The 54,430-nt window shown below is 69.2% G+C and carries 56 protein-coding genes and 1 pseudogene; 32 read left to right on the top strand and 25 right to left on the bottom strand.

Annotated elements, in window-relative coordinates:
• Positions 1 to 419: LysR family transcriptional regulator (locus tag ACODR1_RS15595; protein ID WP_488881258.1), on the bottom strand; the 419-nt coding region annotated here is incomplete at its 3' end.
• Between the two features lie 225 nt (positions 420 to 644).
• Here ACODR1_RS15595 and cobA point away from each other — a divergent pair.
• From cobA to ACODR1_RS15620, 5 genes are read left to right on the top strand one after another with little or no spacing between them, the layout of a single operon-like run.
• A complete protein-coding gene (gene cobA / locus ACODR1_RS15600) occupies positions 645 to 1,508 on the top strand; it encodes a uroporphyrinogen-III C-methyltransferase (RefSeq protein ID WP_488881259.1) in 864 nt (287 codons plus the stop codon).
• Positions 1,505 to 1,873 (top strand): DUF2849 domain-containing protein, encoded by a 369-nt coding sequence (locus ACODR1_RS15605; RefSeq protein ID WP_488881260.1) that lies wholly within the window; start codon positions 1,505 to 1,507, stop codon positions 1,871 to 1,873. Before cobA ends, ACODR1_RS15605 begins: the two co-directional genes overlap by 4 nt.
• 9 nt (positions 1,874 to 1,882) lie before the next feature.
• The gene (locus ACODR1_RS15610) at positions 1,883 to 3,541 is read left to right on the top strand and encodes a nitrite/sulfite reductase (RefSeq protein WP_488881261.1); all 1,659 of its coding nucleotides are present in this window, start codon (positions 1,883 to 1,885) and stop codon (positions 3,539 to 3,541) included.
• Positions 3,525 to 4,055 carry a DUF934 domain-containing protein gene (locus tag ACODR1_RS15615; protein WP_488881262.1) on the top strand — a complete coding sequence of 177 codons (531 nt, stop codon included), beginning with the start codon at positions 3,525 to 3,527 and terminating at the stop codon, positions 4,053 to 4,055. The genes ACODR1_RS15610 and ACODR1_RS15615 overlap by 17 nt, the downstream gene beginning before the upstream one ends.
• Positions 4,055 to 4,798, top strand: coding sequence for a phosphoadenylyl-sulfate reductase (locus ACODR1_RS15620; RefSeq protein WP_488881263.1), 744 nt, complete (start codon positions 4,055 to 4,057; stop codon positions 4,796 to 4,798). Before ACODR1_RS15615 ends, ACODR1_RS15620 begins: the two co-directional genes overlap by 1 nt.
• 12 nt (positions 4,799 to 4,810) lie before the next feature.
• Here the strand turns inward: ACODR1_RS15620 and ACODR1_RS15625 are convergent, their stop codons facing one another.
• The 5 genes from ACODR1_RS15625 to ACODR1_RS15645 form a co-directional block, all read right to left on the bottom strand.
• A complete protein-coding gene (locus ACODR1_RS15625; RefSeq protein WP_488881264.1) occupies positions 4,811 to 6,241 on the bottom strand; it encodes a glycosyltransferase family 2 protein in 1,431 nt (476 codons plus the stop codon).
• 3 nt (positions 6,242 to 6,244) lie between these two features.
• Complete coding sequence (locus ACODR1_RS15630) at positions 6,245 to 7,288, bottom strand: HEAT repeat domain-containing protein (RefSeq protein WP_488881265.1); 1,044 nt, start codon at positions 7,286 to 7,288, stop codon at positions 6,245 to 6,247.
• Entirely contained in the window at positions 7,289 to 8,371 is a 1,083-nt protein-coding gene (locus ACODR1_RS15635) for a YaiO family outer membrane beta-barrel protein (RefSeq protein ID WP_488881266.1), read from the bottom strand. It abuts the gene before it with no gap.
• Entirely contained in the window at positions 8,368 to 8,730 is a 363-nt protein-coding gene (locus ACODR1_RS15640) for a response regulator transcription factor (protein ID WP_488881267.1), read from the bottom strand. Before ACODR1_RS15640 ends, ACODR1_RS15635 begins: the two co-directional genes overlap by 4 nt.
• Before the next feature lie 232 nt (positions 8,731 to 8,962).
• Positions 8,963 to 9,457, bottom strand: a complete 495-nt coding sequence (locus ACODR1_RS15645; RefSeq protein ID WP_101717798.1) for a 3D domain-containing protein — start codon at positions 9,455 to 9,457, stop codon at positions 8,963 to 8,965.
• A gap of 189 nt (positions 9,458 to 9,646) precedes the next feature.
• Between ACODR1_RS15645 and ACODR1_RS15650 the strand changes: the two genes are divergently transcribed.
• Genes ACODR1_RS15650 through ACODR1_RS15660 form a run of 3 tightly spaced genes read left to right on the top strand, consistent with a single transcriptional unit; the run spans position 9,647 to position 11,732 of the window.
• A complete protein-coding gene (locus ACODR1_RS15650) occupies positions 9,647 to 10,234 on the top strand; it encodes a glutathione S-transferase family protein (RefSeq protein WP_488881268.1) in 588 nt (195 codons plus the stop codon).
• 15 nt (positions 10,235 to 10,249) lie between these two features.
• On the top strand, positions 10,250 to 11,281 hold the full coding sequence (locus ACODR1_RS15655; protein ID WP_488881269.1) for a phospholipase C/P1 nuclease family protein: 1,032 nt from the start codon (positions 10,250 to 10,252) through the stop codon (positions 11,279 to 11,281).
• A 4-nt stretch (positions 11,282 to 11,285) separates the two neighbouring features.
• Positions 11,286 to 11,732 (top strand): NUDIX domain-containing protein, encoded by a 447-nt coding sequence (locus ACODR1_RS15660; protein ID WP_488881270.1) that lies wholly within the window; start codon positions 11,286 to 11,288, stop codon positions 11,730 to 11,732.
• Positions 11,733 to 11,738: 6 nt separating this feature from the next.
• On the opposite strand, the pseudogene ACODR1_RS15665 reads toward ACODR1_RS15660, so the two are convergent.
• Together ACODR1_RS15665 and ACODR1_RS15670 are read right to left on the bottom strand one after the other, a co-directional pair.
• A pseudogene (locus ACODR1_RS15665) lies at positions 11,739 to 11,838 on the bottom strand (hypothetical protein); the annotation flags it as partial.
• Entirely contained in the window at positions 11,835 to 12,164 is a 330-nt protein-coding gene (locus tag ACODR1_RS15670; protein WP_488881271.1) for a hypothetical protein, read from the bottom strand. The pseudogene ACODR1_RS15665 and the gene ACODR1_RS15670, both read right to left, overlap by 4 nt.
• Positions 12,165 to 12,265: 101 nt before the next feature.
• On the opposite strand from ACODR1_RS15670, the gene ACODR1_RS15675 reads away from it, so the two are divergent.
• Entirely contained in the window at positions 12,266 to 12,607 is a 342-nt protein-coding gene (locus ACODR1_RS15675; protein ID WP_488881272.1) for a (2Fe-2S) ferredoxin domain-containing protein, read from the top strand.
• Positions 12,608 to 12,645: 38 nt separating this feature from the next.
• Entirely contained in the window at positions 12,646 to 13,377 is a 732-nt protein-coding gene (locus ACODR1_RS15680; protein ID WP_488881273.1) for a TlyA family RNA methyltransferase, read from the top strand.
• A gap of 136 nt (positions 13,378 to 13,513) precedes the next feature.
• Here ACODR1_RS15680 and ACODR1_RS15685 read toward each other — a convergent pair whose 3' ends face one another.
• Entirely contained in the window at positions 13,514 to 14,329 is an 816-nt protein-coding gene (locus ACODR1_RS15685) for a LytTR family DNA-binding domain-containing protein (RefSeq protein WP_488881274.1), read from the bottom strand.
• Between the two features lie 134 nt (positions 14,330 to 14,463).
• Between ACODR1_RS15685 and ACODR1_RS15690 the strand changes: the two genes are divergently transcribed.
• Positions 14,464 to 15,681, top strand: coding sequence for an acyltransferase family protein (locus tag ACODR1_RS15690; protein ID WP_488881275.1), 1,218 nt, complete (start codon positions 14,464 to 14,466; stop codon positions 15,679 to 15,681).
• Here ACODR1_RS15690 and phhA read toward each other — a convergent pair.
• Both phhA and hspQ read right to left on the bottom strand, forming a co-directional pair.
• A complete protein-coding gene (gene phhA, locus ACODR1_RS15695; RefSeq protein WP_488881276.1) occupies positions 15,639 to 16,520 on the bottom strand; it encodes a phenylalanine 4-monooxygenase in 882 nt (293 codons plus the stop codon). The two genes, ACODR1_RS15690 and phhA, sit on opposite strands and share 43 nt — an antisense overlap.
• Positions 16,521 to 16,601: 81 nt before the next feature.
• Positions 16,602 to 16,931 (bottom strand): heat shock protein HspQ, encoded by a 330-nt coding sequence (gene hspQ / locus ACODR1_RS15700; protein WP_488881277.1) that lies wholly within the window; start codon positions 16,929 to 16,931, stop codon positions 16,602 to 16,604.
• A gap of 158 nt (positions 16,932 to 17,089) precedes the next feature.
• Between hspQ and ACODR1_RS15705 the strand changes: the two genes are divergently transcribed.
• From ACODR1_RS15705 to ACODR1_RS15755, 11 genes are all read left to right on the top strand, one after another.
• Positions 17,090 to 18,211: a Ppx/GppA phosphatase family protein gene (locus tag ACODR1_RS15705; RefSeq protein WP_488881278.1), complete on the top strand. Its 1,122-nt coding sequence runs from the start codon at positions 17,090 to 17,092 to the stop codon at positions 18,209 to 18,211.
• Positions 18,208 to 18,915, top strand: a complete 708-nt coding sequence (locus tag ACODR1_RS15710; RefSeq protein ID WP_488881279.1) for an RlmE family RNA methyltransferase — start codon at positions 18,208 to 18,210, stop codon at positions 18,913 to 18,915. Before ACODR1_RS15705 ends, ACODR1_RS15710 begins: the two co-directional genes overlap by 4 nt.
• 7 nt (positions 18,916 to 18,922) lie before the next feature.
• Positions 18,923 to 19,441 carry a hypothetical protein gene (locus ACODR1_RS15715; RefSeq protein ID WP_488881280.1) on the top strand — a complete coding sequence of 173 codons (519 nt, stop codon included), beginning with the start codon at positions 18,923 to 18,925 and terminating at the stop codon, positions 19,439 to 19,441.
• 79 nt (positions 19,442 to 19,520) lie between these two features.
• A complete protein-coding gene (locus ACODR1_RS15720; RefSeq protein ID WP_116491435.1) occupies positions 19,521 to 19,709 on the top strand; it encodes a type II toxin-antitoxin system VapB family antitoxin in 189 nt (62 codons plus the stop codon).
• A gap of 5 nt (positions 19,710 to 19,714) precedes the next feature.
• Entirely contained in the window at positions 19,715 to 20,086 is a 372-nt protein-coding gene (locus ACODR1_RS15725) for a type II toxin-antitoxin system VapC family toxin (RefSeq protein WP_488881281.1), read from the top strand.
• Between the two features lie 89 nt (positions 20,087 to 20,175).
• Entirely contained in the window at positions 20,176 to 21,639 is a 1,464-nt protein-coding gene (guaB, locus tag ACODR1_RS15730; RefSeq protein ID WP_488881282.1) for an IMP dehydrogenase, read from the top strand.
• Between the two features lie 3 nt (positions 21,640 to 21,642).
• Positions 21,643 to 22,038, top strand: a complete 396-nt coding sequence (locus ACODR1_RS15735) for an MAPEG family protein (protein WP_488881283.1) — start codon at positions 21,643 to 21,645, stop codon at positions 22,036 to 22,038.
• A gap of 4 nt (positions 22,039 to 22,042) precedes the next feature.
• Positions 22,043 to 23,320 (top strand): RsmB/NOP family class I SAM-dependent RNA methyltransferase, encoded by a 1,278-nt coding sequence (locus ACODR1_RS15740; RefSeq protein ID WP_488881284.1) that lies wholly within the window; start codon positions 22,043 to 22,045, stop codon positions 23,318 to 23,320.
• 32 nt (positions 23,321 to 23,352) lie between these two features.
• Positions 23,353 to 24,912: a glutamine-hydrolyzing GMP synthase gene (gene guaA, locus ACODR1_RS15745; protein ID WP_488881285.1), complete on the top strand. Its 1,560-nt coding sequence runs from the start codon at positions 23,353 to 23,355 to the stop codon at positions 24,910 to 24,912.
• A gap of 346 nt (positions 24,913 to 25,258) precedes the next feature.
• Complete coding sequence (locus tag ACODR1_RS15750) at positions 25,259 to 25,867, top strand: TMEM175 family protein (RefSeq protein WP_488881286.1); 609 nt, start codon at positions 25,259 to 25,261, stop codon at positions 25,865 to 25,867.
• A gap of 30 nt (positions 25,868 to 25,897) precedes the next feature.
• The gene (locus ACODR1_RS15755; RefSeq protein WP_488881287.1) at positions 25,898 to 26,638 is read left to right on the top strand and encodes a 3-oxoacyl-ACP reductase family protein; all 741 of its coding nucleotides are present in this window, start codon (positions 25,898 to 25,900) and stop codon (positions 26,636 to 26,638) included.
• 70 nt (positions 26,639 to 26,708) lie between these two features.
• On the opposite strand, the gene ACODR1_RS15760 is transcribed toward ACODR1_RS15755, so the two are convergent.
• Together ACODR1_RS15760 and ACODR1_RS15765 are read right to left on the bottom strand one after the other, a co-directional pair.
• On the bottom strand, positions 26,709 to 27,128 hold the full coding sequence (locus ACODR1_RS15760; RefSeq protein ID WP_488881288.1) for a hypothetical protein: 420 nt from the start codon (positions 27,126 to 27,128) through the stop codon (positions 26,709 to 26,711).
• 146 nt (positions 27,129 to 27,274) lie between these two features.
• Positions 27,275 to 27,742 carry a carboxymuconolactone decarboxylase family protein gene (locus tag ACODR1_RS15765; RefSeq protein ID WP_488881289.1) on the bottom strand — a complete coding sequence of 156 codons (468 nt, stop codon included), beginning with the start codon at positions 27,740 to 27,742 and terminating at the stop codon, positions 27,275 to 27,277.
• Between the two features lie 386 nt (positions 27,743 to 28,128).
• On the opposite strand from ACODR1_RS15765, the gene ACODR1_RS15770 reads away from it, so the two are divergent.
• The gene (locus ACODR1_RS15770; protein ID WP_488881290.1) at positions 28,129 to 28,896 is read left to right on the top strand and encodes an SDR family oxidoreductase; all 768 of its coding nucleotides are present in this window, start codon (positions 28,129 to 28,131) and stop codon (positions 28,894 to 28,896) included.
• A gap of 84 nt (positions 28,897 to 28,980) precedes the next feature.
• A complete protein-coding gene (locus ACODR1_RS15775; protein ID WP_488881291.1) occupies positions 28,981 to 30,492 on the top strand; it encodes an FAD-dependent oxidoreductase in 1,512 nt (503 codons plus the stop codon).
• Positions 30,493 to 30,556: 64 nt separating this feature from the next.
• On the opposite strand, the gene ACODR1_RS15780 is transcribed toward ACODR1_RS15775, so the two are convergent.
• The 7 genes from ACODR1_RS15780 to ACODR1_RS15810 form a co-directional block, all read right to left on the bottom strand.
• A complete protein-coding gene (locus ACODR1_RS15780; RefSeq protein ID WP_488881292.1) occupies positions 30,557 to 31,315 on the bottom strand; it encodes an SDR family oxidoreductase in 759 nt (252 codons plus the stop codon).
• A 5-nt stretch (positions 31,316 to 31,320) separates the two neighbouring features.
• Positions 31,321 to 32,106, bottom strand: a complete 786-nt coding sequence (locus tag ACODR1_RS15785) for an SDR family oxidoreductase (protein ID WP_488881293.1) — start codon at positions 32,104 to 32,106, stop codon at positions 31,321 to 31,323.
• 121 nt (positions 32,107 to 32,227) lie between these two features.
• Positions 32,228 to 32,818 carry a glutathione S-transferase N-terminal domain-containing protein gene (locus ACODR1_RS15790; RefSeq protein ID WP_488881294.1) on the bottom strand — a complete coding sequence of 197 codons (591 nt, stop codon included), beginning with the start codon at positions 32,816 to 32,818 and terminating at the stop codon, positions 32,228 to 32,230.
• A 158-nt stretch (positions 32,819 to 32,976) separates the two neighbouring features.
• Positions 32,977 to 33,348 (bottom strand): response regulator transcription factor, encoded by a 372-nt coding sequence (locus ACODR1_RS15795; RefSeq protein ID WP_488881295.1) that lies wholly within the window; start codon positions 33,346 to 33,348, stop codon positions 32,977 to 32,979.
• An 83-nt stretch (positions 33,349 to 33,431) separates the two neighbouring features.
• Positions 33,432 to 34,187, bottom strand: coding sequence for a response regulator transcription factor (locus tag ACODR1_RS15800; RefSeq protein WP_488881296.1), 756 nt, complete (start codon positions 34,185 to 34,187; stop codon positions 33,432 to 33,434).
• On the bottom strand, positions 34,180 to 34,797 hold the full coding sequence (locus tag ACODR1_RS15805; protein WP_488881297.1) for an RrF2 family transcriptional regulator: 618 nt from the start codon (positions 34,795 to 34,797) through the stop codon (positions 34,180 to 34,182). The genes ACODR1_RS15800 and ACODR1_RS15805 overlap by 8 nt, the downstream gene beginning before the upstream one ends.
• A 122-nt stretch (positions 34,798 to 34,919) precedes the next feature.
• Entirely contained in the window at positions 34,920 to 35,327 is a 408-nt protein-coding gene (locus ACODR1_RS15810) for a DUF427 domain-containing protein (RefSeq protein ID WP_488881298.1), read from the bottom strand.
• A gap of 438 nt (positions 35,328 to 35,765) precedes the next feature.
• On the opposite strand from ACODR1_RS15810, the gene ACODR1_RS15815 reads away from it, so the two are divergent.
• Both ACODR1_RS15815 and ACODR1_RS15820 read left to right on the top strand, forming a co-directional pair.
• Positions 35,766 to 36,779: an alpha/beta hydrolase gene (locus ACODR1_RS15815; RefSeq protein WP_488881299.1), complete on the top strand. Its 1,014-nt coding sequence runs from the start codon at positions 35,766 to 35,768 to the stop codon at positions 36,777 to 36,779.
• A 264-nt stretch (positions 36,780 to 37,043) separates the two neighbouring features.
• A complete protein-coding gene (locus tag ACODR1_RS15820) occupies positions 37,044 to 39,026 on the top strand; it encodes an ATP-binding protein (RefSeq protein ID WP_488881300.1) in 1,983 nt (660 codons plus the stop codon).
• Here ACODR1_RS15820 and ACODR1_RS15825 read toward each other — a convergent pair.
• The gene (locus tag ACODR1_RS15825) at positions 39,023 to 39,550 is read right to left on the bottom strand and encodes a helix-turn-helix domain-containing protein (RefSeq protein ID WP_488881301.1); all 528 of its coding nucleotides are present in this window, start codon (positions 39,548 to 39,550) and stop codon (positions 39,023 to 39,025) included. The genes ACODR1_RS15820 and ACODR1_RS15825 overlap by 4 nt on opposite strands.
• Before the next feature lie 180 nt (positions 39,551 to 39,730).
• Entirely contained in the window at positions 39,731 to 40,633 is a 903-nt protein-coding gene (locus tag ACODR1_RS15830; RefSeq protein WP_488881302.1) for a LysR family transcriptional regulator, read from the bottom strand.
• Between the two features lie 109 nt (positions 40,634 to 40,742).
• Between ACODR1_RS15830 and ACODR1_RS15835 the strand changes: the two genes are divergently transcribed.
• The 4 genes from ACODR1_RS15835 to ACODR1_RS15850 all read left to right on the top strand — a co-directional run bounded on the left by ACODR1_RS15835 (position 40,743) and on the right by ACODR1_RS15850 (position 43,907).
• Positions 40,743 to 41,492 carry an SDR family NAD(P)-dependent oxidoreductase gene (locus ACODR1_RS15835; protein WP_488881303.1) on the top strand — a complete coding sequence of 250 codons (750 nt, stop codon included), beginning with the start codon at positions 40,743 to 40,745 and terminating at the stop codon, positions 41,490 to 41,492.
• Positions 41,493 to 41,521: 29 nt separating this feature from the next.
• Positions 41,522 to 41,986 (top strand): hypothetical protein, encoded by a 465-nt coding sequence (locus ACODR1_RS15840; protein ID WP_488881304.1) that lies wholly within the window; start codon positions 41,522 to 41,524, stop codon positions 41,984 to 41,986.
• Positions 41,987 to 42,082: 96 nt separating this feature from the next.
• Positions 42,083 to 42,871, top strand: coding sequence for an alpha/beta fold hydrolase (locus tag ACODR1_RS15845; RefSeq protein ID WP_488881305.1), 789 nt, complete (start codon positions 42,083 to 42,085; stop codon positions 42,869 to 42,871).
• A gap of 145 nt (positions 42,872 to 43,016) precedes the next feature.
• Entirely contained in the window at positions 43,017 to 43,907 is an 891-nt protein-coding gene (locus ACODR1_RS15850) for a hypothetical protein (protein WP_488881306.1), read from the top strand.
• Here the strand turns inward: ACODR1_RS15850 and ACODR1_RS15855 are convergent.
• Together ACODR1_RS15855 and ACODR1_RS15860 are read right to left on the bottom strand one after the other, a co-directional pair.
• Positions 43,904 to 44,539, bottom strand: coding sequence for a response regulator (locus ACODR1_RS15855; RefSeq protein WP_488881307.1), 636 nt, complete (start codon positions 44,537 to 44,539; stop codon positions 43,904 to 43,906). The genes ACODR1_RS15850 and ACODR1_RS15855 overlap by 4 nt on opposite strands.
• Positions 44,532 to 47,567: a ligand-binding sensor domain-containing protein gene (locus ACODR1_RS15860; RefSeq protein ID WP_488881308.1), complete on the bottom strand. Its 3,036-nt coding sequence runs from the start codon at positions 47,565 to 47,567 to the stop codon at positions 44,532 to 44,534. Before ACODR1_RS15860 ends, ACODR1_RS15855 begins: the two co-directional genes overlap by 8 nt.
• Before the next feature lie 261 nt (positions 47,568 to 47,828).
• On the opposite strand from ACODR1_RS15860, the gene ACODR1_RS15865 reads away from it, so the two are divergent.
• Positions 47,829 to 49,970 carry a TonB-dependent receptor gene (locus ACODR1_RS15865; protein WP_488881309.1) on the top strand — a complete coding sequence of 714 codons (2,142 nt, stop codon included), beginning with the start codon at positions 47,829 to 47,831 and terminating at the stop codon, positions 49,968 to 49,970.
• Between the two features lie 65 nt (positions 49,971 to 50,035).
• Positions 50,036 to 52,903, top strand: a complete 2,868-nt coding sequence (locus tag ACODR1_RS15870) for an ATP-binding protein (RefSeq protein WP_488881310.1) — start codon at positions 50,036 to 50,038, stop codon at positions 52,901 to 52,903.
• 1 nt (position 52,904) lies between these two features.
• Here ACODR1_RS15870 and ACODR1_RS15875 read toward each other — a convergent pair whose 3' ends face one another.
• Positions 52,905 to 54,212 carry an MFS transporter gene (locus ACODR1_RS15875; protein ID WP_488881311.1) on the bottom strand — a complete coding sequence of 436 codons (1,308 nt, stop codon included), beginning with the start codon at positions 54,210 to 54,212 and terminating at the stop codon, positions 52,905 to 52,907.
• Between the last annotated feature and the right edge of the window lie 218 nt (positions 54,213 to 54,430).

Consider the following 54,430-nt stretch of genomic DNA (forward strand, 5'->3'; position numbering starts at 1 on the left):
CCCCCCACCTCCATGCCGGCCGACAGCCAGACGTCCACTTGGGGTTGGGCCTGCTCGAACTTGCCCAGGCGCGGCACCAGCCACTTGGCGGCGAACGACGGGGCGGCCGTCAGGGTCAGCCGGCGGCCGTCGACGGCGGCGGTGAGCAAGGACGCGGCCTCGGCCAGGCGGTCGAAGGCCTCGCGCAGGGCGGGCAGGGCGGTCTGGGCCGCGTCGGTCAGCAGCAGGCCCTTGGGCGTGCGCTTGAACAGGGCCGCACCGACATAGTCCTCCAGATTCTGGATCTGCTGGCTCACGGCGCCTGGCGTCACCGACAGCTCGTCGGCGGCGCGGCTGAAGTTCAGATGGCGAGCCGCGGCCTCGAAAGCCCGCAGGGCGTTGAGAGGCGGAAGGCGGCGCCGTTCGGTCTGTCGTTCCATGAGTTTTACTGAACGCCCCGGCAGAAGTCCTTGTTTGCGAATTGGCCTGCCCGCGACCAGTTTGCAAGCGTTCGCTGATGGATTGGCCCTTTTCATCGGTGAGCGAGAGGCGGGGCGGACCCTAGGGTTCGTCCCGCATTTCTTTTGGATCCAGCGGCGGGGCCATGGCGGCTCGCGCCGCTTTCGCACGTCCGTCGGACGCTTTTAGAGGACCTGGGATCGCGCATGGCGTCGCCCTCTGACCGCAGGATTGGGGATCGCAAGGCTGAACCCCGCCTGGTCGCGCTGCGCGGCGGCGAGGGCGTGCGGCCGGCGCTGGGACGGGTGACGCTGGTGGGCGCAGGTCCGGGCGATCCCGACCTGCTGACCATCAAGGCGCTGAAGGCCCTGCAGGCCGCCGACGTGCTGGTGCACGACGGCCTGGTTTCGGCCGGGATTCTCGAGCTGGCGCCCCAGGCCCGCCGCATCGACGTGGCCAAGCGCAAGTCGCGCCACACCCTGCCGCAGGACGACATCAACCAGCTGCTGGTCGCCCTGGCCCGCGAGGGGCTGGAGGTTGTGCGCCTGAAGGGCGGGGACCCCTTCCTGTTCGGTCGTGGCGGCGAGGAGCTTTCGGCCTGCCGCGAGGCCGGAATCCACTGCACGGTCGTGCCCGGCGTCACCGCCGCCCTGGCCGCCAGCGCCGGCGCTGGCGCGCCCCTGACCCATCGCGGCAGCGCCCAGGCCGTCACCTTCGTCACCGGCCACGCCGCGCACGGCGAACCGGACCTGGACTGGGCCGCCCTGGCGCGTCCCAACCAGACCGTCGTCGTCTATATGGGCGTCTCGACGGCGGGCTTCATCGCTCAACGCCTGACTGTCGCCGGCCGCGCCGGTTCGACGCCGGCGCTGGTCGTCGAGAACGCCAGCCGGTCCGACGAGCGCCGCATCCTGACGACCCTGGACGGCCTTGCGACCGCCGCCGAGGGCCTGAAGGGCCCGGCGCTGCTGATGGTCGGCGAGGCCATGGCCATGGCCGATGTTAAAGTTCCCGGCGAGACCGCAACGCTCGCCGCCTTCGAAGTTCAAAACGTGAGTTCGGGCCAATGAAAGCCGTGACCGCCAATCGCCTGATCGACGGGGAGGTCGTCTTCTGGAAGGACGGCGCGTGGGTGGACGGCTTCGGCGACGCCCAGCTGTTCGACGACGCCCAGGGCGAAGCCGTCGAGGCCGCCGTGGCCGCCGGCAAGGCCGCTCCGACCGTGATCGTCGATCCCTATCCGATCGATCTCGTCACCGTGGAAGGCCTGGGCCTGGCCCCGGTCAGCTACCGCGAGCGCATCCGCGCCCTGGGTCCGACCAACGAGCTTCTCCACGGCAAGCAGGCCGAGGGCGGCGCGGTCGTCGAGGCCATCCGTCACGCTTCCGGCGCCGCCCGCTCGACGGGCCGTGTCGACCTGATCCGCCGCAAGTAGGCCGACCCCATGTATCAGTACGACGTCATCGACCGCGAATTCCTGACGGACCGCTCCAACGAATTCCGCCACCAGGTCACGCGCCGCCTGGCCGGCGACCTGACCGAGGACCAGTTCAAGCCGCTGCGCCTGATGAACGGCCTCTATCTGCAGCTCCATGCCTACATGCTGCGGGTCGCCATCCCCTACGGCTCGCTCAACAGCCGCCAGGCCCGCCGCCTGGCCTGGGTCGCCCGCACCTACGACAAGGGCTACGGGCACATGACCACGCGTCAGAACATCCAGTTCAACTGGATCAAGCTGAAGGACGCGCCGGACATCCTGGACGCCCTGGCCGAGGTCGACCTGCACGCCATCCAGACCAGCGGCAACTGCATCCGCAACACCACGGCCGACCCCTATGCCGGCGCCACCGCCGAGGAGATCGACGACCCGCGCGTGTGGTCGGAGGTGATCCGCCAGTGGTCGACCCTGCACCCGGAATTCTCGTACCTGCCGCGCAAGTTCAAGATCGCCATCACCGGCGCCCTGACCGACCGCGCGGCAGTGAAGGTGCATGACATCGGCCTGATCCTGCGCCGGGCTCGCGACGGATCGCTGGGCTTCGAGGTGATCGTCGGCGGCGGGCAGGGGCGCACGCCCTATGTCGGCCCGACGATCAAGCATCACCTGCCGGCGTCCAGCCTGCTCAGCTACCTGGAAGCCGTCCTCCGCGTCTACAACCGCCACGGCCGCCGCGACAACATCTACAAGGCCCGCATCAAGATCCTGGTCGCCGCGCTGGGCGCCGAGGAGTTCGGCCGCCAGGTCGAGGAAGAGTGGGCCAAGATCGACCAGTCGCGGGCTGATCTCGGCGACCTGGAGCTGGCGCGCATCCGCGGCGCCTTCGCCCAGGCGCCGTTCGAGGCCCTGCCGGCCCGCTCGGAAGCCTTCGAGGCCGCCAAGGCCGCCAGCCCGTCCCTGGCCCGCTTCGCGCGCAACAATGTCAAGGCTCACAAGAAGCCCGGCTACGCCATCGTCGAGGTCTCGCTGAAGGCCATCGGCCAGACCCCGGGCGACGCCACCGCTGATCAGCTCGACGTCGTGGCCGACCTGGCCGAGCGCTATAGCCTGGACGACCTGCGCGTGACCCACGCCCAGAACCTGGTGCTGCCGCACGTCAAGCTCGACGACCTGCCGGCGGTGCACGCCATCCTCGAGGCCAACGGCCTGGCCACGGCCAATATCGATCTGGTCAGCGACATCATCGCCTGCCCGGGCCTCGACTACTGCGCCCTGGCCAACGCCCGCGCCATCCCGATCGCCCAGGACATCGCCAAGACCTTCGCCGATCCGGATCGCGCCGAGACGATCGGCGAGCTGAAGATCAAGATCAGCGGCTGCATCAACGCCTGCGGCCACCACCACGTGGCCCACATCGGCATCCTGGGCGTCGATAAGAAGGGCGAGGAGTTCTACCAGCTTTCGCTCGGCGGCTCGGGCGCGGAAGACGCCTCGATCGGCAAGATCCTGGGCCCGGCCCTGGCGGCCGATCGCGTCGCCCCCGCCATCGACACCCTGGTCGACACCTATCTGGCCGCGCGCCAGGGCGAGGAACGCTTCCTCGACACCTATCGCCGCGTCGGCCTCGAGCCCTTCAAGGAAGCGGTCTATGCCCAAGCTGATTAAGCTCGCCGGTTCCGAAGCCCAGTGGGCCGAGGACGCCTTCGTCCACGTCGCCGACGAGGACGCCATCCCGGAGACCGGCGACGTCATCCTGTCGCTGAACCGCTTCCAGGCCGAGGGCGACACGCTGCTGTCGTCCAACAGTCGTCGCGTCGGCGTACGCATCGAGCCGGCCGAGGAGGTCGAGGCCCTGGCCTACGACCTGCCGCGCCTGTCGGTGGTGGCCCTGGCTTTTCCGAAGTATCGGGACGGTCGCGCCTACACCTCGGCCCGGCTGCTGCGTGAGCGCTTCAAGTACGAGGGCGAGGTTCGCGCCGTCGGCGATGTGCTGCAGGAGCAGGCCGGCTTCATGGTCCGCTGCGGCTTTGACGCCTTCGAGCCCAATGACGGCGCGACGCCCGAGGCCTGGACCAAGGCCGCCAACCGCTTCCGCCACGTCTATCAGCGCGCGGTCGACGCTCGTCCGATCGCCGCCGACGAGCGGGCGCAGGCCCAAGCCAAGGAAGGCGCGCTCTGATGGCCTACGACCAGACCGACGCCGCGCCGACCCTGGCGGCGCGGCTGGACGCCGAGCTGCGCGACGCCCATCCGCTGGCCATCCTGCGCAAGGCCTACGAGACCTTCGGCGACAAGCTGGCCCTGGTCAGTTCGTTCGGCGCGGAGTCGGCGGTGCTGCTGCATCTGGCCAGCCAGGTCTCCAAGGACATTCCGGTGCTGTTCCTCGACACCGGCATGCTGTTCGGCCAGACCCTCGACTACCGCAAGAGCCTGGCCGCCGAGCTTGGCCTGACCGACGTGCGCGACCTGCGCCCGGCCTTCGCCGACCTGGCGGTGACCGACCCCAGGTCTGACCTGTGGCGCACCGACACCGACGCCTGCTGCCACATCCGCAAGGTGCTGCCGCTGGATCGGGCGTTGGAAGGCTTCACTGCCTGGTGCACGGGCCGCAAGCGCTTCCATGGCGGTGATCGCCTGCGCCTGGCCGTGGTCGAAGAAGCCGATGGTCAGATCAAGTTCAATCCGCTGGCCAACTGGAGCAAGGCCGAGCTCGACGCCTATGCGGCCGAGCACAGCTTGCCGGCCCACCCATTGGTGGCGCAGGGCTTCCCGTCGCTGGGCTGCTGGCCGTGCACCAAGCCGGTCGACGACCCCAACGCCGACGTCCGCGCCGGCCGCTGGCAGGGCCAGGACAAGACCGAATGCGGCATCCACGTCGCCCGCGCGCCGGGTGCGGCCCCGAACGTCGGCGGCGATATCTAGTCTCTGGCAGGCTCAGTCCTGGGACGAGAACCCCTTGCGGGTCATCTTGCCCCAGCCCTGGGCGCCGGTCAGGAACTGCCACGTCCCGCGCAGCCGCCAGAAGTTGTTGATCTGGCGATAGCCGAAGTTCTCCAGGATCGCCGCGCCCATCAGCACGGCCAGGCTGCGGGCGTTTGGAAAGCGGCGCAGTTCCGTCTCCTCCAGGGCCAGCGCGCCGACGCTGATGACGATGCCGAAGCCGAAGGTCACGGCCAGCAGGGCCCAGAGGTATTCGATGTCGAGCACGCCCAGCAGCCAGAAGGCGGGGATCAGCACGTAGCCGAAGATCTCGATGAGCGGCCCCAGCACGTCGACCACCAGGATGTGCCCAAAGCCCACCACGCCGATCCGGCCGTAGCGAGGGTTCAGGATCATGTCGCGATGGCGGAAGAAGGTCTCCAGCGCGCCCCGATGCCAGCGGGCCCGCTGGCGTGACAGGACGGCCATCGTCTCCGGCGCCTCGGTCCAGCACACCGGTTCGGGTGTGAAGGCCACGCGATAGGGCTTGCGCAGGCGGCGGTAGTGCTTGTGCAGCTTGACCACCAGCTCCATGTCCTCGCCGACGGTGCCGTGGCTGTAGCCGCCGACGTCCAGCACCGCCTGGCGCCGGAAGAGGCCGAAGGCGCCGGAGATGATGGTCAGGGTCGAGATGCGGCTCCAGGCCAGGCGGGCCATCAGGAAGGCGCGCAGGTACTCGATGGTTTGCAGCCGGGCCAGCATGTTCCTGGGCACGCCGACCTCGACCACTCGGCCGAACGAGATCTTGCAGCCGTTGGCGATGCGGATGGTGCCGCCCACGGCCACCGTGCGCTCGGGATCCTCGACGAATGGCGCCACGGCGCGCAGCAGGGCGTCGACTTCCAGCAGGCTGTCGGCGTCCATCGAGCAGACGATCGGCGAGCGCGACAGGTTGATGGCCGCATTCAGGGCGTCGGCCTTGCCGCCGTTCTCCTTGTCGACGACCAGCAGTCGCGGCTGGTTGGCGGCGGCGTAGAGGCCGCGGATCTTCTGGCAGGGAGCGGCGAGGTCATAGTGCCGCTCGACCGGATGCAGTTCGAAGGCGTCGACCAGCACCTGCAGCGTCTCGTCCTTGGAGCCGTCGTTGACCACCACGACCTCGAAGTGCGGGTACTGCAGGGCCAGCAGCGACCTGACGCTTTCGACGATGGTCAGGGCCTCGTTGTAGGCCGGGGCCATCAGGGTGATCGGCGGAGCGGCCTCGGCGTAGCGGCGCCACAGCAGGGCGGCCTGGTTGACCGGCGGCGCCTGCGAGAGGGCGCGCGCGGCCAGCAGGAGTTGGTAGAGGTAGAGCGCGTTCTGGGCCAGGCCGGTCGCGATCACCGCCCAGGCGATGGCCTCGGCGAAACGGACGACGGCGAGGGCGAGGGTTTCCAGTTCGGGCATGGCCTAGGCGCCTTCCGCCAGGGCGCGCTCGGCGGCTCGTTGCGCAACCGGGCGGGCGTCGTCGGCCGCGGCGGTTTCCAGCAGCCCGCGACCCGTCTTGCCCAGGCGGCCCAAGGCGTCGCCGGCCCGAAAGCGCACCCACCATTCGGGGTCGTCGAGCAATGGAGCGACAGCCGGAGCAAGGCGCGCCAGGCCTGCCACGCCGATGGCCTCGGCCGCGGCTGAACGAACGGTCCAGACATGGTCGGTGAGGGCGCAGGCCAGGGTGTCGGCCGCCGCCGGATGCTGCAGGCGGCCAAGGCCTCGCACGGCCGCCGTTCGGACATCCGGATCCGGGTCGGTCGCCGCCGCGGCCAGCGCCGGCACGGCCTCGTAGGCGCCGGAGCGTCCGAGCGCGTCCAGCAACACGGCCCGCATCAGAGGCGTAAGATCCTGTCGGCCAAGGGCGAGAAGTCCTTCCGCGGGCGCGCCGGCCACGGCCTGCCGCATCACCTCGGCAAAGATTCGCGACGGAGGCAGTTCGCCGGTTCCCACATAGTCGAGCAGGCGAGAGGGCGTCGGCGGGGCGCCTGCGTCGGCCAGTCCCTTGATCGCGGCCATGCGCACGTTCGCATCCTTGGAGCGGATGGCCCGCCGCAGCGCGGCCTTGACCTCCTCGCCTCCCAGGGCGGCCAGGGCCTCGACGCTGGTCAGGCGCTCGTCGCGCGAGCCGTGCAGGATCCGCTCTTCCAGCGCCTCGATCAGGCCCAGGCTTCTGAGGGCGCCCATGGCCCGCTCCTGGTCGGCGCCGCGGATGAGGCCCTGGAAGTCCAGGATGGCCTCCGCCAGCACTTGCGGCTGTCGCACGAAGGGGGAAAGCGCGCCGACCGCTTCCGTCTGGCCGCGCAGCAGGCCCGAGAGCGCCTGGATGATCAGCTTTCGTTCGCCCGCGCGCGTGGCCGAGCGGCTTTCCTTGATGAAGCGCGCGACGATCAGGCCGCTCATCCAGGTCAGCGCGGCCCCGATCAGGACGAGGGCGACCACCCAGATCAGCGTCAGGGAAGACATCTAGAACCGTCGGGTGACGGCGACCCCGACCTCGTCGCGGTCATAGGCCGTGCGTTTCTCGTGCGCTCCGACCACCTGCACCGTCCAGCGCGGGGTCAGGTCGTAGGCGATCCCGCCGGAGACGGCTTCGACGGGCACGGTGGCGCCATCGGCGCTTTCCGGGGCGTCGGCATAGCCCAGGCGCAGGCGGAGGCGCTCCGTGGCCGACCACTCGCCGCTCAGGGTGTAGCCGGACTGATGCTTGCCGCGTTCGTCCTCGGTGTTGATGGAGCGCGCCGTCAGCGACACGGGCCCGGCCGCCAGGGTCAGGTAGGGTTGCAGGCTCTTGACCTCGCCCACGGCGTAGCGCGACCACACCGCGTCCAGGCCCAGGCGGGCCCGCATGTCGCCCTCCGCGAGCAGGCCGACCGAGCCGCCGGCGCGGAACGACAGCTCTGGGCGATAGTCGGCGTCCGGCGCGCCGCCGACAGCGACGAAGCCGTCCACGCGCGAACTGAACCTGCGGGCGGCCAGCACCTCGGCATAGGTATCGGAGACGCCGAAGCGCTCGGTGTGCTCGATCGAGCCGCCGAGCGTGGTGGCCGGATCGATCCGTTTCGACAGGGCGATGGTCGCTAAGCTCCAGTGACCCAGGTCCTTGGTCAGCTCGCTGCGCGCATAGGCGACGTCCAGCCGCCAGGTCGGCTCGCCCGGCATGGCCAGGGTGGCGGCGATCTGCTGCGAGAGCCCTTTGGCCTCGGCGTCGGCCGGGGCGGCCGCCAGCAGCGGCGCCAGGCGGCGGCGCGCCAGTTCGGGACGTCCGGCGAACAGGGCCGAGCGGGCATAGGCGATCCGGGCGTCGCGGTAGTCCGGCGCCAACTCCAGGGTTGTCTCGAAGGCGCGGTCGGCTTCTGCGTAGCGCTGGGCGGCCATGCGCGAGAGGCCCAGGTTCAGCCAGACGTCCGGATCCTTGGGGCGCTGCTTGGAGAGCAGGTCGAAGGCGGCGATCGCCTCGGCGGTGCGGCCGGCCTGGCGGGCCTGGACCGCTGCAGCATAGGCCGGATCGGCCGTCTCCGGCGCCTGGACCGCGACGGCCTCGATCATGCGGCCACCGGGGCGATGCGGAAGAGGCGCGCCAGCAGCTCGTCAGGGTCGAAAGGCTTAGGCAGGTAGTCGGCCGCGCCGAGGTTCAGCGCGGTGACGATGTCGTTGCGACCCTTCAGGGCGGTCAGCATGACGACCGGGATATCGCGCAGGGCGTCGTCGCCCTTCATCCGGCGCAGGACCTCGAACCCGTCGATGATCGGCATCATGCCGTCCAGCACGACGACGTGCGGGCGCTCGGTGCGCGCGGCCTCCAGCACGGCGCGTCCGTCCTCGAACACGGTGACCGCGTATCCGGCCATGCTGAGCTTGTGCTCGAGGATCTCGCGAAGCAGGGCGTCATCGTCGGCGATGAGCACCGAGGGAGAGGACGCAAGGTTACTTTCAGATCGCCTGGACACCATTCCTCGCCTGCAAGCTAAGCTTCAAGGGAGTCGCGACACCAATTCAGAGTGGTGCAGAACGATCGGGGAGGCCAGCGCGAACATCTCGCGTTTGGTTAACTTCCCGACATTGCACGCATGCAGCGAAACGGCCGCTTTCGCGGCCGGATCCAATGCTCGATCTGTCGTCGGAAGAGGCTTGGGCCGGCTACTCCGGCGGGCAGCCCTTGAACTCGCCGACCTTGGTCACCGAGAGGTGCGTCAGGTTCAGGCCCGCCAGCGGCTTCATCGAGCTGGCGCCCTGGCCGCTGAACATGTCGATCTTGTTGCCCTTGATCGCGCCGCCGATGTCGGAGGCGTACCAGTAGCCGTCGTGGGTCTCGCCGTTGGGCATCGGCAGGCCGACGGTCTCCTTAATGAAGACGACGGTGCGGCGCGGGATCACCTTGGTGTCCACGGCCAGGGTGCGCATCGCCACCACCTTGCAGCCCAGGCTGTCGAGCGCGCGGATGCCCTTGGCGCCGGCGTGGTACAGGGTGGCCTTCATCTTGTATTCGATGGAGCCGGGGATCGAGCCGGTCAGAGCCCCTGCGATCAGTTCGCCCAGCGGATCGCTGGCGCGTTCGGAGTCGGGGCCCGCGGCGGCGGGGAGAGCGGCGAACATGGCCATGAAGGCCAAAATTCCGGCGAGCGTGCGTCGCATCGAGGGGGTCCTCTTATCGGCGTATCTGTCGGTTCGGCGGCCTCCTTAAGCCGATCACGGCTCCGTGACAACCCGCTTAAAGTCGCCCGATTAGGGCGGAATCGGATGAAAACTTCTGGTGAAGCTCGGAACTCGGGTGAAAATTCAATCGTTTAGCGCGCCATTTGAAAAGTTGGGGAGGGCGACGGAATGACGCTCCGGGTATTCGGCGACGGCAAGTCAGGCAACTGCCTGAAGGTAAAATGGACGGCCCAGCGCCTGCGCCTGCCCTTCGAATGGATCGAGGTCGACATCCTGAAGGGCGAGTCTCGCACCGCTGATTTCCTCGCCCTGAACCCGGCAGGACAGGTGCCGGCGGTGATCCTCGAGGACGGTCGCGCGCTGGCCCAGTCCAACGCCATCATGCTGCACCTGGCCGAGGGCTCGGTGCTGATCCCGAGCGATCCCTACCTCAAGGCCAAGATGTACGAGTGGCTGTTCTGGGAGCAATACAGCCACGAGCCCTATGTGGCCGTCGCCCGCTTCCAGGTCGCCTACATGGGCAAGCCGGTGGAAAGCCTCGACGGCAAGCTGGTCGAGCGCGGCCATGCGGCCCTTGCGCGCCTGGAAAACGGGCTCTCGGAAAGTGGCTTCCTGGTCGGCGATCGCCTGACCCTGGCGGACATCGCCTTGGTGGCCTACACCCGTGTCGCCCACGAGGGCGGTTTCGATCTGGCGCGCTATCCGGCCGTGAAGGCCTGGGTCGGCCGCGTCGAGACGGCCCTCGGCATCGATTAAGTCTTCGGAGCGCGCATGAAGTCGCCGTCTTCTACCTTGAAGGTTCTCGTCCTGGCCGCCGCCCTGGCGGCGCCGGCCCAGTCGGCCCTGGCCTGGGGCGCTTCCGGTCACCGGATGATCGGCGTGCTCGGCGCCCAGGCCCTGCCGGACGACGTGCCGGCCTTCGTGCGCAGCCCCTACGGCGTGGCCGCCATCGGCGAATACGCCCGCGAGCCCGACCGCTGGAAGGGCTCGGGCAAGGTCCACGATCACGATCGCGACGCCGCCCACTTCCTGGATCTCGACGACGAGGGCCGCATGTTCGGCGGCCCGAAGTTCACGGTCGAGACCCTGCCGGCCACCCGCGCCGACTATGCGACGGCTCTGCGCGCCGTGGGCCAGGACGAGTGGAAGGCCGGCTATCTGCCGTACGCCATGATCGACGGCTACCAGCAGCTGGTGAAGGACTTCACGTACTGGCGCATCCTGGTGGCCGCCGAGAAGCAGACCACCGACGCCCAGAAGAAAGCCTGGTACGCCGCCGACCTGAAGCGTCGCGAGGAGCTCCTGCTGCGCGACCTGGGCGTCTGGGCCCACTACATCGGCGACGGCAGCCAGCCGCTGCACATGAGCGTGCACTACAACGGCTGGGGCGACTATCCGAACCCCAACGGCTACACCCAGAGCCGCGGCACGCACGGCGCCTTTGAAGGCCCGCTGGTCAAGGCTGTGGCCAAGGACGACGAGGTCAAGGCCAAGATGCCGGCGCTGCGCGACTGCGCCTGCAGCTACGAGACCCGCATGGTCGGCTATCTGACCACGACCTGGAAGCTGACCGAGCCGCTCTACCAGCTGGAAAAGTCTGGCGGCATGGTCGCGACCGATCCGCGCGCCAAGGCCTTCGTCGACGAGCGCCTGGCCGCCGGCGCCGCCGAGCTGCGTGACATGGTCGCCATGGCCTGGAAGGCCAGCGCCGACGGCAAGATCGGCTACCGCCCCGAGATCAGCGTCGCCGACGTCGAGAGCGGCAAGGCCGATCCGTGGAACGACCTGTTCGGCAAGGACTGACCGCTTGATCGCTTTCTATGCGCCGGACGCGTCCCTGGACTACAGGGACCGTCACGCCGCCTTCGGCATCGCCGAGGATGCGCGGGGGCAGATCGCCCTGGTGGAAGTCACCAAGCCCGGCAAGGCGCCCTATTTCGACCTGCCGGGCGGCGCGGTGGATGGCGATGAGACCGAAGAAGAGGCCCTGATCCGCGAGTTCGGCGAAGAAACCGGGCTGGTGGTCGAGATCGGCGCCCATGTCGTCGACGTGTCCCAGCCGTTCCTGAAGTCCGACGGACAGGCCATGCGGAACTACGGCGGGATCTACGCCGTGACGCTGACGGGCGAACGCCCGGAGCTGAAGGTCGAGGACGACCACAGGCTGGTCTGGCTCGATCCGCGCGACGCCGTCGTCGCCCTGCGCCACGACGCCCATTCCTGGGCCGTCGCGGCATGGATGCGCAAGGGGTGAGCGAAATCCTCGCCCTTCGACACGCTCAGGGTGAGGACTGCGAGGTCTGCATCTGATCCTCATCCTGAGCTTGTCGAAGGACGAGGATCAAGAACAGGCCGTTCAGTTGCCCTTCTTCTTCAGCGCCGCCTTGGCCTCGGCCGGGGCGACTTGGTCGAACAGCATCGACAGGTGCTGGTCCTTGGCGTGGTCGTTGTGCAGGTCCCAGGCCAGCGAGATCGGCAGACGCAGTCGGCCGCCGTCGGGCAGGCGGGCCACCAGCACGCGCCAGCTGAAGCCGTCGCCCGGATCGCCAAGCGGGCCGAATTCCAGCGGCGCCGGATCGCGCAAGCGGAAGGCGCGGTCGGCCTTGGCGGTGAACCAGGCCAGGTCGTCGGCGGCGGTCGGGTCGGCGGCCTTGGGCAGAAGCACGCCCTTGAGATTGCGGGCCATGACAGCCTCCGAAGCATTGAAAGCGCGGCTCTCTAGCACTTCGGGCGGCGACTTCCCATGTCGAAGGCGCGGGCAGGGCGCCTGAAACGGAAAGGCTCCAGGTGAGCAAGGATCGGCCGATCAAGCGCGTGCGCGCCGACTGGAACGACGTCGTTCTGGTCTGCCGCAAGTGCTCGCGCAAGCTGGACGGCGGCTTTGGCAAGGGCGGCGAGCAGAGCTTCGCCAAGGCCCTGCGCAAGGCCTCTGGCGGCGGCAAGGGCAAGGACCGCAAGGCGTCGCTGGCGGTGATCGAGGTCGACTGCTTCGACGTCTGTCCCAAGGACGCCGTGGTGGCGGTCAACGCCTCCCGGCCCCGCGAATGGGTCGTCGTCCCGCGTGGGGCCTCGATGGACGCCGCCGTCGCCCGCCTCGGCCTGGCCGCCAACGACGCCGAAGCGGCCTGATTGAGGAAGCAGGCCGGCGAGTCTGCTATCAGGCTCCGATGAGCCGAAAACGCGCCGACATCCTGCTGGTCGAGAAGGGCCTGTTCGACAGCCGCGCCAAGGCGCGCGCGGCCATCGAGGCCGGCCGCGTCATGGCCGGAGGCAAGGTCGTGGCCAAGGCCTCGGAGGCGATCGACGAGGCTTCAGACATTGTCGCCGAGGCGGCCCATCCCTGGGTCGGGCGTGGCGCGCTGAAGCTGGTGCGGGCGCTGGAGCTGTGGCCCGTCGTGGTCGAAGGCCGGATCTCCGTCGACGTCGGCGCCTCGACCGGCGGCTTCACCGAGGTCCTGCTGTCGAAGGGCGCGGCTAGGGTGCTGGCTGTCGACGTCGGCCGCGACCAACTGCATTCCAGCTTGAAGAGCGATCCGCGCGTCGAAGACCTGTCGCCGCTGGACGCCCGCGCCCTGACCGCCGACCACGCGCCGGACGGCGTCGATCTGGTCGTCACGGACGTCAGCTTCATCTCGCTGGAAAAGGCCCTGCCGGCGGCGCTGGGCCTGGCGCGTCCAGGCGCGGACCTCGTCGCCCTGGTCAAGCCGCAGTTCGAGGCCGGTCGCGAGAACGTCGGCAAGGGCGGCCTCGTGAAGGACCCGGAGGTCATCGCCGCCTGCGTCGAGCGTGTCTCGGCTTTCCTCGAAGCCTCCGGCTGGATTGTTCGCGACAGCGCCGACAGTCCGATCGCCGGCGGCGAGGGGCAGGTCGAGAAGCTGCTCTGGGCGGTGAAGCGGTAGAGAGCTTGTCCCCCTTCCGTGAAATCCCCGCGAAAGCGGGGACCTAGGCTTTTTCTGAAGGGCGCGGGGCTCGACGACAAAACACCTGGGTCCCCGCTTTCGCGGGGATTTTACGGGGACATGTGTCGTTCTTAGGCTAGCCCCGCAGCGCCGCCAGCGCCTCGGGATACCGGCGCGACAGCGGCGCCTCCACCGCACCCAACTCCACGGCGTAGTCGCCCGAGCCTTCCGGCCGCAGCCCTGTCACGCGCGCCGCGTTGACCAGCCACGAGCGATGAGTGCGCACGAAGCTATGCGCCGCGAGCTCGCCTTCCAGCGCCGTCAGGGATGAGCGGGTGAGCGGTCGTCGGCCGTCGGCCAGCAGGAACTCGGCGTAGTTGCCGGCCGAGCGTACGGCCAGGATCTCGGCGATCGGCGTGCGCACCAGTCGCGCGCCGTCGCGGATGTCGAACATCGCCGGCGAGGACGTGGAGGCCGCCGTCGGGGCCGGCGCCTCGGCGGCGACGTCGCGGGCCATCCGCGCCAGCAGCCAGAAGACGACGAACGCCAGCACGTAGGCGATGACGTCCTTGCGCAGTTCGTAGACGAACTCCGGCCCGATCGGCCCGAAGTCGTAGCCTTCGCCCAGGATCAGGCGATGGGCGATCTTCCGCAGCACGACGAAGCCGCTCACGTGCAGGGTCGAGTAGGCCAGCAGGGCGATGGCGTGGACGGGCAGGGCGCGGGCCAGGGGCGGCCTCGTCCGATGCGTCCAGAGCGCGACGGCGGCCGGCAGCAGCATGATCAGCACCGTGACCAGGCCGCTGGACACCTCCCAGATCGCCGGCCGCCAGGGGCCAAGGCGCGGCGCGTCGTGGATGATGGTCAGGATGTTGATGACGGTGATGGCCGCGACGATGGCCAGGCCGCACAGCCAGCCGCGCAGCAGCAGCCGGCGCTCGGCGCCGCTCATCCCCCAGCGCGCGCCGTTCGTCCCTGAGGACGCGGCGGCGTCACCGGCAGGGCGCTGTTCGTCCCCTGAGGCTTGGCGGGCGGCTGCCGGAGCGGATCTCTCCTCGGCGACGCCATCGTTCGGAACCAACCGCAATGTCCCCTTCACCTTCGCAGGATCTCGCCCGCCGTCACGACCTCGACTGGATCAGGGTGGGCGCGTTCTTCCTGCTGATTCTGTATCACGTGGGCATGTTCTACGTGCCCTGGGAGTGGCACGTGAAGTCGCCCCATCCCATCCCGGCGCTGGAGCCGGTGATGATGCTGACCAACCCCTGGCGGCTGACCTTGCTGTTTCTCGTCTCGGGCGCGGCCACGCGCTTCATGGCCGACAAGGTCAGTGTCGGCAGCCTGGCGGGCGCCCGCATCGCGCGGCTTCTGCCGCCGCTGCTGCTGGCCATGGCCGTGATCGTGCCGCCGCAGTCCTACTACCAGGTCGCCGAGTACGTGGCCGCCCATCCGCAGGCGCCGTTCGGCGTCGATCCGTGGCCGACCTTCTGGGCCAAGTATTTGACGGCCTCGGGCGGCTGGTGCGGCGAGGACGGCGACTGCCTGATCACACCGACCTGGAACCACATGTGGTTCGTCGCCTACCTGCTGGTCTACACGCTGGTGCTGGCCCTGCTGCTGGTGATCGTTCCAAGGCTCGGCGACAGGCTGCAGGCAGCCTGCGAGCGGATGCTGGCCGGCCCGTGGCTGCTGGTCCTGCCGATCGTGTTCCTGGCGCTGGCTCGGGCGGTGCTTCTGCCGATCTTCGACATCACCCATGCCCTGGTCGACGACTGGTACAATCACGCCATCTCGTTCTCGGCTTTCCTGCTCGGGTTTGGCCTGGCCAAGTCCTCGGCGCTGCGCGAGCGGTTGATCGCCATGCGCTGGCCGGCGCTGATCCTGGCCCTGACCGCCTACGCGGGCTTTGCGACCTATGCCTGGATCTACCGGCAAGGCGATCCGGCAGAGGGGCTGCGGCTGGCCATGCGCGGCGTCTATGCGGTCGACCAATGGTGCGCGATCGCCGCCATCCTCGGCTTTGGAGCCAAGCATCTGAACCGCGGCGGGCCGGTGCTGCGCTATCTGACCCTGGGGGTCTTCCCGTTCTACATCGTCCACCAGACCGTGACGGTCGTCCTGGCACACCATCTGGCCAGGCTGGGACTGCCGCAGGGACTTGAGGCTCTGATCCTGGTCGCGGGAACCTTCGGCGCCTGCTTTGCGACCTACGAGATCGTCAGGCGGGTCCCGGGCGTGCGGGTGCTGTTCGGCCTGCGGGCTCAGCCCGCCGCCGAGGCCAGTCGTCCGCCGGCCTTCGCATAGGCCTGGGTTCCGCGGGTCAGCACCTGGTCGGCGCCCACGATCTCGGCAATGCCGATGTCGCCGGCGCCGGCCAGCCGGTCGTACAGCGCCGAGAAGTCGCGCAGGGTCACTTCCTGTAGTGTCTGGATCGACGGGATCACGAAATAGACCTGCTGGAAGTCGTCGATGCGGTAGGGCGTGCGCATCACCCGCTCCAGGTCGAAACCGATCCGGTTGGGGGAGGGGTCTTCGAGAGCGAAGATCGACTCCGTTCGCGACGAGACGATGCCCGCGCCATAGATCCGCAGGCCCGCCGGCGTGGCCATCAGGCCGAACTCGACGGTGTACCAGTAGAGCCTGGCGAGATTGGCCAGCCGCCCCAGGCCCAGCGCGCGCTGGCCGCCCTTGCCGTAGGCCTGCATGTAGTCGGCGAAGACGGGATCGGTCAGCATCGGCACGTGGCCGAACACGTCGTGGAAGACGTCGGGCTCCTGCAGGTAGTCCAGTTCGTGCGGCTTGCGGATGAATTGCCCGGCCGGGAAGCGGCGGTTGGCCAAGTGATCGAAGAACACGTCGTCGGGCACCAGGCCCGGCACGGCCACGACGCTCCAGCCGGTCAGGCGCTGGAGCTCCTCGTTGATCCGGTTGAAGTCGGGAATGCCCGTGCGGTGCAGGTCCAGCGCGTCCAGGCCGCGCAGGAACTCGTCGCAGGCGCGGTTCTGCAGGACGCCGGCCTGGCGCTCGTAGAGCGTGATCCAGACGTCGTGCTCGGCCTGGCTATAGGCTTCCCAGCCCTGATCGATCGTCCAATCGGGGCGAGCCCCTGGGGGCGGCCCGCCGCTGAAACTGTCTACGCTCATGAAACGACGTTACGCCCGGATCGCGGCAAGTTTCGTTCGATTTTTGCGCGCAACCGCCAGAACGGCGGTGAGGCCTTGCTGTCAGTGCGAGATCCGGGGGCGAAGCTTGTAGGCGCCGTGATCGAAGGATTCGAAGATCAGAGCCGCCTGCGGATGATGCACGGGCTCGCCGCTGTCGTCGGCCAGCAGGTTCTGCTCGGAGACGTAGGCAACGTAGGTGTTGTCGTCGTTCTCGGCCAGCAGGTGATAGAACGGCTGGTCCTTGGACGGGCGAATGTCCTCGGGGATCGACTCCCACCACTCTTCCGTATTGGCGAACACCGGGTCGACGTCGAACACCACGCCCCGGAAAGGGAAGATGCGGTGTCTGACGACCTGGCCGATCGCAAATTTGGCGAGTCTCTCGTTCATGATGAAGATATTACGACGAGTCTCCTGACTGAATCCTGAACGTAACCCGCGTTCATTGCAGGCTCACGCCGCCTTCCGGTGCATCGACACGGTTGCTATGGTCCACGACGAAGTGGGGCGGTTCGTGACGAATCGCCTGCGAGACAGGTGGAACGACCATGTCGGAGGCGCCGAGAGCGCCCGGCGGATCCCGTGGCCAGGGCGGCCAGGGCTCGCGCCGGTCTCCGGGCGAGCAGCCGTGCTATGCGGCGCTCGATCTCGGAACCAATAATTGCCGCCTCCTGGTGGCGACGCCTTCGCCGCGCGGCTTCCGCGTCATCGAGGCCTATTCCCGTATCGTCAGGCTGGGCGAGGGCTTGTCCCAGACCGGCCAGCTGTCCGACGCCGCGATGGAACGGTCGATGGCCGCGCTCAAGGTCTGCGCCGAGAAGATCCGTCGCCGTCGCGCCATCCGGGTCAAGGCCGTGGCGACGCAGGCCTGTCGCGGCGCCAGCAACGGCGCCGAGTTCGTTCGCCGCGTGGCCGAGGAGACGGGTCTTCGCCTGCAGATCATCACGCCGCGCGAAGAGGCCCAGCTGTCGGTCGCAGGCTGCATGAGCCTGTTCGACCGCGACGCCGACGCGGCCCTGGTGGTGGATGTCGGCGGCGGTTCGACCGAGCTGTCGTGGGTCGACCTCAAGGGAGGCGGGCTCGATGCCAAGCCGCGCCAGTTCGAGGCCTGGAAACTGCCGATCCGCGCCTGGCTATCCATTCCGATCGGCGTCGTCACCCTGGCCGAGCGCTTCCCCGAGGGCGAGCGGGCCGACGACGGCTGGTTCCGCGCCATGGTCGAGGAGGTGAAGTCCAAGATCTCGGCCTTCCCTCACGCCGCGCCCATGCGCAAGACCTTCGACGCCGGCCGCGCCCACATGGTCGGAACTTCCGGCGCCATCACCAGCCTGGCCGGCCTGCACCTGGGCCTGCCGCGCTACGACCGCAACGTCGTCGACGGTCTCTGGATGGAACGCGCCGACTGTGAGGCTGCCGCCGGCCGCCTGCTGACCCTGACCGCCAAGGAGCGGGCTCTGGAGCCCTGCATCGGCGCGGATCGCGCCGACCTGGTGCTGGCCGGCGCGGCCATTCTTCAAGCCGTTCAAGAGCTTTGGCCATGTTCGCGCGTGCGAGTCGCCGACCGAGGGCTTAGAGAGGGGCTTCTGATGTCTCTGATGTCGGATCGGCAGAAGCGCCCCCGCCGACGGCGGCGCGGCGGGGCCGGTTCGGCCCCAACGGTGAACGCATGAACGACGAGCCCCCCAAGCGCCGCATGGTCAAGCCGCCCACCGGCGGCAACGCGGATGGCCGCGCCAAGCCCGCGCGCCTGAAGACCGCCTATGGCCGCACGCCCAGCCAGCAGGCCTGGCTGGAGCGCCAGATCAACGACCCATTCTCGGCCAAGGCCCGGGCGCTGGGCTATCGCAGCCGCGCGGCCTTCAAGATCAGCGAGATCGACGAGAAGTTCCGTTTCTTCAAGAAGGGCGCGAAAGTCATCGACCTGGGCTGCGCGCCCGGCGGCTGGCTGCAGGTGGCCGTCGAGCGCGGCGTGACGCAGCTGGTGGGCGTTGACCTGCTGCACGTCGACCCGGTCGAGCCGGCTCATATCGTCGAGATGGACTTCACCGATCCGGCCTGTCCGCCCAAGCTGCTTGAGCTGCTGGGCGGCGCGCCTGACCTCGTGATGTCGGACATGGCCCCCAACACCGTGGGCCATCGCGAGACCGACCACCTGCGCATCGTCGGCCTGATCGAGATCGGCGCCGAGTTCGCCATCGAGACCCTGAAGCCCGGCGGCGCCTTCGTGGCCAAGGCCTTCCAGGGCGGCGAGACCTCCGAGATCATCGCTCGTCTGAAGAAGAATTTCGAGAAGGTCCAGCACTTCAAGCCCAAGGCCAGCCGCCAGGACAGCTCCGAGGTCTTCCTCGTGGCGACGGGGTTCAAGGGAAGATAGGTCTCCAATGGTCGCTGCGTTTGTCTCCCTGATGATCGCGGCGGCCGCATCGACGCCAGCCTGCATCATCACCGATCGCGCTGCTCGCGACAGCCTGAGGTTCGACGGTCATCCGGCGAAGGTCTGGAGCGGCGCTCCCGCCAAGCCCGTGCTGGATACGCCCGACAAGCGATTGTTTCGAACCGTGCTGCGCGAGGGCGCGGCCCGGGGGCCGAACTTTGCGGGCCACATGACGATCGTCCAGTGGGGCTGCGGGACCTCCTGCGTGGCCTGGGCGGCGGTGGACGCCCGGACAGGCCGTGTCACCAAGCTGCCCGGCGCGGACTATATGGATACGAACCGCGTGGCTGGAATGCTCCACGGCGTGAACTTCGAGAAGGACAGCCGCGTCATCGTGCTGGCCGGCGCGCCGCGTGAGGACCAGGCCCGCGCGGGGGTCTATCGCTATCTCTGGACCGGCGATGGCTTCCGGCTGCTGGGCTTCGTTCCGCAGGCGAATGCTTGCGAACTGCTAGAGGAGCCATGACGACCGTTTGAGCCGTGCTGGCAGGCATGGATATGGGCATCGTTCGATGCTATATCTCGTGCTTCAAGGAGCTCACGCCATGCGCACGACACTGGCCTTGGACGACGAACTGCTGGACCGGGCCGCCGCTCTTACGGGCATCCAGGAAAAGGCGGCGCTGGTGCGCGAGGCCCTGAAGGCTCTTGTCGAGCGCGAAAGCGCACGTCGACTGGCGCTGCTGGGCGGCAGCGAGCCAGAGCTCCAGCTTGCTCCTCGTCGAAGGTCCTAGGCGGCGTGATCCTGGTCGATAGTTCGGTCTGGGTTGCTCATCTTCGCTCCGCCGATGCGGTGCTTGTGCGGTTGCTGGAAGAGAGCAAGGTGCTCGTCCATCCTTTCGTCGTCGGCGAATTGGCGCTCGGCAATATCAAGAACCGAACGGCTTTTCTGGAAGCTCTGCGGCAGATCCCGATGGCGACCTCGGCGACCGATGCGGAAGTGTTCGACTTTGTCGAAGGGCATCGGCTCCACGGGCGGGCGATCGGCCATGTCGATGCGCACCTTCTGGCGGCCGTGCGCTTGACCGCCGGCGCCCGCCTTTGGACGCAGGATCAGCGCCTGGAAGGTGTGGCGCGGGATCTGGGACTGGAATTTCGCCCTCCAGCCTGAGAGCGCAGATTTCATGCCGCAGGGCGCTCTCCACGCCTCGACAAACGCCCGCCTCGCGACTATACGAGCGCCGCAAAATGGAGAATCCGATGGAGATTCGCGAAGGGCTCACCTTCGACGACGTTTTGCTCGAACCTGGTCCGTCCGACGTCATGCCGACGCAAGTGACGACCGAGACCAAGTTCACGCGTGAAATCAGTCTGAACATCCCGCTCGTGTCCGCCGCCATGGACACGGTCACCGAAAGCCGTCTCGCCATCGCCATGGCGCAGGCCGGCGGCCTGGGCATCCTGCACCGCAACCTCTCCAACGAGGAGCAGGCCGACCACGTCCGCGAGGTCAAGCGCTACGAAAGCGGCATGGTCATCAACCCGCTGACCATCAACCCCGACACCACCCTGGCCGAGGTCCGCGAGATCACGGCCCGCCGCAAGATCTCGGGCTTCCCGGTGGTCGAGCGCGAGACGGGCAAGCTGGTCGGCATTCTCACGAACCGCGACATGCGCTTCGAGGGCGACGCCAACGTCCCGGCCTCGGCGCTGATGACCCGCGAGAACCTGATCACGGTCGGCGAGGGCGTGGATCACCGCGAGGCCCGCGAGCTTCTCCGCAAGCACAAGATCGAACGCCTGATCGTCGTCGACGACGCCTACCGCGCCGTCGGCCTGATCACGGTGAAGGACATCGAGAAGGCCCAGGCTCACCCCCTGGCCGCCAAGGACGACAAGGGCCGCCTGCTGGTCGGCGCGGCCTCGACCGTCGGCGACGCCGGTTTCGAGCGCTCGATGGGTCTGGTGGACGCCGGCGTCGACGTCGTCGTCATCGACACCGCCCACGGCCACTCCAGCCAGGTCGCCGCGGCCGTCTCGCGCCTGAAGCGCGAAGCCAACCGCGTCCAGATCGTGGCCGGCAACATCGCCACCTACGACGCCGCCCGCGCCCTCATCGACGCCGGCGCCGACGCGGTGAAGGTGGGCATCGGCCCGGGCTCGATCTGCACCACCCGCATCGTCGCGGGCGTGGGCGTGCCGCAGTTGACCGCGATCATGGAAGCCGTCCGCGCCGGTCGCGAGAGCGGCGTGCCGGTGATCGCCGACGGCGGCATCAAGTTCTCGGGCGACCTGGCCAAGGCCATCGCCGCGGGCGCTTCGACCGCCATGATGGGCTCGATGTTCGCCGGCACCGAAGAGGCGCCGGGCGAGGTGTTCCTGTACCAGGGCCGCTCGTACAAGAGCTATCGCGGCATGGGCTCGGTGGGCGCCATGGCCCGCGGCTCGGCCGACCGTTACTTCCAGAAGGAAGTGACCGACAGCTTCAAGCTGGTGCCGGAAGGCATCGAGGGCCAGACTCCGTTCAAGGGTCCGATCGCCCCGGTGCTGCACCAGCTGGTCGGCGGCCTGCGCGCCGCCATGGGCTATGTCGGCGCGCCGACCATCCCCGAGCTGCAGGAACGCGCCCGCTTCGTCCGGATCACCGGCGCCGGCCTGCGTGAAAGCCACGTCCACGACGTGATGATCACGCGCGAGGCTCCGAACTATCCGAGCGCGGTCTAGGCCATGCAGATGGCCTTCGAGCTGCAGATGCTGGCGGTTTCGGTCGTCATCGGGCTGGTCCACCTCCTGTGGGCCAGCGCGGCGTCCCAGCCCCAGCGCGGCTTGAAGTGGAATGTCGGCTCGCGGGAGACGCCGGTCGTGCTGACCGGCATGGCCGGACGGCTCGAAAGGGCCTTCGCAAACTTCCGCGAGACCTTCGCCTTCTTCGTCGCCGCCGTGCTGGTCGCCTATCTGGGCGGCCGGCTCGGCGCGCTGACCGTCGCCGGGACCGCGCTCTATGTCGGCGCCCGGGCGGTCTATGTCTTTCTCTATGCGTTCGGCGTGCCGGTCGTTCGCAGCCTGGTCTGGGTCGCCTCGATGGCGGGCCTGGGCTTGGTCCTTCTGGCGTTGGTGATTTAGCTCCATGCGTGACGGAGGACGGGTTTCCGCGGCGATCGAGGTTCTGACCGAGATCGAGACGCGGCATTTTCCGGTGAAGATGGCGCTCAAGCGCTGGGGCGAGGCCGCCCGCTACGCCGGCTCCAAGGATCGGGCGTTCGTCTCGGGCCTGGTGCTCGACGCCCTGCGTCGCAAGCGCTCGCTGGGCTGGATGATGGGCGATCCCGCCGCGCGCGGCGTCGTGCTCGGCGTTCTGGCCTTCGTCTGGAAGTGGCCGGCCGAGCGTATCGGCGAGGCGGCCTCGGAAGAACACGGCTTTGGCGCGCTGACCGACGCCGAGCAGGCCCGCCTGAAGGCGCCTGTCTCGCTGGACGGCGCGCCTGCGCCTGTGGCTGGCGACTATCCCGACTGGCTGGAGCCGCACCTGGCCCGCGCCTTGGGCGCCGATCAGGTCGCCGAGATGGCGGCCCTGTCCGAGCGCGCGCCGGTCGACCTGCGGATCAACACCCTGAAGACCGACGCCGAGCGCGGGGCCAAGGCCCTGGCCCCGATCAACGCCGCCCCGGCCGGCATCCTGCCCAACGCCTTCCGCATCCCCGCGCCCGCCGCCGCCGACCGCACGCCGTCGGTCGAGGCCGTGCCGGCCTTCTCCAAGGGCTGGTTCGAGGTCCAGGACCTGGGCTCGCAGATCGCCGCCGCCGTGGCCGGCGAGGTCAAGGGCAAGCAGGTGCTCGACTTCTGCGCCGGTGGCGGCGGCAAGACGCTCGCCCTGGCCGCGGCCATGGGCAACAGCGGCCAGATCTTCGCCCACGACAGCGACGCCCGTCGCCTGGCCGACACCATCCGTCGCGGCCAGAGGGCAGGGGTGCGCAACCTGCAGATTCGCTCGCCGATCGAGGCTCAGCCGCTGAAGGGGCTGGAAGGCAAGATCGACGTCGTCTTCGTCGACGCCCCCTGCACCGGCGCCGGCACCTGGCGCCGCCATCCCGACGCCAAATGGCGCCTGTCGCCCGACCAGCTGGCCAAGCGCCAGATCGAGCAGGACAGCGTCATGGAGGACGCCTCGACCTTCGTGAAGGCGGGCGGCCGGATGATCTACGTCACCTGCTCGCTGCTGACCGAGGAGAACGAGGACCGCGTCGCGGCCTTCCTCGAGCGCCACCCCGAATTCACCGTCAAGCCGATCACCCTCGACGGCGTCACGCATGTGACCCCGGAAGGCTATCTGCGCCTGACCCCGCACCGCGCCGGTACGGACGGCTTCTTCGCCGCCGTGCTCGTGCGCTCGACCTACGCACCCTGATCTAGACGCCCGACCCGCTGGAGACCCGCCCGATGACCACCGAACCCCACCACCAGCGCGTCCTGATCGTCGACTTCGGCAGCCAGGTGACCCAGCTGATCGCGCGCCGGGTGCGCGAGGCCGGCGTCTATTGCGAGATCCATCCGTTCGACAAGGCCGAGGCCCTGGTCGATGAGTACCAGCCCTCGGCGATCATCCTGTCGGGCGGCCCGGCCAGCGTGCTGGAGGCAGACAGCCCCCGCATCGGCCGCAAGCTCTTTGATCTGGGCCTGCCGATGCTGGCTATCTGCTACGGCCAGCAGCTGCTGTGCGATGTGCTGGGCGGCAAGGTCGAGGGCGGCCACGCCGGCGAGTTCGGCCGCGCCGAGCTGACCATCGGCAAGCAGAGCCCGCTGTTCGAAGGCCTGGCAGGCGTCGGCGAGCTGGAAACCGTCTGGATGAGCCACGGCGACCGCGTCACTGCCATCCCCGAGGGCTTCGAAGTGGTGGGCACCTCGAACGGCGCGCCCTTCGCCGCCATCGCCAACGACGCCAAGAAGATCTACGCGCTGCAGTTCCACCCCGAGGTCTACCACACCGTCAACGGTCCGCAGATCTACAGGAACTTCCTGGCCCTGGCCGGCCTGAAGGGCGACTGGACCATGGCGGCCTTCCGCCAGGAGATGGTCCAGAAGATCCGCGACCAGGTCGGCGACGGCAAGGTGATCTGTGGTCTGTCTGGCGGCGTCGACAGCTCGGTGGCCGCCGTCCTGATCCACGAAGCCATCGGCGACCAGCTGACCTGCGTGTTCGTCGACACGGGTTTGCTGCGCAAGAACGAGGCCGACCAGGTCGTCACTCTGTTCCGCGACCACTACAATATCCCGCTGGTCCATGTGGACGCCGGCGACCTGTTCCTGGGCGAGCTGGCGGGCGTCTCCGACCCGGAGACCAAGCGCAAGACCATCGGCCGCCTGTTCATCGAGGTCTTCGACAAGGAAGCCGCCAAGATCGACGGCGCCCAGTTCCTGGCGCAAGGCACGCTCTATCCCGACGTCGTCGAGAGCGTCTCGGCCCGCGGCGGCCCGTCGGCCGTCATCAAGAGCCACCACAACGTCGGCGGCCTGCCGGACTACATGAAGCTGAAGCTGGTCGAGCCGCTGCGCGAGCTTTTCAAGGACGAGGTCCGCGCCCTGGGCGTCGAGCTGGGCCTGGCCCCGGCCTTCGTCGGCCGCCACCCGTTCCCCGGCCCGGGCCTGGCCATCCGCATCCCGGGCGAGATCACGCCCGAGAAGGTCAAGGTCCTGCAGGACGCCGACGCCATCTATCTCGAAGAGATCCGCAACGCCGGCCTCTACGACAAGATCTGGCAGGCCTTTGCCGTGCTGCTGCCCGTCAAGACGGTCGGCGTCATGGGCGACGCCCGCACCTACGAGAACGTCCTGGCCCTGCGCGCGGTGACCTCGACCGACGGCATGACCGCCGACTTCTTCGAATTCCCCTGGGAAATCCTCGGCAAGACCGCCACCCGGATCATCAACGAAGTCCGTGGCGTCAACCGGGTCGTCTACGACGTCACCAGCAAGCCCCCTGGCACGATCGAGTGGGAGTGAGGGTGATATAGCGCCGGTCGCCGGATCTGTATCCGGCGTCTGGGGCTTACCTTGCGGCCTTGCGACCCGTAGGGCGCGCGCGCCCTACGGGGCTCGCCCGGGGCGTCGCGCCTTGGCTCAGGCTGTAGGCGCTCTCGCGGCGAGGTGATAGCGGTCCGCAAGCCGGGGGGCGAACACATCCGGCAAGCGCACATCTGAGCCTTCGTTCAGGCGATCAACGACCAAAGTGTAGGTCGGGGGCTACGCTTGGCTGGGTGGGCTGGGCGAGGGGCCTCGCGCTATTGCTCAGGGCCAGCGTCAGGCGCTTCTCACAAGCGTCGGGGCGTTTTTCCGCGAGGCCCCGGCAATGGCGACACAGATTTCGAAGACGCGCCTGGAAGCGTTCAGCGACGGCGTGATCGCGATCATCATCACCATCATGGTGCTGGAACTGCAGCCGCCCAAAGGCGGCGATCTGGCCGCGCTGCTGCCGCTGCTGCCGACCTTTCTCAGCTACGCGCTGAGCTTCACCTATGTCGGGATCTACTGGAACAACCACCATCACCTGCTGCGGGCCGCGGGCGGCATCAGCGGCTCGGTGATGTGGGCCAACCTGCACCTGCTGTTCTGGCTGTCGATGATCCCCTTCGCCACGGCCTGGATGGAGCAGAGCCACTTCGCCCGCGCGCCTGTGATGACCTACGGCGTGCTGCTCCTGGTCACCGGCGCGGCCTTCCGCGTCCTGGGCTCGCGACTGGCGCGCCACGAGGGGCGGGGATCGCCGCTGGCCGCCGCCTTGGGCGGCGACTGGAAGACCAATCTTTCGATCGCCGGATACGCCGCCGGCGTGCTGGTCGCCATCGTCTCGCCCGCGGCTTCACTGGTCTTCTACGTGGCCGTCGCCGCGCTGTGGCTGTTGCCCGATCGACGCGTCGTCCACTTGGCCGACGGTCGCCACCACGCCGCCGAGAACTGAGCGGCAGCGCTTCCAGAAACGAGGATCGAGATGGATTTCGAAGGCGAACACCAGGGCAAGGTCGCCCTGGTGCTGGGCGGGTCGCGCGGTATCGGCGCGGCCATCGTCGAACGACTGGCCATGGACGGAGCCAAGGTGGCCTTCACCTACTTCGCCTCGCCGGACCAGGCGCGGGACCTGGCTGCGCGGCTGGGCGGCCAGAGTTGCGAGGTCGTCGCCATCCAGGCCGACAGCGGCGACGCCGCCCAGGTCGAGGCGGTGATCGACGAGACGCTGGCGCGGTTCGGGCGGCTGGACATCCTGGTGGCCAGCACCGGCGTGCTGCATCGAGGTCCGATCGAGCAGATATCGCTCGAGGAATTCGATCGGGTGATGGCGGTCAATGTCCGAGGGGCTTTCGCGGCCGTGCGCCACGCCGCGCCGCGGATGGCTGACGGCGGGCGGATCGTCACCATCGGCAGCAACATCGTCGAACGCGTCGGATTCACGGGAGCGACGCTCTACACCATGGCCAAGGCGGCCATTGCGGCCCTGGTCAAGGGCGCGGCGCTGGATCTCGCCGCGCGGGGGATCACGGTCAACAACATCCAGCCTGGGCCGACCACCACCGACATGACCTCGGCCCACGTGGAGATGATCTTGCCGCTGATCCCGCTGGGACGCATGGGGCGGCCTACCGAAGTGGCGGGCCTGGTCTCGTACCTGGCGCGCGACGAGGCCGGCTTCATCACCGGCGCCAGCCTGACCATCGACGGCGGCGTCTCGGTCTAGAGACGACGAAAAGAACCGGCTGGAGCGGTCGCCCCAGCCGGTTTCGAATGATGCGAAAGTTGTGGTCGGATCAGCGTCCCAGGATCAGGGCGGCCTTGCGGTTGCTGCGCAGGGCCCAGAGGGTCACGACCCAGCCCAGGATCGCCGGCAGGGTGACCGCCGGGAAATCGCGCGGGATGACCGATGCCGAGCAGATCCCGACCGCCACCTCCCAGAAGTGGAACAGGGCATGTCCCGAGAGCCAGATGGTCGGGGCCGCCCACAGGAACAGCCGCAGGTCCGGCCGTCTCGCGCCGCACAGAAAGCTGGCGCCGATCAGCATGAAGATCAGGCCGATGTCGCGGATGAAGTGCTGGTTGTAGGACCCGGTCGAGGTTACGCCGGGCACGGCGAAGTACCAGCCCTCGGGCGATATCAGCATGAACAGGCCGTTGGCGACGGCGAGCGCGCCCAGGACCACGGCCAGGCCGACGATGATGGATTTCGTCACGGTGGATCCTCCAAGGGAAATGAGAAGTCACGCCCCGGCCCGCTGGGGGAGCCGGGGCGTGACGGAAGACGGCCTGACGTCGCGGGGTAGCAGGGACTGGCCGCCCTCCGGCGTCGAACAAGCGGGGGGAGAGTTCGACGCGTCCTTTAGGCCGCCGAGGCGGCCGGCTGCACGGCGTGACCGGTGCGCGCGGCCACCTGCAGGCGGTTCCACGAGTTGATCTGGCCGATCAGCAGCGACAGGGCGGCGATCTCGGCGTCGCTGAACTGCGCCTTGACCAGGGCGTAGTCGGAGTCCGGGGCGCGGGTCGTGGCGATGAAGGTCAGGGACTCGGTCCAGGCCAGGGCGGCGCGCTCGCGGTCGGTGTAGAGCGGCGACTCGCGCCAGGCGTCGAGCATCTGGATGCGCAGGTCGGTCTCGCCGTGCTGGCGAGCGTCCACCACGTGCATGTAGATGCAGAAGGCGCAGCCGTTGATCTGCGAGGCGCGCAGGCGGACGAGCTCGGCGAGGCTGTGCTCGAGGCTGGTGGCGTTGATGGCGGCCTCGACGGCCAGCATGGCCTTGGTCACTTCGGGAACAAGCTGGAAGGGGGCGAAGCGGGGCGTGGTGGTCATCGTCGTTTCCTCTGTGACGGTGAAGACGACGCCACTGTGCTGGGCGGGCGGGGATGTGAGCCATCATGCGGGAAGGGCGAGGCCCTAACGCCTTGGTCTAGGGGGCTTCTCCGCCGGTCGGCGCCCATGAAAGGCGACAAGCTGTCCCGGGGACGGGGCGTGGTCACCCGGTGGCGCGGCGCTGTACGTCCTTGGCATAGGTCCGTCCGGCCCAAGGTATCGATCAAGGCGAGGCGGCTACGCCCTTCGATCGGCCCGTCCAGTCCTTGGTCCATGCACTTGGCTGGGCCCTACGCCGTCACGCGCCGTGTCGCATACCCTCGTACCGATGGCGGGGGCGGGCGCTTCTCCTAGGCTGCGGCGGCTGTCTTTGGAGGAGAAGCAAGATGAAGATCGTCGTCATCGGCGGGACGGGCCTGATCGGCTCCAACGTCGTCGCCAAACTGACCCGCCTTGGCCACGAGGCCGTCGCGGCCGCGCCCAACACCGGCGTCAACACCGTCACCGGCGAAGGCCTGGCCGAAGCGCTGGACGGCGCCGAGATCGTCATCGACGTGGCCAATTCGCCAGTCTTCGAGACGGGCCCGGCCCTGGAGTTCTTCCTGGCCTCGGGCGGCAACCTGCTGGCCGCGGCGGCCAAGGCGGGGGTCAAGCACCATGTCGCCCTGTCGGTGGTGGGCTCCGAGCGCCTGCAGGACAGCGGCTACTTCCGCGCCAAGATCGTGCAGGAGGCGCTGATCCGCGCCTCGCCGATCCCGTTCACCGTCCTGCGCTCGACCCAGTTCTTCCCGTTCGTGGCCGGCATCGTCCAGGCCGGGACCGTGGGCGACGAGGTGCACGTTTCGCCCGCGCCGGTGCAGCCGATCTCGGCCTTCGACGTCGCCGAGGTGCTGACCGACGTGGCCCTGGCCGAGCCGGTGAACGGCCTGCTTGAGGTGGCCGGACCGGAAGCTTTCGGCCTCGACAAGTTCGTGGCCCGTTATCTCCAGGCCAAGGGCGACGCCCGCAGGATCGTGGCCGATCCCAAGGCGCTCTATTTCGGCGTCGAGCTGGACGAGCGCTCGCTGGTTCCGGGCGCGAACCCGATCCTGGGTTCGGCCACGTTCGAGGACTGGTTGAAGACCAGCGTTCCCACGCCCGCGCCGGTCGCCTGATCCGTCGACCCTGCCATTACGGCGCCGGACGCAGCCCTTCGCGTCCGGCGCCGTTTTACGTTCAGCCGCCCGCAGGAGGCCGCCATGAGCCAGTCAGACATAGATGTTTCCCGTCTCGACCTTTCCCTGGGCGTGACGGCCGCGGAAGTTCCCGGGGACGGCGTGCTGGCCGGCCGGGTCGGCGACCTGCCCGTGATCGTGGCCCGGGTCGATGGCGAGATCGTCGCCCTCGACGGCGCCTGCACCCACTACAGCGGCCCGCTTCACGAGGGCCTGCGGGTGGGCGCGAGCATCAACTGCCCGCTGCATCACGCCTGCTTTGACCTGCGCACCGGAGCGGCCCTGAAGGCGCCGGCCCTGGCGCCGCTCGATCGCTGGAAGGTCGAGATAGAGGGCGACCGGATCTTCGTCCGCGAGAAGCTGCCCAAGGCCGCGCCGAACCTGGCTCCGGAACGCGATACGTCGGGCGATCCGGCGTCGATCGTCATCGTTGGTGGCGGCGCGGCGGGTTTCGCGGCCGCCCAGCGGCTTCGCGACCTGGGCTACGCAGGCGACCTGACCCTGGTCAGCGCCGACCGCGACGCGCCCTACGATCGGCCAAACGTCTCCAAGGACTACCTGTCGGGCGACGCCGATCCGTCCTGGATGCCGCTGAAGGGCGAGAGCTTCTACCGCAAGCGCGCGATCGCGCTGCGGCTTGGCGCGCATGTCGAGGCGGTCGACACGGCCGAACGCCGGGTGACGCTGCAGGGCGGGGAGAGCTTCGGCTACGACCGGCTGCTGCTGGCCACCGGCGCCGAGCCCAACCGTCCGCCGGGACCGGACTTCGCGCGCGACAACGTCTACGTGCTGCGCAGCCTGGCTGACGCCGCCGCCCTCGGTTCGGCCCGCCGGGTGGTGGTGGTCGGCTCCAGCTTCATCGGCCTGGAGGCCGCGGCGGCGCTGCGCATCCGTGGGCTGGAGGTGCATGTCGTCGGGCCTGACGCTACGCCGCTGGAAGCCAAGCTGGGCCCCGAGCTGGGGGCCATGATCAAGGCGGTGCACGACGAGCACGGGGTCGTCTTCCACCTTGGTCGCAAGGTGCAGGGGTTCGACGGCGCGCGCCTGAGCCTCGACGACGGCTCGACGATCGAGACCGACCTGGTGGTGCTGGGCATCGGCGTGCGCCCGCGACTGGAACTTGCGCAGACGGCCGGTCTGGTCGTCGATCGCGGCGTGGTGGTCGACGAAGCCCTGCGCACCAGCGATCCGCATGTCTTCGCCGCCGGCGACATTGCCCGCTATCCCGGGCCTGGCGGCGAGCTGGTTCGGGTGGAGCACTGGGTGGCGGCCGAGCGCCAGGGCCAGATCGCGGCGGCGACCATGCTGGGCCTGCCGCCGGAGCACGAGCCGCCTTACTTCTGGAGCGCGCACTACGACCTGACCATCCGCTATGTCGGCCATGCCGAGCGCTGGGACAGGATCGAGGTGATCGGCTCGACGGCCGACCGCGACGCCGAGGTTCGCTACATCGATGCAGAGCGCCTGGTCGCCGTGGCGACGGTTAACCGCGACATGGCCGCGTTGCGGGCCGGGCAGGTTCTGGCCGGCGGCTGATCTAGGGAACGCTGGAAAGGGACTCGCGCGCCCAGGGGATCCGGGGCGCGCGAGCCGTCCGATCTCAGGCCGCGGCGGTGGAGGCGCGGCGCAGCCAGAGATCGAACTCGGTATGGCCGAAGCGCGGCGTGCCGCCCGACAGCAGGGTCTCGTCGCTGAGCGGCGTTCCGAAGTAGAGCGCCTCCGGGTCGGCGACCACGGCGCGGTCGTCGCGGCGCGAGGCCATGTAGCGCTGCACGAGGTCGTCCAGCCGGAACGGGTCGGGGCCCGCCACCTCGATGGTTCCGTTGGCCGGCGAGCGCTCGACGAGGTCGGCCAGGGCGCCGGCGACATCGTCGGCGGCGATGAACTGCACGCGCGCCGGATTGAGACGCACGGTCTCGCCCTCCTGGCCGTCCGCGATGATCGCGCCCAGGAACTCGAAGAACTGCGTGGAGCGCAGGATCGAGAACGGTACGGCGGCGGCCTGAACCAGCTTTTCCTGGGCCAGCTTGGCGCGGAAGTAGCCGCTGCCCTGCAGCCGCTCGCAGCCGACGATCGACAGCGCCAGATGGTGGCGGACGCCCTCGGCCGAGGCGGCCGCGAGCAGGTTGCGGCTGGAGGCCTCGAAGAAGGCCATGGCCGTCGCCTCGTCGAACGCCGGGGCGTTCAGCACGTCGACGACGACCTCGGCCCCGACCATGATCTCGTCCAGCCCCTGGCCCGTGACGACGTCGACGCCAGAGGCCCGCGAGGCGATCCGGACTTCGTGGTTGCGGCGGCGCAGAACGTCCACCAGCCGGGAACCGACCACGCCGGTTCCCCCTGCGACTACGACCTTCATGACGTTCACCCTTGCTTGCGGCGGTTCTGGTTGGCGGGAACGGGCGCCTGCAGGCTGGCGCGTAGCCAGTCATGGAAGCGGGTGGGGGCCAGGCGCGGGAAGCCTTCCGGCAGCAGCGAGGCTTCGTCCAGGCGGGCGCCGAAATAGGGAATGTCGTCGTCGACGGAGACGCGACGGGGGTCTTCGTAGGCGGTCAGCACCTCGCTCGCCAGCTCGTGCAGGCGGAAGCGCTCGGGGCCGGCGACCTCGACCGTGCCGTTCAGCGGGGCGCTCAGCGCGATGTCGGCCAGGGTCTCGGCCACGTCCTCGGCGGCGATCGGCTGCACGCGGGCGGATGATAGCGCCACTTCGCGGGTGGAGCCGTCCTGGACGACGCCGCTGATGAACTCGAAGAACTGGGTCGAGCGCAGGATGCTGAAGGGCAGCCCCGAAGCCTTGAGCAGGTCTTCCTGGCGCTTCTTGGCCCTGAAATAGCCGCTCGCCTGCAGCCGGTCGGTTCCGACGATCGACAGGGCGACGTGATGGCGCACGCCGGCGGCCTTGCCGGCGGCCAGGATGTTGCGTCCGGCCGTCTCGAAGAAGGCCATGGCCGCATCGCCGTCGAGCGAGGGCGACTGGGTGACGTCGACCACGACGCTCGCGCCTTCGAAAGCCGCGTCCAGGCCCTGGCCGGTTACCGCATTCACGCCAAATGAGGGAGAGGCCTCCAGGACGCGATAGTCGTCCTGGCGCAGATTGTAGACGAGCTTCTCCCCGATCCGCCCGCTGCCGCCAACCACCACGATCTTCATCTTCGAGCCTCCACTTGCGGCCCGAAGGCCTGGACGGAAAAGCTAGAAGGCGGGGCGGGATGGGGTCGATTGGGGGAAAGGGCGGGGGCGACCTATACGGCGGTACAGGTCGCCCCCGATCTCACACCTGCAGGCCTTCGCTGGCCAGGGCGGCGGCGACGGCCGGCCGCGCCTTCACGCGCTCGAAATAGGCCGCCAGCGGCGCGGCCAGGACCACGCCGTTGGGCTTGGCCCAGGTCATGATCACGAACAGGTAGGGGTCGGCCACGGTCAGGTCCGGGCCCAGCAGATAGCCGTCGCCCAGGCTGGCGGCCAGGTATTCCAGGCGCAGGCCCGCCAGGGCCCGGGCCTTCTCCTTGGCCTCCTCGGTGACGTCGGGGACGAAGAAGGTGTGGAAGCTCTTGTGCACCTCGGTCGAGATGTAGGCGAGGGCCTCCAGCAGGCGGAACCAGCCAAGGGGGCCTTCGGGGCGCAGCTTCGGCGACTGCTCGGCGATCCACGACAGGATGGCGATGTTCTCGGTGATCATTTCGCCGCTGTCGAGCACCAGGGCAGGCACGTAGCCCTTGGGGTTGATGGCCGCGTAGTCGGCGCCGGTCTCGGTCGTGCGGGTGTGCAGGTCCACGCGCTCGAACTCGCATGGGATGCCGGCCTCGGCCAGGGCGATGCGGTCGGCGAGGCTGCATGCCCCGATGGCGTAGTAGAGTTTCATGGGGCTTTTCTCCCGCGAGTTTGTCTGAAACGGCGGCGGCGGAGGCCGTCGCGCGAGGCGACGCTAGGACGCCGGGTCTGGTTTGGACGATTGGGCCGGGAGGCGGGGGCGACCTATCCCAAGGGATAACGGGTCCAGGTCCTCGGCGGTCCGTCCCGTCAGCAGCGGCCCAGGGCGGCGGCGAGATGACGGAGCAGCACCTGGTCCCTGATCGGCTTTATCAGATAGGCCACGGCGCCCGAGGCCAGACAGCGCGAGCGGGTCAGCGCGTCCGGATTGGCCGAGATGATGATGACCGGCAGGCCAGGATCGATGCAGCGCATGTGCTGCTGCAGCACCAGCCCGCTCTTGCCCGGCAGGTTGAGATCGGTGACGAGGCAGAGGAAACGGCCCGGCGCATAGGCCGACAGGAAGCCGTCGGCGTCGGCGAAGGTCCGGCAGTCGAAGCCCGACACCTCGAGGAGCTCGGCCAGCGCCTGGCGCAGCGCTTCGTCGTCGTCGATGATCGCGAAAACAGGCGCGGTGGACAAACTGTGGCCCTTACTCGGCGAACGGCGATAGCGGATCTTATCCATCGTCCCGATCCGGGGCCGGTCCTACCTATCCAAAAGGCTTATCCGGGAAGTTCGTCCCGCAAATGCTCGGGCAGGGACTGCCAGGCGCGGACCAGATGGGTGACGAAGGGGGCGCGCATCTTCTTCATCACGCTGCTGCGGTGAAGCTTCACGGTCACTTCGGTGATGCCCAGGTCGTAGGCGATCTGCTTGTTGAGCGCGCCCTGGACCACCGCTCCCATGACCTGCCGCTCGCGCGGGGTGAGGGTCATGAAGAGGCCGGAGTTCTCGCGGGTCGTACGGGCGTCGCCGCGCTTGGCCAGATCGGCGGCGATAGCCTTGTTGACCGCGTCCAGCAGGGTCTGGTCGCGGGCCGGCTTGGTCAGGAATTCGACGGCGCCGGCCTTCATCGCCTGGACGGTCATCGGTATGTCGCCGTGGCCGGTGAGGAAGATGATCGAGGTGAGGATGCCGTTGGCGGCCAAGTGACTCTGGAAGTCGAGCCCGCTGAGGCCCGGCATGCGCACGTCCAGGATCATGCAGCCGGGTCGGTGCAGGACGTCGGCGTCGAGGAGCTCGCGCGTCGAGCCGAAGCAGATCGACTCTATGCCGACCGACTCCAGGAGTTCGCAGATCGACAGCCGCACCGCGTCGTCGTCGTCGACCACGATCACCAGGGGAACGAGGTCGCCGTTTCGGGCCTCTGCGGACGAAAGGCTGCGCGGTTCGCTGGCCACCGTGATGCGCGACGCCGGCGACCATGCATTGGCGACGCGCGCGCTACGGTCTGGCGCGTATGAGACGAGCTCAGTCATCGGAAGACCTCCTGCGGGTTCCGGCCCTGATGGCCGAGATCCGTGATTGCTCTCTGGTTGCGGTCCGCGCGCCCAGCCAGCAGTCCACCTCGGGGGCGAACTCCGGCGGGGCGGGGATGTTATCGACGACATCGCGCAGGGTGGTGCGGGCCAGTTCGGCGCGCATGCTCTTCTCGGCGCGCAGCATGATGGCGTGGATGCCGCAGACGCGGCGCGTGGCCCAGCGCGGGACCTCCTCCTCGAACAGGGCGCAGTTGCGGCGCACTTCGCGGCAGGTAATCAGCGACTTTCGCCCCTCGATCGCGTCGGCGACGTCGAGCATCGAAATAGCTTCGGCCGGGCGCGCCAGGGCGTAGCCGCCATTGATGCCGTTGGTCGAGGCGACGATCCCGGCCTTCTCCAGCCTTGGCATGATCTTGGCGATCATGGCGGGCGACAGGCCCTGCAGTTCGGCCAGGTCGCGGCTGCTGACCGGGGCGTCGCGGGCCACCAGCCAGGTCAGGCAATGCATGCCGTACTCGACCGCCGCGCCATAGAGCGCGCTGCCGTCGCGGGACGGCGAGGGCGTCTTCCTGGCTGGCTTTGCGGTGTCTGGCTGGAGGCTGTTCATCGTAACGCGACCCTTGTTGGTCCGCGTTATCACGCCGCTCCTCCGGGGCGTGCAACGGCTAACCGATGCACGCCCTCTTCAGGGGGGAGGGGCGCTCCCCCCGCCCGGGCGGGCAGAAGGTCCTAGTCGTCGTATCCGGCTTCCAGCGCGGCCCCTGTCTCGGCGGCCGAGCGGCCGTCGACCTGGAACTCGACGTGCGCGGCCAGGAAGGCGATGCGGCCCGACAGCGAGTCGAAGGCCGCCTTCGGCGCCTCGTAGCTCCAGGCCACGTTGTCGACGATGTGCTGGTCCCGATAGATCGTGAAGTAGCGCGCCTCGCCCTTGTGCGGGTTGTGGGTGACCTTGTCGGTCTGGCGCAGGAAGATCATGAACACGTCGCGACGCGGGAAGTAGTAGACCGGCGGCCGTCCGGTTTCCCGCACCGTCACGACGTCGTCGCTGTCGGCGATGTCGTGCCCTTCGAACAGGGCGCGCACACGCCGCGCCTCGCGGGTCACGGTGTAGATCTGGTCTGTTTCCCCGGCGGTCATGGCGGTCGCCTTTCCTCGTTCTGGCTGGAAGGGGCGAGCCGGACAGGTAGGGTGCTCGCCTACCGCTTCGTTGGTCGCAGGATGAAATCGGAAAAAATCCTGCGTTCACCATCCCTGTCACGTCCGATTGACACGGCTCGCCGTCATTGGGGCGGGGATCGGGCGGCGGTTGTAGCTATCCGCTGGACGCGCCGTCGGCGGTCGGTGGCCGGACAACCGGCAGGGCCTGCCCGGAGAAGGGCCAGTCCGACCCATGCCAAGGGATAGGTGCCGCTGCCGCCGGGGGAGGTTCGCCACGCCAGATGACGCTTCGGGGGGCTTACGCGAACGGGCCTCCAGCCTGCAAAGCCGAGCGCCGAGCGCCAAGCCGGACGATCAAGGCCGGACTAGTCGATCTGGAACGCGAAACGTCTTCGCGGACCATCCAGAGGCAAAGCCATGTCCAAGACCACCACCGTCGCCGCCGCGGCCCTCGTCGCGACCGCGCTGTCGGGCGCCGCCGCCGCCCAGCCGATCCTCGACCCTGCCGCCCAGGCCTTCGTGGACTCACTGGCCGGCGGCAAGCCGATCTACACCATGACCCCGACCGAGGCCCGCGGCGCGTTGTCGGGGGCGCAGGCGATCCCGGTCGCCAAGCTTCCCGCCCGCATTGAGGACAAGGTGTTTCCGGTCGGGCCGACCGGGTCCGTCCGTGTTCGGATCGTTCGCCCCGAGGGCGTGAAGGGTAAGCTCCCGGTGGTGCTGCACATCCATGGCGGCGGCTGGGTCCTGGGCGGCGTCGACACCCATGACCGCCTGACCCGCGAGATCGCCGTCGGCGCCAAGGCCGCGGTGCTGTTCGTGGATTACGACCGCTCGCCCGAGGCGCGCTATCCGGTGGCCGTCGAGCAGGCCTATGCCGCTCTCGAGTATTTCATCGAGCATGCCGACCAGTTCGAGGTCGATCCCTCGCGGCTGGCCATCGTCGGCGACAGCGTCGGTGGCAACATGTCGGCCGCGCTGACCCTGATGTCCAAGGCTCGCAAGGGGCCGAAGTTCGACCTGCAGGTGCTGCTCTATCCGGTCACCGACGCCAATTTCGAGACGGGGTCCTACACCACCTTCGCCGAAGGGCCTTGGCTGACCCGCAAGGCCATGCAGTGGTTCTGGGACGCCTATGCTCCCGACGTGGCCAGCCGCAAGCAGCCGACCGTGGCGCCGCTCCAGGCCTCGGTCGACGAGCTGAAGGGCCTGCCCGAAGCGTTGGTGATCGTCGACGAGAACGACGTGCTGCGCGACGAGGGCGAGGCTTACGCCCGCAAGCTTCTGCAGGCCGGCGTGCGGGTGACCTCCACGCGCTACAACGGCACGATCCATGACTTCATGATGCTGAACGCCGTCGCCGAAACCCCGGCGACCCGGGCGGCGGTGCTGCAGGCCAACACGGCGCTCTACAAGGCGCTGCACAAGTAGTCGCAGAGGGCGCGACGGACGGTCTGGCGATCGTCCGTCGCGTGGATCCCGGACCGGGTCGAGTCGCGTCCGTTTGCGACCGTCGGGAAGGCACGACGCGGATTGGGGGGCGCGGGGCGCCCCCGTCCGTGTGAGGGCAGGGCGCGAGCGCGGCGCTACCCTGGTCTGTATGAAGAGGTCCCCCGCACGCTCCGTCGTCCAATCCCGCGGGCCGTTCCCGCTGGCTACGCGCCCGGGCAAGCGCGGTTTCAAGGGATGGCGGCGATGAGCACGGTCTTCCGCAGCCTGGCCCGGAGCGAGCGGGGCGACCTCGTCGACCTCGCGTCAGAGGCGGTGGTGGTCTGCGATCCGTCGGGCGTGGTGCGGTACTGGAACCCCGCGGCCGAGGCCCTGTACGGCTGGCCGGCCATGGCGATGGTGGGGCTGGGGCTCTCGGACCTGGCGGCCGATCCGCTGCTGCACGACGAGGAATGGGCGCTGCTGCTGCTGGAGGGCGCCTGGGAGGGCGCTGTGCGGCGGCGTGGCGCGATCGGACCAGCCGTGGTGGCCAGCGGCCGGCGCACGGTGCGTCGCAATCCGGACGGTTCTGCCCGCGACGTCGTCGAATACAGCCAGCCCCTCGCCGTGCAGGCCGAGGAGACGCCGTTCGAGGTCCGCGCGGGTCATCAGCGGGCTTCGGCCGCCTGCTGGGAGCTGGACGTTTCCGCGGCCGCGGCGGCGGAGACCGGCGCTGTCCTGCTCGAGGCCTGCAGGATCATCGACGCCAACACCCGGGCCGTTCGCCTGTTCGGGGCGGCGGTCGGCCGGGAGCACATGGCGGGGCGGGCGTTGGTCGACTTCTGGCCGGCCGAGAGCCGCGAGAGCCTGGCCGAACTGCTGGGCGCGGCCCTGCGGCAACCCTCTGTGTCGCCCCTGGCCCGCGCCCTTGGCCCACACGGCCTGCTGGCCGGCGCCACGGCGACCGCCTGGCGTTCGGCCGAGTCCGCGCGTCCGGACGTGCTGTTCCTGATGGTCAACGCCGCGGTCTGCGATGAACGCACCGCCTGGGAGCTTCAGGCCAGCGAGGATCGCTATCGCAAGCTGATCCACTTCTCGCCGACGCCGCTCTGGCATGTCGACGCCAGGCGGTCGGGCGACGAACTGCATCGCCTGCGCGCCGCGGGGATCACCGACGTCATGGCCTATCTCGACGACAATCCTGTGCTGGTCGAACTGGCCAAGGACATCGTCGTCGTCACCGACGTCAACCAGGCCGCGGTCTCGCTGTTCGGGGCGCGGAACCCGGCGGAGCTGCTGCAGTCGGTCCGCTACCTGTTCTCGGCCACGCCGGACATGGCCAAGAGGGTGATGAAGGCCCACTTCGAAGGGGCGCGGAACTATGTCGAGCAGGCCAAGATGGCCACCTTCGACGGCCGCATGCTCGACGTGGTGTTCAGCGTCACTTACCCGACGCCGCCCGAATACATGGACACCACCTTCATCACCATCGAGGACATCACCGAGCGCCTGCGGACCGAGGCCGAACTGCGCCGGCTGCAATCGAACTTCGCCCACGCCGCACGGGTTTCGACCCTGGGAGAGCTGGCGACCTCGATCGCCCACGAGGTCAATCAGCCGCTGTCCGCCATCCTCACCAACGCCGAGACCAGCCTGCGCTGGCTGGGCCAGCCGGGTCCCAATCTCGGCAAGGTGCGCACGCTCACCGAGCGCATCGCCGCCAGCGCCAGCCGGGCCAGCGAGATCATCCAGCGCATACGCGCCATGGCGATGAAGCGCGAGCCGCAGCCGGGTCAGCTGGACCCGTCGAAGATCATCGACGAGGCGCTGACGATCGTCCGGCATGATGTGGAGACCAAGGCGATCGCTCTGATCCTGATGGTCGAGCCCGGCCTGCCGGCCGTGGACGGCGACCGCGTCCAGCTGCAGCAGGTGCTGGTCAATCTGCTGGTCAACAGCATCCAGGCCATTGAGAACAGCGGTGGAAACCTGCGGGAGATACGCCTGGGCGCTGTCAGGGCGGGGCGCGGCGTGGTGATCTGGGTCCACGACAGCGGGCCCGGGATCGCCGAGCAGCACCTCGCGAGCATCTTCGACAGCTTCTTCACCACCAAGGAAACCGGCATGGGCATGGGGCTGGCCATCTGCCAGTCGATCATCGCCGAGCACGGCGGCGAAATCTCGGCGGCCAATCATGAGGACGGCGGGGCGATCTTCCGGATCACCCTGCCGCTTGGGCGCGGCGCCTAGGCGTCCTGGCTCGCTGCCTGGCCCAACTGCCTGTGGGCTCTGCGCCAGGCGTTGGGCGGCGCGCCGTACTCCCGGTGAAACAGGCGGGTCAGGTGCGGCTGGTCGGTCAGGCCGCAGGCCAGGGCGACCTGGCTGATCGGCGCTTCGGTGTTGACCAGCAGCATGCGCGCCCGCTCCAGGCGCAGGGTCATCACATAGCGTGAGAAGCACTGCCTGAAGCTCTTCTTGAAGGCTCGGGAGAAGTGGCTTCGGCTGACCCGCACCATCGCGGCCAGGTGGTCCAGGCGCAGCTGCGTCTCGAGGTTCTGGCTGATGTGGGCCTCGAGCCGCTTGCTCTGCCAGGGTGCGAAGCCGCCGCTATGGACCAGTGGCGTGGGCGCGCCGCCCACCAGTTGGATGGCCCGCGCGAGCTTGGCGCGAACCTCGGACTGGTCCGGGGCCAGCTCGTCGAGCGCGGCGACCAGCAGGCCGGCGACCAAGCGGTGCGAACCGCTGCTGGTGGTGAGGTTGATCGCTGGCTCCATGGCGCAATTTCCGTCTCTGCATCCGTCTAGCCGAACCCGTGGATCCCGTTGGTGGGGCGCATGGGCCGGCAGCGTCGAATGGAAGGGTACGGACGGCGAGGGCGACGATCGATCCGGGCGTTGGGCAGGGCCGACCTATACCGGCGGGTAGGATCGGGCGGCGAGCGGCGTGCGTGCGCCTCAGGACGGATTGCGCGCCATGGCCGTCAGCTGTTCGGCGACGAAGTCGGAGAACAGTCGCGCGCGCAGCGGCTGGAAGCGGCCGAAGGCGTGCAGCATCCGCAGCGGCACCACCGGCAAGGGGGCGTGGGGCATGACGACCTCCAGCCGGCCCGAGCGGATGTCCTCGTCGACGGTCCAGCGCAGCAGCTGGGCGATGCCGACCCCGTTCACCGCCGCCGCCCTGAGGGCGAAACCGGAGTCGCAGTCGAGCACGCCTTCCGGCGACAGCGTAGCGCCGTCGGCGAAGCGGATGGGGAAGGGGCGTCCGCCCAGGCGGTAGCCGACATGACGGGCGGCCGCCAGCTCGGCCAGGGACTGGGGGCGTCCGTGGCGATCGAGATGTTCGGGCGAGGCGACCAGGGCCAGCGGCGCGGCGCCCAGCGAACGCACGACGAGGTCGCTCTCCTCCACCTGGCCGGCGCGCAGAGCCAGATCGTAGCCCTCGCGGATCAGGTCGACATGGCGGTCGCTCATGTCGAGCTCGAGCTTCACGCCCGGATGCCGGGGCATGAACACCCGGGTCAGTGGATCCAGCAGCAGGCGACCAAGGTCGGTGGGCATCGACACCCGCAGGCGCCCGGTGGCCGCGGCGGCGGTCTGCACGACGTCCTGCGCCTCGCCCAGGGCCCGCAGAAGCGGCATCACCCGCTCGAAATAGGCCGCGCCTTCGGGCGTGAGGGTCAGGGTGCGGGTCGAGCGCGCGAACAGCTGGACGCCCAGCCTGGCCTCCAGCCGCGCGACGCTCTTGGACACCGACGAGGGCGTGGCGCCGGCCTTGCGCGCGGCCGCGCTGAACGAGCCGGTCTCTACCGCATCAATGAAGGCCGACAGTCCGGCGGCGTTTTCGAGAGGATTGTTCATTTTGTCCATAATGGCACAAAAGATGTTCTGTTTTGCGATCTTATAAGAATTTCGCTCACGTCTATCTAGGTGTCCGAACGCGAACAGACGCGGATCGGAGCAAAGCGAAATGGACACTCTCAAAGACAAGGTCGCCGTGATCACCGGCGGCGCAAGCGGCATCGGCCTGGCTTCGGCCAAGCTGTTCGTCGAGCAGGGCGCGAACGTGATCGTCACCGGCCGGCGGCCAGATGCGGTGAAGGCGGCCGTCGCCGAAATCGGCCCGCGCGCCTTCGGGGTCGTCGGCGATGTCGCCGACCTCGCTCACCACGAGGCGGTGGCCGACGTGGTGCGCGAGCGTTTCGGCGGCCTCGACATCTACATGGCCAATGCCGGGATCAACACGATCACGCCGTCGCCGCTGGTCTCGGAAGACGAGTACGACGCCCAGTTCGCGGTCAACACCCGCGGCGTCTTCTTCGGCGTGCAGAAGGTCGAGCCGCTGCTGCGCGACGGCGGGGCCATCATCCTCACCGGCTCCATCGCCGCGAGCAAGGCGCTGGACGGGCACGCCGCCTACGCCGGTTCCAAGGCGGCCCTGGGCGCCTTCGCACGGGTCTGGGCCATCGAGCTGCGCGAGCGCCGGATCCGCGTGAACCTGCTCAGCCCCGGGCCGACCGACACCGCCATTCTCGAAAAGCTGGGCGTGCCTCCCGAGCAGCGACCGGCCTTCGAAGCCGGCATGGCCGCACGCATTCCGCTCGGCCGCATGGCCCGTCCCGACGAGACGGCCAAGGCCGCGCTGTTCCTGGCTTCCGGCGCCAGCAGCTTCATCACCGGCATCGACCTGAAGGTCGACGGCGGCATGACCCTGCTGTGAGCAGGCCCTCTCAATCAGGAAAGAACACCATGACCAAGGAAATCTACGATCCCGCCATCATCGACTTCGTGCTGCAGGTGATCCGCCTGGGCAGCGCCTACGACATGGAGGGCATGGAGGCGCTCTACACCGCCGACCAGTCGCTGCTGTTCCTCGACGACGAGGGACGGGTGGTGCGCAGCAGCCGCGCCGACATGCTCGCCGAGTTCCGGGGGCGGCGCGACGACGGCGAAGCCTCGCTGTCGACCGAGCACCGCTTCCTGCACGTCGAGCAGCAGGGCGACCACGCCACGGTTCTGCTCTATCGCCGTATGAGCCCGGCCACGCGCCCGGCGCTCTACGAACTGCGGCTGCGCAAGGAGGCGGGAAACTGGATGGTGGCCGGCGAGACCGTGCTGCCCTGGCCAGACTTGGCTCATGCCGGCGATTTCCTGCCGCCCCGAGCGCTTGCGCGGGCGCCGCAGGCCGCAGGGGCCGGCGACCCTAGACCTTAGCACGAGGGGAACAGGCCCATCCGCGAGATAGGCCTGCTCCCGGCCGCCGGCTCATCCTTTTGCGCGAGGGCCCTTCCGCCCGTCACGGAGATATCGATGCGCAAGTCCATCCGAGCCCTGTCGCTCGCCGCCGCCATGGTGCTGTCCGGCGCGGCCTTCGCCCATGCGGCCGAGGCCGCCGGGGCCAAGCCCACCATCGTCCTGGTCCATGGCGCCTTCGCCGACGCCTCGGGCTGGAACGGCGTGGTCGGCAAGCTGTCCCGGGACGGCTACACCGTCATCGCGGCGGCCAACCCTCTGCGGAGCCTGAGCTCCGACGCGGCGTCGCTGTCGGCGCTGGTCGACACCATCCCGGGCCCGGTGGTGCTGGTCGGCCACTCCTATGGCGGCGAGGTCATCACCGAGGCGGCTGTCGGCAAGGCGCACGTCTCGGCGCTGGTCTATGTGGCGGCCTTCCTGCCGGAGGTCGGGGAGTCGGCTTTCACCCTGTCGGCCAAGTTCCCGGGCGGCACCTTGGGCGAGACGCTGACCTCGGTGCGCCTGCCTGACGGCGGCGAGGACTTCTACATCCAGCCCGCCAAGTTCCATGCGCAGTTTGCGGCCGACGTGCCGCCGGCGACCGCGGCGCTGATGGCCGCGACCCAGCGCCCGGTGACCAAGGCCGCCCTGGCCGAGCCGGCGACCGCCGCCACCTGGAAGCAGTTGCCTTCCTACGTCGTCTACGGCACGGCCGACCGCAACATCCCGGCCCAGACCGAGCGCTTCATGGCCGAACGCGCCAAGGCCAGGAAGACAGTCGCCATCGAGGGCGGGTCGCACGCCCTGATGGTCTCGCATCCCGACAAGGTCGCCGCCCTGATCGAGGAAGCCGCTTCGGCGCGATGAGCCGGGCCCGTCCGTCGCCGAACCGGTGGCGGACGGGGTCTTGTACGATGACGCCCGCCGGATGCGCCCGCCCGGATCAATCCCCAAGGACGCGTTCGCGACAGCATGGCCGACCACGGAGCGCCGTATGACGCCGGAGATTTAGATGAGCAGCCCAGGTCCGATCCGGATCCTCTTGCAGACGACGATCCCCACCACCGAGGACGACTGGTCGATCGCGAGGTTCAGCGCGCTGCGCGACCTGCTGTCCGCCGCGGTCGACGACGAGGGGCGGGCGCTCTACGCCGTCGAGGCCCGCGACCGCGACACGACCGGCGAACCCGATCCCGTGCTCTCGCGCATCCAGGACAGCGGTTTCGACCAGTTGTGGCTGTTCGCCGTGGATGTCGGCGACGGCCTGACCGAGCAGGACTGCGTCGCCATCTCCCGGTTCCGCGAGCGCGGCGGCGGCCTGATGATCGCCCGTGACCACATGGATCTCGGCTCGTCGGTCTGCACCCTGGGCGGGGTGGGGGCGGCGCACTGCTTTCACAGCCGCAACCTCGAGCCAGACGCCGGGCGCCACATTCGCGACGACGAGGAGACCCAGGCCATTTCCTGGCCGAACTATCGCTCGGGCGCGAACGGCGACTACCAGGAGATCGTGGCGATCGGGCCCGTGCACCCCATCCTGCGCGATCCGACCTCGCCGACGGGCGTGCTGCGCTACCTGCCGGCGCATCCCCACGAAGGCGCCGTCGTCGCGCCGGAAGACAGCGACGCCCGGGTGATCGCCGCCGGCGCCAGCCGGACGACCGGCCGGACCTTCAATCTCGCCGTCGCCTTCGAGCGCGGTCCAACGGCGGGGGCCGCGCTCGCCCAGAGCACCTTCCACCACTTCGCCGACTACAACTGGGACCTGGCGGCGGGCTGTCCGAGCTTCGTGTCCGAAACGCCTGGCGAGGGCATGGCCCGCGAGCCCCGCGCGCTTGCCGACACCCACCGCTATGCACTGAACCTGGCGGCCTGGCTCGGAAGGCGAGGGCTGTCGGCCTAGAGTTCGATGATGCCGCGTCGGGCGGCGACGGTCACCGCGTGGGTGCGGTCGGAGACGTTGAGCTTGGTGAAGATGGTCTTGAGGTAGCCCTTCACCGTCTCCTCCGAGATTCCCAGTTCCCGCGCGATCTGCTTGTTGGCCTTGCCGATGGCGACCAGTTGCAGGACGGCGACCTCGCGCTCGCTGAGGCCGTCGTCGAGCACGTGGATGGCGATCTCGTCGGCGATGCTGCGATGCAGGTAGCGTCGGCCCTGCTTCACCGCGTGAATGGCGTCGAGCATCTCGGTGCGCAGGCTGCTCTTGAGCAGATAGCCCAGGGCGCCCGCCCGCAGGGCGCGAACCGCCTGCACGTCGCCGTCATAGGTGGTCAGCACCACGATGCGGGCGTCCGGGTGCTCGTCGCGGATGGCCTTGATCGCCTCGACGCCGCCCATGCCCGGCATCTGCAGGTCCATCAGGGTCACGTCCGGCTGCAGGTCGCGGAACTGGACGATGGCCTCCACCCCGTCCCGGGCCTCGCCGACGAGCACCATGTCGGTCCTGTCCTCCAGGATCGCGGCGACCCCTTCGCGCAGGATGGGGTGGTCATCGACCACGAGGATGCGGATGGGACGCGAACTCGACTCAGCCAACCTGGCTTCTCCTGAAACGACGAAGGATATCGGACAGCCACGTCCATGACGGGGCTTCGGCTACGTAGGCGAGGCGAGCCGGCAGTCGCAGGCTGATCTCCGCCCCGCCGGACGGCTGGTTGTCGATCGACAGCACGCCGCCGATCCGCTGGGTCCGCTCGCGCATGCCCATCAGGCCGAAGTGTCCCAGCTTGTGGCCCTTGGCGATGACGTCGGCCGGAAGGCCCACGCCGTCGTCGCGGATCCGGACGCTCAGTTCCCGCCTGGCGAAGCCGATCAGGATGTCGACCGATCTGGCGCGGGCATGGCGGGCGGTGTTGAACAGCGCCTCGCCCGCGATCCGGCCGATCTCGCCGGCGACCAGCGGGTGCACCGGGCGAGGAACGCCTTCCGTCGACACGTTCACGAGAACGGACGCGTCGAAGCAGGCGGCGTTGGCTCGCTCCTCCAGGATCGCCGCAAGGTCGCCGGCGTTCTCGGCCGTGCGCAGGTCGCGAACCCGGTTGCGGCCGTCGATGATGACGTCGTCGGCCCGCTTCAGCGCGGATTCCATCAGGTCGCGCGACGGCTCGCCCGGCGGCATCTTGTTGGCGATCGACTGGAAGCGCAGCACCAGTCCCTGCACGCTCTGGAGCAGGGTGTCGTGCAGTTCGCGCGCAATTCGTTCGCGTTCGCTCAGCCGGGCTTCGTGGCCGACATGGATGCGCTGGGCCACCTGGGCCATGCGCAGGCGATAGAGCAGCCACAGGAGCGCTGCGCCCAGGATCAGGCAGGCGGCGAGGAACCAGCGCGACTGGAGGAAGGTGGGCGGGATCTCGAAGGTGATCGCGGCGCCGGTACGGTTCCAGACGCCTTCGCTGCTGGCGGCGATGACATGGAAGCGGTACTTGCCGGGCTTGAGGTTGGTGTAGAACGCCTGACGCCGCGCGCCGGGATCCACCCATTCCCCGTCGAAGCCTTCGAGCTTGTAGCGCACGCTGGCCTGCCTGGGATCGGCGAAGCTGAGCACCGCGTAGTCGATCTCGATGCTGGAGGTGCCTTCCTTCAGGCTCAGGGCGGTCGGGTCGCGGTGGAGCCGCCCGCCGGCGGTCACCGACTTGATCGCCACGCCGGGAGGCAGGCCGTCGCGGGCGATGCGCCGGGGGTCCATCCAGAGCACGCCGGTCTCCGTCGCCACCCACAGCCGTCCGTCGCCGCCTTGGACGAGCGAGCGCTGGCTGTGCGAGTGCGGCCGGCTGGTCAGGCCGTCGCCAAAGCCCAGCGACAGGCTTGCGGGGGCCGGGACATGGGTGGCGAAGGCCCGTTCCAGGTCCGAGGCCGAGAGCCGGACGAGGGCCCGGGGATAGGCCAGCCAGGTATCGCCCTCCGGCGTCTGCACGAGGCCGCTGATCCGGCCGCGCAAGGGACCGCGATCGGGATCGATGGTCTCCGTCTGACCATCGCCAAAGCGAGCCAGCCCGAACGCTCCCGCCGCCAGGATGTCGCCGCGCGAGCTCGGGTACAGCGTCACGGCCGTGGCGTCGCGCCCCAGATCGAGCGGCTGGAACCGAGCATGCGGCTGGCCCAGCCACGCCAGCTGGCGCAGGTCCCACTGCACGACGAGGCGTCCCCGGCTGTCCCTGACCATGGTCGTCGGACGAAAGCCGTCGCCCAGTGTCGGCGGGAACATCGTCCGCCATTGTCCCTGGCGATAGCGCAGCAGGCCTCCGGCCGCGGCCGAGATCCAGAAATCGCCTTCGGCGTCGAAGGCGCAATCGTAGATGATGCTGTCGGTGTCGGGACGAACCAGGGTTCGCGTCGCCTGGCCGGATTTCCAGACGAGGATGCGGTCGGCGAAGGCGATCCAGACGGCGCCGTCCGGGGCCTCGCACAGGCTCTGCGGCTCGCGGATCCCGCCGAGCACGCGCTGGGGGGCGCCGCCCGGCGCGGCTCGATAGATCGCGTCGGCTTGGCCGATGAGGACCGCGCCGTCCGAGGTCGCCAGCAGCTTGTCGCCGAAGGCCGCGGGATTGGTCAGAACGGGTTCCGACCGCAGCGTCGCCGGACGCAGCTTGTCCAGGCCCTTTTCCGAGCCGATCCAGATGTTGCCTTCCCGATCCTGGAAGACCTGGCTGGTCAGGTCCGAGGACAGTCCGTCCCGCGCCCGTATCGACTCGACGAGACGCGGTGCGTCGTGCGGAGCGGCGGCCACTCTCTGCAGACCGCGATAGCGGGTGGCGATCCACAGGTTGCCCGTGCGGTCGAAGTAGGGCGCGCCGCGGATCTGGGCGTCGTCGGTGAGATAGGGGGGCTGGGCCGGCGGTGGTCCATGCCCGCCAGGGCCGGTGATGGGATAGCTGCCGCGACGTTCCGAGAGCCAGATCCGGCCTTGCGGGTCCTGCGACAGCATGCCGTTGGCGCGAGGCGTCCGGCGCACGATCTCGAACCGCTCGGCGCCGGGCGCTAGGCGCGCGACCGAGTTGCTGAGTGAAACCCAGACGCCGCCGTCGGCCGCAACCAGCAGGCTAAGGGCGTCGTCGCGGGGCAGGCCGTCGGCGGCGGTGAACGATCGCCAGCGTCCGTCGCGCAGCCGCATCAGTTCGGCGTCGAACACGGCGGTCAGCGCCCAGATCGCCCCGTCCTTTCCCTCGGCCATGGAGACCACCGGGTCCGGGGCGACGGGCGCGGGCAGGACCTTGAGCACGCCGTCGCGATAGACCGCAAAGCGGCGGGATCGCGTGAAGCTGGTCCAGATGGCTCCGTCACGCGTCACCAGCAGCGCGCTGGGCTGGTCGTGCTGCTCGTCGCCGCTCTCGGCGCCGATCCGCTCGAAGACGATGCCGTCGAAACGAAAAAGGCCCATGCCCGTCGCCAGCCAGAGATAGCCGTCGCGGTCCTGCGCCATGGCCATGATCGGCGCGGGCGCCTCGCCTTCCTCTGTCCATCGCTGGTGGGTGTAGTGGGTGATGCGGCGCGTCGGTTCGGCTGCGACCGAGGTCGCCGTCTGCAGCAGAAGCACTGCGAAAAGGACGGCCTTGATCAATCGCACGCGTGAGTTCCGCCGCTTCCCAGACTCCGAGTCTGGAGCTGACCGCATTTGCCGCCCGAAACGATATGCGTGGCAAGACCCGGTTGGGGGGAGCAAAGAGCACTTGGTTGGCGCAAGGGCCGTTGATCTTGCCTCGAGGGACGATGGATCGTCTCGATCATCGCTGTTCTCTCGGCTAGCTTGTGATTATCAGCCTCGCTTGGGTTCGGGGAGGCGGCGCTGTCTTGCCGGGGAGGGCGGAGGGGGGCGATCTCGGGCGGCTTGTCGCTGCTGCAGGCGATCATCGCGCCGCTGGCGGTGAGCGACGGCTTCGTCCTGACCGATCATCCGGCCGCACGTGCGGAAGACGTGATCGTGACCGCCCAGCGGCGCCGCGAACGCCGCCAGGACGTTCCGATCGCCTTGTCCGTCGTGGGCGAAGACCAACTGGCGCGCCGTGGCGCCAGGGACCTCTCCGACCTGGTCGGCGCCGTGCCGGGCCTGTCGATCGCCGGCTTCACGGGCGGTAACGCCAGCAACCTGGTCTCGATCCGCGGCGTCGCTGGCCAGGTGCTTCCGATCGGCTCGGGGCAGCCGGTCGCGATCTATCTCGACGGCGTCTACCTGTCGCGACCCGACGCAGCCTTCTTCGGGCTCGACGACGTGGAGCGGATCGAGGTGCTGCGCGGCCCGCAGGGCGCGCTTTATGGGCGCAACGCCACGGCCGGCGCGATCAACATCATCACGCGCCCGCCCGGCTCGGCGGTCGAGGGGGGCGGCGAGGTCCGTCTTGGGAACCTGGAGGCGATCTCGGCGCGGGGCTCGGTCAGCGCCCCCTTGTCGACGCGGATGTCGGCCGGCCTGTCGGGCAGCTATCTCCGCCACGACGGGGCGATCCGCAACACGGTCACCGGCGATCGCCTGAACGGCCGCGACGCCCGCACCGTGCGCGGCCAGATCCGTTACCGATCGGCGGATCGGCGTTTCGAGGCGGTTCTGTCGGGCGATCTGACGCGGGACCGCGCCACGCCCGTGTTCAAGAACGCCTACGCTCCCTCGGGGGCGTTTATCAGCATGGGCGATCCGGGCGTGTTCGCCAGCGACCCGGCCAGCCAGGCCCGCACGGTCCGCCGGACCAGCAACGACGGCCTGGCGCTGACCCTGACCCACCGCCCGCTGGAGGCGTTGGAGCTGGTCTCGATCACCAGTTGGCGCGATCTGGGTTCGACCGTCGTCTACGACGCCGACGCGTCCGCCGCGCCGTCGCTGCTGACCGGCGCGACCAATCACAGCGCCACGTTCAGCCAGGAGGTCAGGGGCGTCTTCACGGGCCGTCGCCTGCGCGCCACGATCGGGGCCAGCCATTTCGCAGAACGGGCCCGCTACGGCCTTTCCACCGGCGCGCCGACGGCGGCGCCCAGCTTCAACCACCTGCTCGACCGCAGCGAACTGGCGGCCCTGGCGGTCTTCGGCCAGTTCGAGATCGATCTGGCCGATCGCCTGACCCTCGTCACCGGACTGCGCTACGACCGCGAGCAACGCGACTTCACCATCGACTATCGAGGGGCTCCTGCTCCCGGGCGGCTGCTGTCGGGCAAGATCAGGGATTCCGTGCTCATCCCGAGCATCGGCCTGTCGTATCGCAACGGCGCGGACCTGCTGCTCTATGCCAGGGCCAGTCGCGGCTATCAGCCGCCGGGCTTCAACTTCGCGCCGGGCGCGACGACCATGGTCGCCAACACCTTCCGTTCCGAGACCCTCTGGGCCTACGAGACCGGCGCGAAGGCCGCCTTTCTCGACCGACGCGTCGTCCTCGATCTTGCCGTCTTCCTCTACGACTACAGCGACATCCAGATCCGCAGCACGATCGGCCTGGGGCTGACGCGGATGGACAACGCCGCCTCGGCGCGGCTGGCGGGGCTCGAGGCGAGCATCGCCGCCAGGCTGCCGCACGGCTTTTCGATCCGCGCGCACGGCGCCTATCTGGACGCGCGCTATGGCAGCTTCTGCCAGGTGATCAGCGCCGGCGATCCGCAAGGGGCGGACCCGCTCTGCGCGCCGGGACGGGCCGATCGCTCCGGCAACCGGCTGAACCTGGCGCCGCGCTGGTCGGGCGGCCTGGGGCTGGACTATGCCCGTCGCCTGAGGGCCGGCCGGGTGTCCGCCAGACTGGCCTACGAGGTCTCCGGCGGCGTCTTCTACGTCGGCGCCGCCAACGAGCCGGGGCTGCGCGGAAAGTCATGGGGACAGCTCGGCGGGGAGGCTGCCTTCCAGGTCGAAGCCGGTCCAGAGATCTTCGTCTACGGCCGCAACCTGACCGACGCGCGGTTCCTGTCGTTCGCCGCGCGGGTCGCGCCCGCCTCGGCCTTCCTGGTGATCAGCGATCCCAGGACTTACGGCGCCGGGATTCGGTATCGCTTCTGAAGCGGTTCGCGGTAGATGTCCGATAACGTCGGTCGACGGTGCGATCTGGCGGCGCGGAGGCGACTGTGGCTGACGACCACGCCGAACTGATGACGCGATCCTTCGCCTTCGGTCCGTTCCTGCTGCTGCCCGAGCGCCAGCTGCTGCTGGAGAACGAGACGCCCGTGCGGATCGGTAACCGGGCGCTGGGCCTGCTGACGGCCCTGGTCGAGCGCGCCGGCACGGTCGTGGTCAAGCGCGACCTGTTCGCCCAGGTCTGGCCAGACACCTTCGTCGAGGAGAGCAACCTCAAGGTCCATATGGTCGCCCTGCGCCGCATACTGCGCGAGGAGGCCGGGACGCGATACATCTCGACCGTGATCGGCCGGGGCTACACCTTCGTCGCGCCGGTCAGGATCGTCAGCGGCTCCGGTGCGCGGGTCGAGCGCCCGGCCGACAGCCGTCGCCGGCACAACCTGCCGACCAGCGCGACGCGGCTGCTGGGCCGGGCGGCGGCCGTGGAGGCCATTCGCGACGAGCTGGGCGAGGCCCGGCTGGTGTCGGTGGTCGGGCCCGGCGGCATCGGCAAGACCTCGGTCGCCCTCGCGGTCGCCGAGCAGATGATCGGGGCGAGCCGAGACGGGGTGTGGCTGGTCGACCTGTCGCCGATCAAGGATTCCGCCCTGGTCCCCAGCGTGATCGCCACGGCGATCGGGCTGAGCGCGCACTCGGCCAACATGCTCGCGGCGCTGTGCGAGCACCTGCGCGAGCGGGAGATGCTGCTGCTGCTCGACAGCTGCGAATGCGAGCACATCATCGACGCCGTCGCCGCCTGCGCCGAACGCATCCTCGCCGACGCTCCGGGCGTGCGGATCCTGGCGACCAGTCGCGAGCCGCTGCGCCTGACGGGAGAGCGACTGCGTCGTCTGCCGGGGCTCGATGCGCCGCCGGCCTCAATAGCGCTTACCGCCGCGGCTGCCCTCGGCTTTCCGGCGGTGCGCCTGTTCGCCGAGCGGGCGGCCGACCGGCTCGAGACCTTCGAACTGGCCGACGGAGAGGCCGGCGTCGTCGCCGAGATCTGCCGGCGGCTGGACGGCCTGCCTTTGGCGATCGAGCTCGCCGCCACGCGGATCGACCTGTTTGGCGCGGCCGGCGTGCTGGACCAGATCCGCGATCGCTTCCACCTGCAGATCGGCCAGCGCGCTGGACCCGAACGGCATCGCACCCTGATGGCCGCGATCGACTGGAGCCACGACCTGCTGTCGGCGAACGAGCAGGCGGTGTTGCGGCGGCTGTCCGTCCTGGCCGGCTCCTTCACCCTGGCTTCGGCCTGCGCCGTCGCCGCCGATGAGACGGTCGGCCCGGCGATCGTGGTCGAGGACCTGATGGCCCTCGTCGAGAAGTCCCTGGTCGCCGCAGAGGCTCGCGACGTCGACGTCGAGTACCGGCTTCTCGACACGACGCGCGCCTACGCTCTGGAAAAGCTGGCTGCGTCAGGGGAGGGTGGCGCGGTCGGCTTGCGCCACGCGCGCTACTTCCTCGGTCTGGCCGACCAGGCCGGGCGTGACGCCGACAAGCTGCCCCGGACGATCTGGCTCCAGCGCTACGGCGTCAGGATCGACGACCTGCGCGACGCCATCGGCTGGGCCTTCCGGGAAGCGGACGCCGCCGGTCTGCTGATTAGCCTGACCATCGCGGCGATCCCGTTCTGGGGTCGGCTCTCGCTGCTGGAGGAGTGCCGTGTCGCGGCCGAGCGTGCGCTCTACGGCCGGTACGAACCCGTCCGCACCGCACGCGACGACCTGATACTGAACCTGACGCGCGGGGCGACGCTGCTGCATACGCAGGGGCCGCTGCTGGCAGTGAAGGGGGCCCTGGGACGGGCGCTGGCCATCGCCGAAAGGCTGGCCGACCAGGAGCTGCAGCTGGAGTGCCTGCGCGGCCTTGCGGAGTACGAGCTCTGGACGGGGGACTCGCGCTCGGCGCTGGAGGTCGCCGAGAAGATCTCGGGCCTTGAGGGGCCGGCAGAAGCGCCTGCGCCTTCGGAATCCGACGCGCCGGCGGGTTCGGCGCTGTCGTGGTTGGGCGCCTTGGCGGCCTCACAGCAGCGGCTGGAGAAGATCGTCTACCGCTCGCACAGCCTTGAGCCCAAGCCCGGCGCCGCGCGATTCGAGTTCGACCAGCGCCTGACCGCGCGTGGGGCGCTGGCCACCGTGCTGTGGCTGCAGGGCTATCCGGACCAGGCCGTCCAGGCCGCGCGGGTCCAGCTGGCCGAGGCGGAGGCGTCGACCTATGCGGTTTCGCTCTGCTACGCCCTCGTGCACGGCTCGCTGCCGGTGATGCTGTATGTGCGCGACTACGAAGGCGCCCAGCGCGTGCTGGACCGGGGCGTCGAGCATGCCCAGCGGCACGGGTTGGAGATCTGGCGGGCCATGGCCGCCTGCGTGGCCGCGCGGCTGGATCTCTATCTCGGCCGGCCCATTGACCTGGACGTCTATCGCCGGACGCTGTCGATGGTGCGCGAGAGCGGATTTCGGATGCGCTATCCCAACTACCTGACCAACTACGGCGAGGCCCTGGCGCGGCAGGTCGACCTGCGCCGCGGCCTGGCCTGCATCGACGAGGCGATCGACCTGTCCGAGGCCACCGGGCAGGTCGTGGGCATACCCGAGATCCTGCGTATCAAGGCCAACGTCCTGCGGCGTGGCGAGGCCAGGTTCAGCGACCAGGCGGTCGACTGCTATCTGCGCTCGATCGCGCTGGCACGGCGCGACGGAGCGCTGTCGTGGGAGCTTCGATCGGCCGCCAGCCTCGTGGAGTTCTGGCGCGAGCGCGGCGGCGATCATGAGGCCGAGACGATACTTGCCGATGCGCTCGGGCGTTTCGGCGAAGGCTTCGGAACGGGCGACCTGCGGCGCGCCCGGGCGCTGGTCGACACACGGCCCGGGACCTGATCTAGGCGCGAGCTCGCAGCGCGAGGAGGCGGGCCATGGCGGGCGGCCAGATCACCAGCAGCGCCAGCAGGGCCGCACCCAGGCTGATGGCGCCCATGGCCGGTTGCAGGGCGGTCTCGCCGCCGAAGACGCGCTCGGCGACCAGCGGCACGAGCGTGGGTCCTAGACCGATCCCGACCAGGGCGGTGACGGTCAGAGACAGCGCCACCGTGGTCGCGCGCATCTCGTTGGGCACGCTTTCCTGCATGACCACGTGGCCGATGACGTAGCCGCTGATCGATCCCAGCGCCCAGACCGCGAAGGCGAGGGCGACCTGCCCGCCGGTCTGGGCCAGCAGTGTCGCGACCGCGCCGGCCAGCGCCAGAAGGTAGCAGGCCAGCAGCAGCGCGACGCGTGACGGCGCGCCCCACCGCTGGGCCAACCGGTCGGAGAGCGCGCCGCCCGCCACCGAAGCCACGACCCCGCTCGCCGTCAGGGACAGGCCGACGAGGCCGCCCGCCTCCAGCGACGTCATGCCGTGCCCACGCTGGAGCAGGGTGGGCAACCAGGCGATCAGCGCATAGTCGCCCACGCCCAGCGCGCCCTTCACCAGGCAGACGCGCAGCACCATGCCGTTGTCGGCGACCAGCCGGCCCAGCACTGCGGATATGGCGATCAGTCCGGCGCTGTGGCGGCGAACGGGCTCGCGGATCAGCAAGAGCAGGGGCAGCAGGACGAAGCCGGGCAGGCCGGCCAGGACCAGCAGTTGCCGCCACGGCGCGAGCGTGGCGATCCCGGGCGCCCAGGCGAACCAGCCGGCTTCGATCCAGCCCAGCAGCAAGCCGCCGATGAACAGCGCCGATCCGGCGCCGAAGGTCGCGCCCAGCGAGAAGACGCCCAGCGCCAGGCCCCGGCGTCGCGGCGAGAAGCAGTCGACGATCAGCGAGGCGGCCGCCGGCACCAGCGCCGCTTCGCCCAGGCCGACGGCCACCCGCGCCGCCAGGAAGCTCCGGAAGTCGGCCGCGAGGCCGCAGGCGATCGTGGCGGCCGACCACAGCGCCAGGCCGGCGGCGATCAGGTTGCGCCGGTTGACGCGGTCGGCCAGGCGTCCGGCCGGCAGGCCGGCGAGGGCGAAGATCATCGCGAACCCCGCGCCCTGCAGCAGGCTGACATCGAAGTCCGTCAGTCCAAGATCGGTCCGGATGGGATCGACGACCAGATTGATGATCAGCCGGTCCGTCAGCGACAGCAGCAGCGCCGCGCAGAGGAGCGCGACGGCGCGCCAGCCCGCCGCCGAAGATCCCGGCCCGTCGTCCATCCCCTCGGTCATGGCGGTGATGATTGCCCTCGATCCTGCTCAAGCTCCAGCGCTCTGCGCGCCTGACTAGGGCGGTCGCGGCCGGTCTCGAAGTTAAGCGCGGTTAAGGCGCGACCGCGCGGCGTCCTCGAGCACGCGCTTAACCGCGCTTAACTCGCCAACCCGAGGTCGCGGACCGATGATCCTGACAGGGCGCTGACCCCCAACGACCAAACATCTGGGACGAGGAG

It is taken from the genome of Caulobacter sp. FG7 (genome assembly GCF_057808875.1).

What these genes read in the sequence shown, in the direction of transcription:
- cobA (WP_488881259.1), top strand. Translation starts at nt 645, where the DNA reads ATGGCGTCGCCCTCTGACCGCAGGATTGGGGATCGCAAGGCTGAACCC.
- ACODR1_RS15605 (WP_488881260.1), top strand. Translation starts at nt 1,505, where the DNA reads ATGAAAGCCGTGACCGCCAATCGCCTGATCGACGGGGAGGTCGTCTTC.
- ACODR1_RS15610 (WP_488881261.1), top strand. Translation starts at nt 1,883, where the DNA reads ATGTATCAGTACGACGTCATCGACCGCGAATTCCTGACGGACCGCTCC.
- ACODR1_RS15615 (WP_488881262.1), top strand. Translation starts at nt 3,525, where the DNA reads ATGCCCAAGCTGATTAAGCTCGCCGGTTCCGAAGCCCAGTGGGCCGAG.
- ACODR1_RS15620 (WP_488881263.1), top strand. Translation starts at nt 4,055, where the DNA reads ATGGCCTACGACCAGACCGACGCCGCGCCGACCCTGGCGGCGCGGCTG.
- ACODR1_RS15625 (WP_488881264.1), bottom strand. Translation starts at nt 6,241, where the DNA reads ATGCCCGAACTGGAAACCCTCGCCCTCGCCGTCGTCCGTTTCGCCGAG.
- ACODR1_RS15630 (WP_488881265.1), bottom strand. Translation starts at nt 7,288, where the DNA reads ATGTCTTCCCTGACGCTGATCTGGGTGGTCGCCCTCGTCCTGATCGGG.
- ACODR1_RS15635 (WP_488881266.1), bottom strand. Translation starts at nt 8,371, where the DNA reads ATGATCGAGGCCGTCGCGGTCCAGGCGCCGGAGACGGCCGATCCGGCC.
- ACODR1_RS15645 (WP_101717798.1), bottom strand. Translation starts at nt 9,457, where the DNA reads ATGCGACGCACGCTCGCCGGAATTTTGGCCTTCATGGCCATGTTCGCC.
- ACODR1_RS15650 (WP_488881268.1), top strand. Translation starts at nt 9,647, where the DNA reads ATGACGCTCCGGGTATTCGGCGACGGCAAGTCAGGCAACTGCCTGAAG.
- ACODR1_RS15655 (WP_488881269.1), top strand. Translation starts at nt 10,250, where the DNA reads ATGAAGTCGCCGTCTTCTACCTTGAAGGTTCTCGTCCTGGCCGCCGCC.
- ACODR1_RS15670 (WP_488881271.1), bottom strand. Translation starts at nt 12,164, where the DNA reads ATGGCCCGCAATCTCAAGGGCGTGCTTCTGCCCAAGGCCGCCGACCCG.
- ACODR1_RS15680 (WP_488881273.1), top strand. Translation starts at nt 12,646, where the DNA reads ATGAGCCGAAAACGCGCCGACATCCTGCTGGTCGAGAAGGGCCTGTTC.
- ACODR1_RS15685 (WP_488881274.1), bottom strand. Translation starts at nt 14,329, where the DNA reads ATGAGCGGCGCCGAGCGCCGGCTGCTGCTGCGCGGCTGGCTGTGCGGC.
- ACODR1_RS15690 (WP_488881275.1), top strand. Translation starts at nt 14,464, where the DNA reads ATGTCCCCTTCACCTTCGCAGGATCTCGCCCGCCGTCACGACCTCGAC.
- phhA (WP_488881276.1), bottom strand. Translation starts at nt 16,520, where the DNA reads ATGAGCGTAGACAGTTTCAGCGGCGGGCCGCCCCCAGGGGCTCGCCCC.
- hspQ (WP_488881277.1), bottom strand. Translation starts at nt 16,931, where the DNA reads ATGAACGAGAGACTCGCCAAATTTGCGATCGGCCAGGTCGTCAGACAC.
- ACODR1_RS15705 (WP_488881278.1), top strand. Translation starts at nt 17,090, where the DNA reads ATGTCGGAGGCGCCGAGAGCGCCCGGCGGATCCCGTGGCCAGGGCGGC.
- ACODR1_RS15710 (WP_488881279.1), top strand. Translation starts at nt 18,208, where the DNA reads ATGAACGACGAGCCCCCCAAGCGCCGCATGGTCAAGCCGCCCACCGGC.
- ACODR1_RS15715 (WP_488881280.1), top strand. Translation starts at nt 18,923, where the DNA reads ATGGTCGCTGCGTTTGTCTCCCTGATGATCGCGGCGGCCGCATCGACG.
- ACODR1_RS15720 (WP_116491435.1), top strand. Translation starts at nt 19,521, where the DNA reads ATGCGCACGACACTGGCCTTGGACGACGAACTGCTGGACCGGGCCGCC.
- guaB (WP_488881282.1), top strand. Translation starts at nt 20,176, where the DNA reads ATGGAGATTCGCGAAGGGCTCACCTTCGACGACGTTTTGCTCGAACCT.
- ACODR1_RS15735 (WP_488881283.1), top strand. Translation starts at nt 21,643, where the DNA reads ATGCAGATGGCCTTCGAGCTGCAGATGCTGGCGGTTTCGGTCGTCATC.
- ACODR1_RS15740 (WP_488881284.1), top strand. Translation starts at nt 22,043, where the DNA reads ATGCGTGACGGAGGACGGGTTTCCGCGGCGATCGAGGTTCTGACCGAG.
- guaA (WP_488881285.1), top strand. Translation starts at nt 23,353, where the DNA reads ATGACCACCGAACCCCACCACCAGCGCGTCCTGATCGTCGACTTCGGC.
- ACODR1_RS15750 (WP_488881286.1), top strand. Translation starts at nt 25,259, where the DNA reads ATGGCGACACAGATTTCGAAGACGCGCCTGGAAGCGTTCAGCGACGGC.
- ACODR1_RS15755 (WP_488881287.1), top strand. Translation starts at nt 25,898, where the DNA reads ATGGATTTCGAAGGCGAACACCAGGGCAAGGTCGCCCTGGTGCTGGGC.
- ACODR1_RS15765 (WP_488881289.1), bottom strand. Translation starts at nt 27,742, where the DNA reads ATGACCACCACGCCCCGCTTCGCCCCCTTCCAGCTTGTTCCCGAAGTG.
- ACODR1_RS15770 (WP_488881290.1), top strand. Translation starts at nt 28,129, where the DNA reads ATGAAGATCGTCGTCATCGGCGGGACGGGCCTGATCGGCTCCAACGTC.
- ACODR1_RS15775 (WP_488881291.1), top strand. Translation starts at nt 28,981, where the DNA reads ATGAGCCAGTCAGACATAGATGTTTCCCGTCTCGACCTTTCCCTGGGC.
- ACODR1_RS15780 (WP_488881292.1), bottom strand. Translation starts at nt 31,315, where the DNA reads ATGAAGGTCGTAGTCGCAGGGGGAACCGGCGTGGTCGGTTCCCGGCTG.
- ACODR1_RS15785 (WP_488881293.1), bottom strand. Translation starts at nt 32,106, where the DNA reads ATGAAGATCGTGGTGGTTGGCGGCAGCGGGCGGATCGGGGAGAAGCTC.
- ACODR1_RS15790 (WP_488881294.1), bottom strand. Translation starts at nt 32,818, where the DNA reads ATGAAACTCTACTACGCCATCGGGGCATGCAGCCTCGCCGACCGCATC.
- ACODR1_RS15800 (WP_488881296.1), bottom strand. Translation starts at nt 34,187, where the DNA reads ATGACTGAGCTCGTCTCATACGCGCCAGACCGTAGCGCGCGCGTCGCC.
- ACODR1_RS15805 (WP_488881297.1), bottom strand. Translation starts at nt 34,797, where the DNA reads ATGAACAGCCTCCAGCCAGACACCGCAAAGCCAGCCAGGAAGACGCCC.
- ACODR1_RS15810 (WP_488881298.1), bottom strand. Translation starts at nt 35,327, where the DNA reads ATGACCGCCGGGGAAACAGACCAGATCTACACCGTGACCCGCGAGGCG.
- ACODR1_RS15815 (WP_488881299.1), top strand. Translation starts at nt 35,766, where the DNA reads ATGTCCAAGACCACCACCGTCGCCGCCGCGGCCCTCGTCGCGACCGCG.
- ACODR1_RS15820 (WP_488881300.1), top strand. Translation starts at nt 37,044, where the DNA reads ATGAGCACGGTCTTCCGCAGCCTGGCCCGGAGCGAGCGGGGCGACCTC.
- ACODR1_RS15825 (WP_488881301.1), bottom strand. Translation starts at nt 39,550, where the DNA reads ATGGAGCCAGCGATCAACCTCACCACCAGCAGCGGTTCGCACCGCTTG.
- ACODR1_RS15830 (WP_488881302.1), bottom strand. Translation starts at nt 40,633, where the DNA reads ATGAACAATCCTCTCGAAAACGCCGCCGGACTGTCGGCCTTCATTGAT.
- ACODR1_RS15835 (WP_488881303.1), top strand. Translation starts at nt 40,743, where the DNA reads ATGGACACTCTCAAAGACAAGGTCGCCGTGATCACCGGCGGCGCAAGC.
- ACODR1_RS15840 (WP_488881304.1), top strand. Translation starts at nt 41,522, where the DNA reads ATGACCAAGGAAATCTACGATCCCGCCATCATCGACTTCGTGCTGCAG.
- ACODR1_RS15845 (WP_488881305.1), top strand. Translation starts at nt 42,083, where the DNA reads ATGCGCAAGTCCATCCGAGCCCTGTCGCTCGCCGCCGCCATGGTGCTG.
- ACODR1_RS15850 (WP_488881306.1), top strand. Translation starts at nt 43,017, where the DNA reads ATGAGCAGCCCAGGTCCGATCCGGATCCTCTTGCAGACGACGATCCCC.
- ACODR1_RS15875 (WP_488881311.1), bottom strand. Translation starts at nt 54,212, where the DNA reads ATGACCGAGGGGATGGACGACGGGCCGGGATCTTCGGCGGCGGGCTGG.